Origin of the sequence: Achromobacter denitrificans NBRC 15125 (assembly GCF_001571365.1) — a bacterium.
GTDB lineage: Bacteria > Pseudomonadota > Gammaproteobacteria > Burkholderiales > Burkholderiaceae_B > Achromobacter > Achromobacter denitrificans.
Map to the genome: position 1 here is coordinate 53,007 of NZ_BCTQ01000022.1, position 55,646 is coordinate 108,652.

The following is a 55,646-nucleotide window of genomic DNA, read 5'->3' on the forward strand; positions in this document are numbered from 1 at the left end:
GGTGGAAGCGGTGGCCCGCGGCTACCTGATCGGCTCGGGCTGGAAGGATTACCAGGCCACGGGCTCGGTGTGCGGCATCAAGCTCCCGGCCGGGCTGCAGCAGGCCAGCCAGCTGCCCGAACCCATCTTCACGCCGGCGGCCAAGGCCGAGTTCGGCATGCACGACGAAAACGTGGATTTCGCGCACGTGGTCAAGGAAGTCGGCCAGGAAATGGCGGAGCGCATCCGCGACGTGACCCTCAAGCTTTACGCCGAAGCGGCCAAGTTCGCCGCGACCAAGGGCATCATCATCGCCGACACGAAGTTCGAGTTCGGCCTGGACGACGACGGCACGCTGTACCTGATGGACGAAGTGCTGACGCCCGATTCGTCGCGCTTCTGGCCCGCCGACGGCTACCGCGTGGGCATCAGCCCCCCGTCGTTCGACAAGCAGTTCGTGCGGGACTGGCTGGAAACCCAGACCTGGGACAAGACGCCGCCCGCGCCGCGCCTGCCCAAGGACGTGCTGGAAAAAACGGCCGCCAAATACCGCGAAGCGCTGGACCGGCTGGTCGCCTGACCCGGCCGCGTTTCAAGGAAAAAAGCCGCTCCTGGCCGAGCGGTTTTTTTTCGCCTGGAGCCAGGGCCCGGCTCGGGTATTCGATAACAGTTATTTCGGATTGTTACGTTATACTTTTCCGATTGTATCGGGACGTCCCAGAAAGGAGCGCTACGCATGGTAATGATGTTGCCTTTCCTGACCGGCCTGGTCGCTGTGTGGTTCGGGATGCTTGGAAAGCGCCGCCCCTGCGTGACCTTCTGGCTGCTCACCCTGGCGATCTTCGCCGCCTGGTGCCAATACCACATGACCAGCCCGCTGGCGCTGTCGTTCTAGGGCCGGGCGATGATCTTTTCCCGCAATCCCGCGCGCGGCTCGCGCATCCTGAACGGCCTGGCCCTGCTGGGCGTCACCATCGCCCTGGGCATGGCATTCTTCTGGCAGTTTGCCTACGGCGAGCTGCCGTGCCCACTGTGCCTGCTGCAGCGCGTCGCGCTGATCCTGGCGGGCGTGGGCTTCCTGCTGAACTTGCGGCTGGGGCCGTCGCCGATGCACTACGCCATGAGCATCGCGGCCGCGCTGGGCGGCATGCTGGCCTCGGGCCGGCAGGTGCTCCTGCACATCGCGCCCGGCGATCCGGGCTACGGCGCGCCCCTGCTGGGCCTGCACTTCTACACCTGGGCCTTCATCGCCTTCTCGGCCATCATCGCGTTCTGCGCGCTGATGCTGTCGGCCGACCGCAAGTGGGGCGACAGCATGCTGAAAAAGCCGGTGCCGGCGCTGGGCGCGGTGGCCATGGCCCTGTTTTTCATCGCCACGCTGGCCAACGTCGGCAGCACCACGCTGGAGTGCGGCTTCGGCCCGTGCCCGGACGATCCCGTGACCTATCAGTGGCTGGATTCGGGGGCCGCGCGGTAGGCCCGCGCCCACCCGGTTAAAATACCCGGTTTCGCGGCCTGGTTCCGCGGTCCTCCGACTTTCCGCGGCCTGGCGCCGCGGTCTCAACTTTCAGACACCGGTTATGACAGCCAAGACTTCCGCAGCGGCAGAGGCCACCCCAGTGGTGGGCGTGATTATGGGTTCTTCCAGCGATTGGGAGGTCATGAAGCACGCGGTCACCATGCTGGAGGACTTCGGCGTGCCCTTCGAGGCGCGCGTGATTTCGGCGCACCGCATGCCGCAGGACATGGCCGAGTACGGCGCCGCCGCGCATGGGCGCGGCCTGCGCGGCATCATCGCTGGCGCCGGCGGCGCGGCGCACCTGCCGGGCATGATGGCGGCGCTGACCGAAGTGCCGGTGTTCGGCGTGCCGGTGCCGTCCAAGTACCTGCGCGGCGAAGACTCGCTGCTGTCCATCGTGCAGATGCCCAAGGGCGTGCCGGTGGCCACCTTCGCGATCGGCGAAGCCGGCGCTGCCAACGCGGCGCTGCACGTGATCGCCACCCTGGCGGGCACGGACGCCGGCCTGCACCAGAAGCTGGTGGCGTTCCGCGCCCGCCAGACGCAGGCCGCGCGCGACATGAAGGTTCCGCCCGAGGCCTGATCAGAATGACTCAATCCACTGCTTTCACGATCGCGCCCGGCGGCTGGCTGGGCTTGCTGGGAGGCGGCCAGCTGGGCCGCATGTTCTGCCACGCCGCGCAAAGCCTGGGCTACAAGGTGGCGGTGCTGGATCCGGCCGCCGAGTGCCCGGCCGGCATGGTGGCCGACCTGCACATCCAGGCGGCCTACGACGACGAGGACGGCCTGGCCCGCCTCGCCCAGACCTGTCAGGCCGTGACGACCGAATTCGAGAACGTGCCCGCCGACAGCCTGCGCACCCTGGCCACGCGCTGCCGCGTCAGCCCCGCCGGGGATGCCGTGGCCATCGTGCAGGACCGCATCGCCGAGAAGACCTTCATCGCCTCGCAAGGCATCCCCGTGGCGCCGCACGCGGCCATCCGCAGCGAAGCGGACCTGCGCGCGGCGCCGGACGCGCTGTTTCCCGGCATCCTCAAAGTGGCGCGCCTGGGCTATGACGGCAAGGGCCAGGCCCGCATCGCCACGCGCGAGGAAGCGCTGGCCGCCTTCGCCGAATTCGGTGGCGTGGCGTGCGTGCTGGAAGCGCTGATGCCGCTGGACTACGAGATCTCGGTGGTGCTGGCGCGCGGCTTCGACGGCGCCAGCGTGGTGTTTCCCGTGGCGCGCAACGTGCACCGCGACGGCATCCTGGCGGTGTCGACGGCCGAGCCGGTCCAGCAGGACGCGGCCCATGCCGAGCGGCAGGCCCGCGCGACCCAGGCGGCGCAAGCCATCGCGCAGGGCTTGGGCTACCACGGCGTGCTGTGCGTGGAGTTCTTCGTGCTCAAGGACGGCAGTCTGATCGTCAACGAAATCGCGCCGCGCCCGCACAACAGCGGCCACTACACCATGGACGCCTGCCTCTCCAGCCAGTTCGAGCAGCAGGCGCGCGCCATGGCCGGCCTGCCGCTGGGCGGCACCGACCTGCTGGCGCCCGCGGTCATGTTGAATCTCCTGGGCGACATCTGGTATCCGTCGGCCGCCGCCACGGCGCAACGCGAGCCCGACTGGGCCGCCGCGCTGGCCGTGCCCACGGCCAAGCTGCACCTGTACGGCAAGCGCGAAGCGCGCCGCGGTCGCAAGATGGGACACGTCACCATCGTCGCGCCCACCGTGCAGCAGGCTCGCGACGACGCCGCCCGCGTGGCGGCGGCGCTGGGCATGCAGGCTCCCGAATAAGCGCGGCGACGATGAATTCCCTGCCGCCTTCAGGTTCCGCCAGCGCCGCGGAAATCGCCGAAGCCGCCCAGCGCCTGCTGGACGGCGAGCTGGCCGCGTTTCCCACCGAGACCGTCTATGGTCTGGGCGCGGACGCTGAAAACGCGCAAGCGGTGGCCAAGATCTACGCGGCCAAGGGCCGGCCGTCGAATCATCCCGTCATCGTGCACATCGCGCCCCAGGGCGACGTGTCGTACTGGGCCGCCGAGGTGCCGCCGGAGGCGCGCCTGCTGATCGACGCCTTCTGGCCCGGCCCCCTGACGCTGATCCTCAAGCGCGCGCCGCACATCGCCGACACGGTGAGCGGCGGCCAGGACAGCATCGGCATCCGCTGCCCTTCGCATCCGGTGGCGCAGGCGCTGCTGGCGGCGTTCGCGGCCGGCAAGCCGAACGGGCAGGGCGGCGTGGCCGCGCCGTCGGCGAACAAATTCGGGCAGGTCTCGCCCACGCGGGCCGAGCACGTCCGCGGCGAGTTCCCCGAGGAAGTCGCGGCCGGCATGCCGGTGCTGGAAGGCGGGGCATCGGAGGTCGGCATCGAATCCACGATCCTCGACCTGTCGCGCCTGGATCGCGGCGCCGGCCCGGTGCTGCTGCGTCCCGGCCATGTCAGCGCCGCGCAGATCGAAGCCGTGCTGGGCGTGCAAGTGTTCGCGCCGGATGCGGGCGCTCCGCGCGCGTCCGGCACGCTGAAAGCACACTACGCGCCGCGCACGGCGCTGGAGCTGGCCTCCGAAGCGCGCCTGCGCGACGTGGAACAGGGCCGCGACCTGCCTGAAGGGCGGGTGGTGGTGGTGGCCTACGGCGCGGCGCCGGCCGTGCTCGACCCCCGGGTGCAATGGCAGTCCGTGCCTGCCGATCCGGCTCGCTACGCGCAGGCGCTGTACGGCCTGCTGCGCGATCTGGACCAGCAGGGCTATGCGCGCATCATCGTGCAGGCGCCTCCCGCCACCGACGACTGGCACGCGGTCAACGACCGCATCGGCCGCGCCGCCGCCGCGTTCACGCTGGACACGACGGATCTGTAGGATGGGTGGAGCGCGAGAGTTCTTAAGCTAGAACTCCGCCCTCCAGCGCGCGAAACCCATGCGGCCGTGGAAGACTGTTTTCAAGCCGCTGCCAGGCGCCGTCCGCTCACCGCCGCATGGGTTTCGCGCGCTGGAGGGGGGTATTCTTGTGCAGAGGATCTCGCGCTTCACCCATCCTACGGTCACGCCGCCAGGAGTTCCCCTATCCGTTCCACCGCCTGCCGCAAGGGCGGCAGGAACTCTTCCGTCAGCCGGTTCAGCGGCACCCGGGCGGCCTTCACGCTGACATTGACCGCCCCGCAGGCCTTGCCGCTGGCCGAGCGCACGGCCACCGAGATGGCGCGCACGTTCAACTCCAGCTCCTGGTCCACCACCGCGTAGTCCTGCTCCCGGATGCGCGCCAGTTCGGCGCGCAGCTTGTCCTCGGTGATCACGGTGAATTCGGTGTAGGGCTGCAGTTCGGTCGCGGCGAAGTAGCGGGCGAGGGCGGGTTCCGGCAGTTGCGCCAGCAGCACGCGCCCGATGGACGTGCAATAGGCCGGCAGCCGGCTGCCCAGCCCCATCGAGGTGGCCAGCAGGCGGTTCACTTCCGAGCGCGCCAGGTACAGCATTTCGTGGCCTTCCATGATGGCCAGCGCGCAGGTTTCGTTGACCGTGGCGCTGAGTTCTTCCAGCACCGGCTGGGCCAGCGACACGAACGGCGTGGACGAGAAGTACGCATAGCCCAGGCCCAGGATGCGGGGCGTCAGCACGTAGAGCCTGCCATGCTGCTCGGCCATGCCCAGCAGGATCAGCGTATGCAGGCAGCGCTGCACCACGGCGCGCGGCAGGCCGGCCCGGCGGCTCAGCTCGGCCGCGGTCTGGGGCTGGCGGCGCGTGCCGAAGGCGCGGATCACGTGCAGGCCGCGCGCCAGCGTCAGCATGTAATCCGGGTCGCCCCGCAACTGGTCGGGATGGTCTTCCGCCGCCGGCGGCGCGGCGTAGCCGGGAGGAGGAAGGTTGGGCCGCATCAGCCGTCGAGCAGGGGAGCGCCGGTGCGCGCCTGCAGTTCCTTGAAAGTCATGCCGTCGATCATATCCCGGACCCGCAGCCCGTCGGGCGTCACGTCGATGACGGCCAGATCGGTATAGATGCGGTCCACCACGCCCGCGCCGGTCAGCGGATAGGCGCAGCGTTCGACGATCTTCGGTTCGCCGTTCCTGGCGTTGTGCTCCATCAGGATGTAGACGCTGCGCGCGCCCACCGCCAGGTCCATGGCGCCGCCCACGGCCGGCGCCTCGCCCGGCCGGCCGAGGGACCAGTTGGCCAGGTCGCCGTTGGCGGCGACCTGCATGCCGCCCATGACGCAGATGTCCAGGTGGCCGCCGCGCATCATCGCGAACGAATCCGCGTGGTGGAAGTACGAGCCGCCCCGCAGCAGGGTCACGGGTTGCTTGCCGGCGTTGATCAGGTCCAGGTCGATCTCGGCGTCCGCCGGGGGCGGGCCCATGCCGAGGATGCCGTTCTCGCTGTGCAGCACGATCTCGCGCCCGGGCGGCAGGTGCGCGGCCACCAGCACCGGCATGCCGATGCCCAGGTTGACGTAGCTGCCGTCGGGAATGTCGCGGGCCAGGCGGCGCGCCATGTCGGCGCGGTTCAGGGGCTGGAACATGCGGGCTCCTTCAACTGGAGAAGGCGGCGTCGGCCACCTGGGTGACGCGCTGGACGAAGATGCCGGGCGTGACCACGGCCTCGGGCGGCAGTTCGCCCAGCCCGGCCTTGGCGCGCACCTGCACGATGGCGGTCCGGGCCGCCATGCACATGACGGGCCCGAAGTTGCGGGCGCTCTTGTTGTAGGTGAGGTTGCCCCAGCGGTCGGCCTGGTCGGCTTTCACCAGCGCGAAGTCGCCATGCAGGGGGTGTTCGAAGACGTGTCCGCGGCCGTCTATCATGCGCGTCTCCTTGCCCTGCGCCAGCTCGGTGCCGTAGGCGGTGGGCGTGAAAAAGCCGCCCAGCCCGGCGCCGGCCGCCCGCAGGCGTTCGGCGATGGTGCCTTGCGGCACGCATTCGAGTTCGATCCGGCCTTCGCGGTACAGCTCGTCGAAAACCCAGGAGTGCGAGGCCTTGGGAAAGGAGCAGATCACCTTGCGCACGCGTCCGGCCTTGATCAGCGCGGCCAGGCCGGTCTCCCGGTTGCCGGCGTTGTTGCTGACGACGGTAAGGTCGCGCGCGCCCTGCGCGATCAGCGCGTGGATCAGCTCCGTGGGCATGCCCGCGCCGCCGAAGCCGCTGATCAGCACCGTGGCGCCGTCGTGGATGTCCGAGACGGCGGCCTCGGGAGAGTCGTAGAACTTGTCGATCATGGTGGAGTTCCGTCGGGGGCGGGCGCGGCGGACGCGCCCGCCGCGTTCAGTTCACGGTGATGCGCGCCTGCTTGATGATCTCGGCATACCGCGCCGAGTCCTTCTCCATCAGCGCGGCGAACTGCTCGGTGCTGCCGCCCGCGGGCAGGAAGCCCGCGTCCAGGAACTTCTGCCTCACGTCCGGTTCCTTGACGATCTCGCTGATTTCGCGCGCCATGCGCTCGATGATGGGCTTGGGCGTGTTGGCGGGCGCCATCAGGCCGGCCCAGGAGCCGGTGACGAACCCGGGCAGGCCGGCTTCCTCCATGGTGGGGATGCCGGGTTCGGTCGGCCAGCGCTCCTTGCCGGTGAACGCCAGCGCCTTGAGCCGATTCTGCTTCACGTACTGCATCGGCACCAGGATGGGATCGAACACCATGGAGACGCGCCCGCCCAGCAGGTCGGTCAGGATGGGGGCGCTGCCCTTGTAGGCCACGTGCGTCATCGTGATCTTGTTTTGCAGCGCGAAGTCCGCGCCGGTCAGGTGCGCGCTGGAACCGTTGCCGCTGGAGGCGTAGGTCAGCTTGTCCGGATTCTTGCGCGCGTAGGCGACCAGGTCCGCCACGCTCTTGACCGGCAGGTCCTCGGCCACGAACAGGAACAGCGGCAGGTCCGCCATCTGCACCACCGGCGTCAGGTCGGCCGGGCTGTAGTTCAGCTTGTACAGGTGGAAGTTGATGATGTAGGCCGGCAGCATGGACAGGAAGGTATAGCCGTCCGGCTCCGCCTTGGCGGCCATGGCCGAGCCCACGCTGCTGTTGGCGCCGGGCCGGTTCTCGACGACGATGGTCTGCTTCAGGCGCGGGCCCAGCTTTTCCATGACGATGCGGGTAACGATGTCGGTCGATCCGCCGGGCGTATAGGGCACGATGATCTTGATGGGCTTGCTCGGCCAGTCGTCCGCTGCGTGGGCGGCGCCGGCGGTCAGCCCGGCGGCGGCCAGCGCCGCGTACAGCAGGGTCTTCAAGGTTTGGCGGCGAGCGGGCGCCGCAATGCGGCATAGCCGCGATTTGCTTGCATAAGCCATGGAATCTTGTCTCCTCCATGAATCGACCGACGATCGATGCGCGTTCGGTTGTCGGGCTGGCGTGCTCTTGTTTTTGCCGCCGGGCTGCCCCGGGGGCATAAGCGCGAAAAAAGTATGGCACGCAAGGCAAGCGGCCCGCGCCGTATGATGGGGCAATAAAGTTCGATCACCGGACATCGGAATCGGGCCAGGATCAGTCGTTTTTTTTCCTCGGGTTTCCACTAGGTAGCGTTGCGTTGTTCACGTCGTGGACATCGCTTAATCTGGCGGCCGGCCCTGTATGGCAGGGCCCGGTGTCAACCGCAGCCGGCTTACAAGCCGGCGCGGCTTCCATCTCAGGAGAGGCAATAATGAAACGCTCTATCTTGTTTGCAGCCGGCGCCCTGGCTCTGGCTTGCGCGTCCCAGGCGGCGGTGGCGGGTCCCACCCTGGATGCGGTGAAGAAAAAGGGATTCGTGCAATGCGGCCTGACCGACGGGGTGTCGGGTTTCTCGGCGACGAACAGCAAGGGCGAATGGGAAGGCATGGACGTGGACATCTGCCGCGCCGTCGCCGCGGCCGTGTTCGGTGATCCGAGCAAATTCAAGGGAACCGCGCTCTCCACCCAGCAACGCTTCACCGCGCTGCAATCGGGCGAGGTCGACGTGCTGCTGCGCACCGTCACGCTGACGCAGACCCGCGATACTTCCCTGGGCCTGTCGGCCGTCGCCGCCAGCTTCTACGACGGCCAGGGCATCCTGGTGAGCAAGAAGCTCGGCGTGAAAAGCGCCAAGGAGCTCAACGGCGCCACGGTCTGCGTGCAGCCGGGCACTACCACCGAACTGAACCTGGCCGACTGGTTCCGTTCCAACAACATCGAATTCAAGCCCGTCGTGATCGACAAGGTGACGGAAGTCGTGCGCGCCTTCGAGTCCGGGCGCTGCGACGCCTTCACCGACGACTCCTCGCAGCTTGCCGCCGTGCGCGCCACGCAGGTCGCCAATCCCGACGACTACGAAATCCTGCCCGAACGCTTCTCCAAGGAGCCGCTCGGCCCCATGGTGCGCCAGGGCGACGAGAACTGGCTCGGCATCGTGCGCTGGACGCTGTTCGCGCTGATGGAAGCGGAAGAGTACGGCATCACGCAAAAGAACGTGGACGAGATGCTCAAGAGCAACAACCCCAACATCTCCCGCATCCTGGGCGTGACGCCGGGCGCCGGCAAGAACATGGGCCTGGACGAGAAGTGGGCCTACAACGCGATCAAGGCCGTGGGCAACTACAGCGAGGTCTTCGAGCGCAACGTCGGCAAGGACAGCAAGCTGGGCCTGCAACGCGGCACGAACGCGCTGTGGAGCAAGGGCGGCGCCATGTATCCGTGGCCGATCCGCTGATCCCGCGCCCTATGCCCCGCTGCGGGCCATAGTGCGACGAACCTCCGGCCTCTGCAAATCGTACGGTGATTTGCAGAGGTTTTCGTTTGGAGAGACGAGAGAAGCTCGCGGCCTACGCAAGGCGTGTAAAAAAGGGCGCGTATCGGCCATCCGGCGTTTGGCGGAATACGGCGGATACCCGCTGTCCGATCTTCGCGGCGCGAATATCGCAGTCGACGAGATTGCTCAAGATGATCGGACCCTCGTCCAGTTCGACATAGGCTAGTGCGTAGGGCGGATCGGCGCGTTCGATGATGCTGAACGCATAGAGACTGCCTAGGCCGCTTGCAGGCTTCCAGTCCGTGTCGTCACTGGCGCATAGCGGGCATACGACGCGCGGATACCAATGGGCGCGGTTGCATTGATTGCAGGTTCTCAGAAGCAATTGCCCCCGTTCCGCGGCGGCCCAGAACGGAGCGGTTTCCGGGTAGGCCCGGGCATAGGGATCGTTCAGGTAGGTGGAAAGCTCGCTTTGCCGGTTCACGCGTTACTCCCGTTCGAAAATCAGAGTGGAATGGGCATGGGCGACTCCCATGACCAAACCGGGCCCGGAAGCCAGCGCGAGATCGCAGCCGGGGACTTGTACGGCGGGATGCGCTTCGCCACGGAGTTGGCGCACGGCTTCGATCACTTTCGTCATGCCCCCCCGATTTGAGGGATGGTTGTTGCACAGCCCCCCGCCGTCCGTGTTGAAAGGCAGTTGGCCCCGGCCGGAGATCAAATTGCCTTCGGCTACGTAGGGGCCGGCCTGCCCCTTCTTGCAGAATCCCAGGTCTTCCAGCTGCATCAACACCATGATGGTGAAGTTGTCGTAGAGCGAGGCGTACTTGACGTCGCCGGGCGCGATGCCTGCTTCGGCGAACGCCAGCCTGCCGCTGGTGACGGCGCCCGAGGCGGTGGGCTCGATGTAGCCGCCCCGGCTGGTCTTGATGCTCTCGCCGGCCCCGATCAGCCTGACGAGAGGCCGTGACAGGCTCCGGGCGATCTCCGGACTCGTCAGTACCAGCGCGCCGCCGCCGTCCGTGATGACGCAGCAATCCAGGCGGTGCAACGGACTGGCAATAATGGGCGACGCCAGCACGTCCTCGACGGTGACCGGCTTGCGCAACGCCGCAAACTCGTTGTATTGCGCATGATGCGCCGCGGCCACCTTGACGGCGGCGAGCTGTGCGGAGGTCGTGCCGTGCTCATGCATGTGGCGTTGGGAGAGCATCCCGTATATGCCGGTGATGGTGGAGCGATAGGGCCTGTCCCAGGGCGTTTCGGGCCGTTCCGGCCCCAGCTCGCGCGGCGCGGTTCCCGTCGCCATGCCGCTGCTCTTGGGCTTGCCCGCCAGCGTGATCAAGGCGACCGAGCATTTACCTTGCGCGATGGCGAGCGCAGCGTGGCGCACATGTACCATGTACGAGCATCCGCCCAGCTCGGTGCCGTCTACCCACTTCAGGTCCAGGTTCAGGTACTCCGCCATGGATAGGGGATTGCCGCCCGGCGCGTCGCCCGCGCAGAAGTAGCCGTCTACGTCCTTGAGGTTCAGCCCCGCATCGCGCAGGGCGCCCAGCGCGCACTCGGCATGCAGCTGGGTGACGGACTTGTCGGGCGCATATCGGGTCGGATGCTCGTATGCGCCCGCTATGTAGGCTTTGCCATTGAGTGTCATAAGCTGTCCGGAGGTCACAGTTTTGGGATGTTGCCGTCGCGAATGACGCGGCCCCATTTCGCATATTCGTCCTGCACGAATTTCGTCGTGTCGTCGGGCGTTGCCACCACCGGAATGAGCGCGGCCGCATCCAGCGTCTTGCGCAACTCCGGATTGGCCTGTGCGTCATTGATGACTTGGTTCAGGCGTGCGGTGACTTCGGGCGGCGCGCCTTTCGGCAGGAAGGCAGCCATCCAGCCCACGACCTCGAATCCGGGCACGCCCGACTCGGCGATGGTGGGCACGTCCGGCAACTGCGCCTCGCGTTTGGCTGTGGTGACCGCGATGGCCTTGATCTTTCCGGACTTGATCTGGGTGATCGCCGCCCCGATGTTGGCGAACATGAAGTCCACGTGGCCGCCGATCAAGGCCGACATGGCTTCGGAGGGGCCGTTGTAGGGCACGTGCATGTAATCCAGGCCCTTGACTTCCTGCTTCAGCAACTCCGCGGCCAGGTGGGCGGAGCTGCCAACGCTGCCCGAGGCGTAGTTGATGTCGCCGGGCTTCTGCTTGACGTATTTGATGAACGCATCGAAGTCGTTCGCGGGAAATGAGGCATTGACGACCAGCACGTTGCCATTGAGCCCGAACATCGCCACGGGCTGGAAGTCCTTGATCGGGTCATAGGGCGTGGACGCCATCAATTGCGGGTTGATCGCGTGGGTGACATTCGTTCCGAGCAGCATCGTATAGCCGTCGGAAGGGGCGCGCGCCACGTAGTTCGCGCCGATGAGCGCGCCCGCGCCGGGTTTGTTTTCCGTGATGAGCGGTTGCTTCAGCGCTTCGGACACGTACTTCGCGAAGGTGCGGCCCGTCAGGTCGGTGACGCCTCCCGGTGCGAAGGGAATGACGAACTTGATGGGCCGGTTCGGGTAGGTCTCCTGTGCATGAAGATTCACGCTAGCCATGCCGAGAGTCAAAAGGCATGCTTTGAAAAGGCAGTGTCTGATGCGCATCGTTGTCTCCTTGGTTGCCTGAAGGCCTGCCCGTGGACGGGATGTAGGTCAGCTGACTTGGCGTCCCTGGTCGGCCCAGTACTTTCTTCTGAGGGTCTTGCGGTCGATCTTTCCCAACGCGGTGAGGGGAAGCTGGCTTTCGAACACCACGGTTTTGGGCGCATTCACCACGCCTTTTTTTTGCGTGACGTATTGGATGATCTCGGTCTCGTCGGCATTCGCGCCGGGCTTGAGCACCACGATCGCGGTAACGGCTTCGCCCCATTTCTCGTCGGGCACGCCAATGACGGCGGACATCGCGATACCGGGATGCAGCGCCAGGCAGTTCTCGACTTCGCTGGGGTAGACGTTGAAGCCGCCCGTAATGATCATGTCCTTCACTCGGTCGACGATGTACAGATAACCGTCCCCGTCCATGCGGGCCATGTCGCCGGTGTGCAGCCAATCTCCGGCGAAGACCTTTTCATCCTCCTCCGGCCGGTTCAGGTAGCCGTCCATGACGAGCGGGCCGCGCACGCACAGTTCACCGATTTCGCCTAGCGGCACTTCCCGCAGGTCCTGGTCGAGCAGCTTGACCTGATTGCCGGTCACGGGCTTGCCGCAGGAGCCCAGCAACCCGGGACGCGCGGGGTCGTGGTCCTGCTTGCGGAGGTAGCAGATGGTCATGGGTGCTTCGGCCTGCCCATACAGTTGGCCAAAAACCGGTCCGATCCTGCGCAGCGCTTCCAGCAGCCTGGAGGGCGCGATGGGGGCCGCGCCATAGAGCGCCAGTTCAAGGCTGGAGCAGTCGCCGTTGGCCAACCCGGGATGATCCAGCAGGCCGTAGATCTGGGTCGGCACAAGGAAGGTGAAGTTGATGCGATGCCGCCGCACTCGTTCGAGAAAGTCGGCAGGCGTGAATTTCTCGCTCAGGTACACCGTGCCGCCCCGGATGAAGACAGGCAGAATCAAACCGCCCGCCGCATGCGAGATAGGCGTGGTCACGAGATACCTGATGCGTTCGGGCCATTCATACGCGGCCAGCATCTGGAGCACCATGGTGACCGCGGTGCGATGGGAATGCAGGATCCCCTTGGATCGGCCGGTCGTGCCACCGGTGTAGGACAGCTTGGTGATATCGCCGGGGCGGGCGTCCAGGGCGAGATCGCCGCCATCCATCGTCGCCGCTTCGTCGAAAAGGCCGGCGCCGCGAGTGTCGCCGTCAAGAGGCAGGATCAGCGGAACGATGCCGCGCGCCTCAATGGCCAGGGCGCGCTGCGCGTACTTGCCGTTGTCCACCACCAGGGCCTTCACCTGCGCATCCTGCAGCACGAAGGCGTGGTCTTCCTCCGAGGCCATCGGATGCAGCGATACCGATTTCAAGCCGATGAATTGCGCGGCGATGATGGCGATGATGGCTTCGGTTCGGTTTCCGACGAGAAAGGCGACGGCATCCTGTCTTTTCAGGCCCTTGGCGCGCAGGAGGCGCGCAATGCGGTAGCACTGTGCTTCCAGCTGTGAATAGGTGACCGTTTTCTCGTTGGAGACGATGGCTGGCGTCTCGGGAAACGCCTTGAATGCAGAGAGGTACAAGGACGCGACGGTGGCGCCTTCATACAGGGAGGTCGGGGAGGGCCGCATTCTGTCTCCATCTGTTCGGTACTGAATATTGTTTTCTGGTACCGATTTGAGATGACAAGCGGTACTGTGTCAATATAATTGGTACCGAAATGATGGTTTTCAGCCCTAGGTGTTTTACCTAGGCGTCGTAGAATTCCCGTCTTTCCCAATCCTCTTTTTCACATTCAAAGGCAAGCGGCGATACATGGCCAAGCGGCGTACCGAAGAAGTTTTCCTCAAGGAACTGACGGCGTTGCTGATCGTCGAAGGTGTGTCTTCCCTGACGATTGCCGACATTGCGCAACGCATGCAATGTTCGCGCAGGCGCATATACGAAATTGCCGCCACCAAAGAAGAACTCTTCGTCAATATTTGCCGGCAGGTGCTGGACGCGAATCTGAAAAAGGGATTTGCCGCGGCGCGCGGCGAAGCCGACGGCGCCAAGGCGATTGCCACGTATCTGCGCGCAACCTTGAACGCATCGGGCTTGAGCAAGGCGGCGTTGACGGATCTCGATTCGACGGAGAGCGGCCGCGCGGTTTTCGACGCCTATCAGTTGGCGCGGGTGCGCGGCCTGGAAGACATGATCGACGATGGCGTGCGCCAGGGGCTGCTCGTGCCGCACAATCCGAGGGTGATCTCGGAAGCGATCCTCGGAGCGGCTCACCGCTTGAGGAATCAGCGATTCCTGGAGGAAACCGGCCTTTCGATTGGCGCCGCCTTCACCGAGTTCTACGAAATCGTGCTCAATGGCCTCCTGGTCAAGCCGCAGGCAGGCGCGCCGCCTGCGCGGCCTCGACGCTGACGAGACGCGGCGCTAATTCCGCTTGGCGGAAGAACCTGTTGCGGGATTCGGAATGGTTCCATGCGCGCAAGCTGAAATGGTTCTACCCCGCTCCGCTCCGGCTCCCTATGATGTCCCTCACGCGGCCGCGACGGCGCGCCGCAAGCCATTGATAACGACTAGGGAAAAACGATGAACGGCGCAGACAGCCTTTGCGACACCTTGCTTGCCAACGATGTGGACGTTTGCTTTGCGAATCCGGGCACCTCGGAAATGCACTTTGTCGCGGCACTGGATCGCAAACCCCGGATGCGTTGCGTGCTGGGTCTGTTCGAAGGCGTGGTGACGGGCGCGGCCGACGGCTATGCGCGCATGGCCGACAAGCCGGCCGCCACCTTGCTGCACCTGGGGCCGGGCCTGGGCAATGGCCTGGCCAACCTGCACAACGCCAAGCGCGCGCGCACGCCCATGGTCAACATCGTGGGTGACCACGCCACCTATCACGTCCAGTACGACGCGCCTCTCACGAGCGACGTCGAAGGCGTGGCCCGCCCGATGTCGCATTGGGTCAAGCGCACGATGACGGCCGCGGCCCTGTCGGCCGATGCGGCCGAGGCCGTCGGCGTGGCGCGCCAGTCGCCGGGCAACATCGCCACGCTGATCCTGCCCGCCGACACGGCCTGGACCGAGCTGCCCGAGAGCGCGGCGCAGCCGGTGCTGGCGCCGCGCGAGGCCTTGACCCGCGCGTCGGCGGACGCCGTGCGCGCCGCGGCCGCCGCGATCCGCTCGGGCGAGGTCGTGACCCTGATGCTGGGCGGCGCGGCGCTGCGCGAGCGCGCCCTGAACGCCGCCGGCCGCATCGCGCGCGCCACCGGCGCGCGCCTGGTGTCGGAAACCTCGAACCGCCGCATCGAGCGCGGCGGCTCCCGCACGCCGGTCGACCGCCTGCCGTATCCGATCGACCTGGCCGTGGCCAAGCTGAAGGACGTGCGGCATCTGGTGCTGGTGGGCGCGAAGTCGCCCGTCGGCTTCTTCGCCTACCCCGGCAAGCCCAGCCTGCTGGCTCCCCCCGACTGCAATCAAGTCGTGCTGGCCACGGCCGAGCAGGACCTGGCGCAGGCGCTGGAATGGCTGGCCGACGAACTCGGCATCGCGGCCGACGCGCCGCGCCTGACCGCGCCCGCCGCCAGCTACGAAGTGCCGCAATCCGGCAAGCTCACCGGCGCGGCCGTGAACGTTCTGGTGGCGCACATGCTGCCGGAGCAGGCCATCGTCTGCGACGAGTCCATCACCCAGGGCCGGGAGTTCCCCCTCTACAGCGTCAGCAGCGCGCCGCACGACTGGTTGATGCTGACCGGCGGCGCCATCGGCATCGGCCTGCCGCTGGCGACCGGCGCCGCGGTGGCCTGCCCGGACCGCAAGGTGGTCACGCTGCAGGCCGACGGCAGCGGCATGTACACGCTGCAGGCGCTGTGGACGCAGGCTCGCGAGAACCTCGACTGCCTGACGGTGATCCTGGCCAACCGCTCCTACGCCACGCTGCACGGCGAAATGAAAAACGTCGGTGTGCAGGAGCCGGGCCGCAATGCCCGCCGCATGCTGGACCTGCAGGAGCCGCACCTGGAGTGGACGCACCTGGCGCGGGGCATGGGCGTGGAAGCGGTCAGCGTGGACACGATCGAGGCCTTCGCGCGCGCGCTGCAAGAAGGCCTCAAGCGCCGCGGCCCCTTCCTGATCGAAGCGGTGATCTGAACGGCTCCGCGCTTCAGCCCAGGAAGTAATCGGGCTGGGGCGCGGTGACGATGGCGCGATACTCTTCCAGCAGCAATTCGGCGTGGCGCGTCAGCGGCCGTATGCGCGAGCGCATGATGCGCGAATGGATGAGCAGGCTGGGACGAAAGGGCCTGATCACGAAGTGATCCAGGGGGAAGGGCGCGATGGCGGCCGGTTCCACCAGGCCTACGCCGACGCCCGCGCGTATCAGCGCCAGCAGCGCCGCGGACGACGTGACTTCCACCGATACCGGCATATGCAGCGCGGCCTCGGAGAAGGCGATTTCCAGGAAGCTTCCGAAGTTCGTCTGCGGCCCATAGGACAGGAAGGTCTCGGACTTGAGGTCCTGGGCGGTGACCTGCTCCAGGCCGGTAAAGCGGTGGCCGCGCGCCGCGACGCAGACCAGATGCTGAGGACCGAGGTCTTCATTGTGGGTATCGGGCGACGCGGTGATGTCATGCACCAGGCCGAAATCCGCCTGCCCGTTCAGCACGCGCTCGACGATAGGCTGGTTGGCCAGTATTTCCAGCGTGACGGTGATGCCGGGATGCTTTTCGCGCAGCCGCTTCACGGCTTCGGGAAGAAACGTCGCGGCCTGCGTGGGAATGGCCGCGACGGTCACGCTGCCATGGTCGGGATTGGCGAGGCTGCCTATCAGCCGCTGGACGACGCCATACGAGCCGTAGAGATGCTCGACGCTTTCGTGCAGCTGCAGCGCCTGCGGAGTCGGGACCAGGCGCTGATGGGTGCGCTCGAACAGCGCCAGGCCGGTGTCGTCCTCCAGTTGCCGCAGCATCTTGCTGGCGGCCGACTGGGTCATGCCCAGGAGCTTGGCCGCGCGCGACACTGAGCCCGAAATCATGATCGCATTGAACACGCCTAGCTGCGCGAAGCTGGGTTCGCGCAATTCGTGGGATTTGCTCAGGCCGAGATGCGAGCGTGGACTCATGCCTAGGGGAAGTCCGGATAGGTGCAAAAGTCATATATTGCATGAAAGAAACCCCGTCGTCATCATGCGTGCTCCTTCGATCCCTTCCGGAGCCTGCAGATGAAGATGCCTACGCAAGATCCCTGCCTGACCGATGCGGCGCGCCTTGCGCTGAGTGATCCCACGCTGTCCTCCGCGCGCCGGCGGCAGCTCCTGGCGCTGTTGGGCGCAGCGGGCGTATCGGCGATGCTGCCGTTGCGGCGCGCGCATGCAAAAGGCGGGAAGGTCGTGGTCTGCAATTGGGGCGGAGACGCCATCAAGCACCAGCCGACCGTATGGGGAAAGCCCTTTGAAAAGGCAACCGGCACCAAAGTGGAATTCGACGGGACCGGGCCTTCCTTCGGCAAGATCCGCACGATGGTGGAGTCCAGGAATGTGGTGTGGGACGTCTGCGATGCCAACCTCGCGGCGGCGCATTCGTTGGGCAAGCGCGGCTACCTGGAGCCGATCGACTACGCGATCGTGGACCGCAACAAGGTCCGCCCCGGCTTCAGCAGCGAGTACGGCGTTTCGCACTTCATCTACAGCTTCGTGCTCACTTACGACAAGAAGGCCTTTGGCGACCGGATGCCGCGCACCTGGGCCGACTTCTGGAACACCAAGGATTTCCCCGGCACTCGCATCCTGCCGGACCGCGTGCTGGCGTCGCTCGAAGCCGCGCTGATGGCCGACGGCGTGCCGGCGGACGCGAGCAAGATCTATCCCATCGACGAGAAGCGGGCCCTGGACAAGATCGCCGCGATCAAGGAAAACGCCATTTTCTGGAAGACGGGCGCGGAGAGCCAGCAGCTGCTGCGGCAGGGCGAGGCCACCATGGGCCTGGTGTGGCACACGCGCGCGGCCGTGATGCGCCGTGAGCCGGGTTCCAGCATCGACTTCACCTGGAACCAGGGCATCCTGATTCCGGCGGGCTGGCTGGTGCCCAAGGGCAATCCCGCGGGACGCAAGGTGTTCGACTTCATCGCCTCGACCCAATCGCCCGAGAGCCAGATCGAATTGCTGCGGCTCATGGGCAACGGCCCTGCCAACCCCGCGGCCAGCGCGCTGGTGCCGCCCGAACTGCGCAAGGACAATCCGACGGACGACGAGAACTTCCGGCAGCAGATCGTGGCCGACGCGACCTGGCACGGCGAGAATCAGGATCGCATCTACAACGAGTACGTCAAAGTCATCACCGGTTGAGCGGGCAGCATGAGCACTTACGCGGATATGGTGTTGCATGGCGGCCGCATCGCCACGCTGGACGCGTCCCTGGGCGTGGTGCAGGCGCTGGCGATACGCGGCGGCCGGGTGGTCGGCGCGGGGACGGACGCGGATTGCCTGGCGCTGGCCGGGCCCGCCACCGCCAGGATCGGCCTGGCGGGCGCGTTCGCCATGCCGGGAATCAACGACAGCCACTGCCATCCGGACGGCCAGGCGGTGAAGGCCGGGCGCTGGGACGATCTCTCGGGAATCGAGTCCCTGGCCGTTCTGCTTGAACGCATCGCGGCGTTTCATCGAAAGGCGCCCGCCCACGCCTGGTACCTGGGTTTCCGCCTGGACGAAAATGACATCGGCGGCTATCCCTTGCGCTCGGCGCTGGATGCCGCCGCGCCCGGACGCGCGGTGTTCCTGCTGCGGCGCGACGCTCAGGTCGGGCTGGGCAGCCTGGCCGCGTTCGCCGCATTGAAGGCGGGCGGCCTGGCGCGCTCGGTTCCCGAGAATTGCCTGAACGAACCGGCGGGCATGGCGCGCGGCCGAGGCGTGTTCGCGTTCACCACGCATATCGCGGCGGGCGACCGGATCGAGGACTATCTGAGCGGGTACCCGGCGATCTTCGGCGAGATGGCCAGGCTGGGCATTACGAGCGTGCACAACGCCCTGACCAGCGGCCTGGCGATGCAGGCCTATCGGCGCCTGCATGCGGAAGCCGCCTTGCCGGTGCGCGTGGGCATGATGCTCAACGGACGCGACGAAGCGCTGGTCGACGACGTCCTGCGCTCCGGCGCGAGGTTCGGCGACGGCGACGAATACCTGCATCTGCTCGGCGTCGAGTACGGATCGGACGGAAGCACCAGCGGCCGCACCGCGGCGTACTACCAACCCTATGCGCCGCAGGCGGGCGCCGCGGCCGGGCCTCCCGAATTCGGCGACGTGAATTTCTCGGCCGAGGAACTGGCTTTCAAGGTGGGCCGGGTCATGGGCGCGGGCTTGCAGGCGGCGGCGACCGGCAATGGCGATCGCGGCATCGATTTCGCGCTCGATGCGTTCGAGCAGGCCCTGGCCGCCCACCCCGGCGCGATCCCGCCGCGCATCGAGCATTGCTGTTGCGCGCCGCCTTCCATCCAGCAACGCATGGCGCGGCTGGGCGTGATCGACTCTTCCGCGGCCGGCTTCGCCTACAACCTGGGCGATGCCTATCTGCGCAATCGCCCCGAGTCCGATCGGGCCTGGCTGTGGCCCCATCGCGACATGCTGGACCGCGGCGTGCTGGTATGCGGGCATTCGGACGCCCCGGTCTGCGACCGCAATCCGTTTCTCGGCATGTGGTCCATGGTGACGCGCAAGACGGCCTCGGGCGCCGCCATCGGCCCCTCGCAAGCGATCTCGGTGGACGAAGCCATGCGTTGCTATACCGTCAACCCCGCCGTCGCCGAGCGCCAGGGGGGATCCAAGGGCACGCTGGCGCCGGGCAAGCTGGCCGACCTGATCGTGCTGGACCGGAATCTGTACGAAATCCCCGCCGATGCGATCCGCGCCACGGAGGTGCGCGCCACGCTGGTCGGCGGGCGCGTCGCCTTCCGCTCGCCGCTCGCGTCGTGGACGGACGAACTTCCCGAGGAGGGTTGAGTCATGCAACGTTCGCTTCCCGTCGCGCTGGTCTTGCCCGTGGTGTTGCTGGTCGGTGGCCTGTTCCTGCTGCCCGTGTTGCGCATCCTGGCGATCAGCTTCACGGAGCCGGTGCCCGGCGTCGGCAATTACGTGGCCTTGTTCACGCAGCCGCTCTATCTCAAGATCATGGCGACCACCGCCCGGATATGCATCTGGACGACCCTGATCGCCCTGGTGCTGGGCTATGTCGTGGCCTACGTCATGGCCAACGTGCCCGCGCACGTGCGCAGCTGGATGACGATATGCCTGCTGGTGCCGTTTTGGCTGTCGGTGCTGGTCCGGGCGTTTGCCTGGGTATTGCTGTTGTCCAGGGAAGGCGTGGTCAACGCGACGCTCATGGCATTGGGCATGGTCGACCGGCCGCTGACGCTCCTGCGCAATGAAACCGGCGTGCTGATCGGCATGGTGCACTACATGATTCCATACGCGGTGCTGCCGATGCTGACCAATATGCTGGGCATCGATCGCTCCCTGATGGCGGCGTCGCGCGCGTTGGGAGCGGGGCCGGTGCGCACGTTTCTGCGCGTGTACCTGCCGCTCTCCCTGCCGGGCGTATTGGCGGCGGCGGTGCTCGTCTTCATTTTCTGCCTCGGATTCTTCATCACGCCGGCCCTGCTGGGCGGCGGCAAGACCGTGATGGTGGCCCAGTACATCGAGTTCGGCATCAGCGAAACCATGAATTGGGGAATATCCACGGCGTTCGCCAGCGCTTTGCTTGCCGCGGTGGTCCTGAGCCTGGTGCTGATGTCGCGCTGCGTGCGCGTTCCTTCCCTGTTCGGTGCGCCATGAACATACGTCCATCCAAATGGTTCGCGGCCGCGGCCGTCGGCGCGGTGCTGGTGCTGGCCTATCTGTTCCTGCCGGCGCTCGTGGTGATCCCCGTGTCGTTCACCGACCGCAGCTATCTGTCGTTTCCCGCGGAATCCTGGTCGCTGCAGCACTACCGGCAACTGGTCGAGAGCCCGGTCTGGCGCGAGAGCCTGGTGCAGAGCATCGCGGTGTCGGCGGTCTCCACGCTGGCCGCGACCGGCCTGGGCTGCGCCGCGGCCATCGGCGCCTGGAAGATGGGCGCGCGGCTCGGAGGCCTGGTACGCATGCTGGCCTTGCTGCCTCTCATCGTTCCGACCATCGTGGGTGCGCTGGCGTACTACCGCCTGTACATCGACCTGGGGCTGCTGGACACCTATACGGGGGTGGTGCTCGCCCACGTGGTCGCGGCGACGCCGTTCGTCTTCGTGTCGGTGGGATCCGCGCTGGCCAATTTCGATCCCCGGCTGGAGCAGGCCGCGCGTTCGATGGGCGCGCGGCCCTTGCAGGTGCTGGCGCGCATTACCTTGCCGGGCATACGCCCGGGCATCGTGTCGGGCGCCATTTTCGCCTTCATCGTCTCCTGGGACGAACTGGTCGTGCTGCTGTTCATCACCACGCGCAACGTCTACCTGCTGCCGCGGGCGATGTGGGACGGCATCAACGAAAACGTGGATCCCACGATTGCGGCCGTGGCCACCCTGATGATCTTGATCACCTTCATTTGCCTGTGCGTCGAGCGCCTGCTCGCGCACCGGAAAGGAAAGCGGGAGACTGCATGAATTCAGCTCTGTCTTTGGCTGCGCCGCTCTTGCGCGTGCAGGGGTTGCGCAAGCTGTTCGGTTCGGCGGCGGCGCTGGACGGCATTGACTTTTCGCTGGCGCCGGGTGAGTTCCTGACGCTGCTGGGTCCGTCGGGGTCGGGCAAGACCACCACCTTGATGTCGATCGCCGGCTTCGTCACGCCGACCGCCGGCGAGATTTTCCACCGGGGCGAGCCCATCACCCGCCGACCGCCCGAAGACCGCGGGTTCGGCATGGTGTTCCAGGGGTATGCGCTGTTTCCTCACATGACCGTGGAACAGAACGTCAAGTTTCCACTTTCCATACGCGGGGTTTCCGGCAGCGAGGCGCGCACGCGCGCGCGGGCGGCCTTGGAACAGGTGCAGCTGGGCGCCTACGCGGGACGTTATCCGCGGCAGCTCTCCGGCGGGCAGCAGCAGCGCGTCGCGCTGGCGCGCGCGCTGGTCTACCGGCCCGACGCGCTCTTGCTGGACGAACCGCTGTCGGCGCTGGACAAGAAACTGCGCGCCGATCTGCAATGGGAACTCCGCAAGCTGAACAAGGAATCCGGCGCCTCGTTCCTGTACGTCACGCATGACCAGGAAGAAGCGCTCTCGATGTCCGACCGCATCGTCATCTTCAACCAAGGCCGCATCGCGCAGATCGGTTCGCCTTCGGAGCTCTACGAACGGCCGGCAAGCCTGTTCGTGGCCGAGTTCCTGGGCCGCAGCAACGTGCTGCAAGGCACGGTGCGCGCCTCCGGGAGTGACGAGGTCGCGGTGGACTATGAAGGCGGCGTCATCCGGATTCCCAAGCCGGCGCGGGCCTGCGCCGCGGGGGATACCGTGAGCCTGGTGGTGCGGCCGCACAAAATACGCCTGGCGCCGGCGGGGCAGGAGGGCCTGCTGGCCAGGGTCGAGGCCGTCGGTTATGGGGGCAACCTGCTGAATTACCTGCTGCGCACGCCTCGCGGCACGCCGTTGTACCTGGAATGCGTGGCGGGCGCAGGGCACGAGGCGAACCTGCGCCAGGGCGCCGAGGTGTCCGTCGCATTGGACGGCGATGCCGTCAGCGTGCTGGAGGCCGCGGGGGGCTGAGACGCGGGCCACCCTGGGCTAAACGCCCACCCTGGGCTAAACGCCCACCCTGGGCTAAACGCCCAGGTGGCGCGTCAGTTGATCGGGTTCTCGGGCCAGCGCGGCGCTGTCGCCGTCGCGCACGATCAGGCCTTTCTCCATGACCAGGCAGCGATCGGTGTGTTCCAGGACGGCCCGGTAGTTGCGGTCCACGATGAGGGTGGACATGCCGCTGGCGCGGATCTGGCGGATGATCTTCCAGATTTCGGCCACGATCAGCGGCGCCAGGCCCTCGGTGGCTTCGTCCAGGATCAGCAGTTCCGGATTGGTCATCAGGGCGCGGCCGATGGCCAGCATCTGCTGTTCCCCGCCGGAGAGTTGCTGTCCCCCATGGCCCAGGCGTTCCCGCAGCCGCGGGAACGTGTCCAACACCCGGGCATAGGTCCAGTCCTTGCGGCCGAGCCTGCCCGGGCGGGCCGCAACCTGCAGATTCTCGCGCACGTTCAGATTGGGGAAGATGCCGCGCCCCTCGGGCACGTAGGCCACGCCCAGGCGGGCGATCGCATGCGGCCGCGCGCGGGTGCAGTCGCGGCCGTCGACGCGCACGCTGCCCTGCGCGCATTTCACCTGCCCGACCAGGCTGCGTATCAAGGTGGTCTTGCCCATGCCGTTGCGGCCCACCAGGCCCACGGATTCGCCGGGGGCGATATGCATGTCCACGCCGCGCAGCACGTGGCTGGCGCCGTAGTACACATGCAGGCCGCCGGCTTCGATCAGCGTGTTCATCGGCATGCTCCATCCGCGTCCTCGCCCAGGTAGGCGGTCCGCACTTCGGGGTTGGCGCGGATCTCAGGCGGCGTGCCGCTGGCGATGGCGCTGCCGTTGACCATGACGGTAATGGTCTCCGCGACGCGGAAGACGGCGTCCATGTCGTGTTCGACCAGCAGGATGGCGTGGCCGGACTTCAGTGTCTGCAGCAGGGCCAGGATGCGGTCGGTTTCCTCAGGGCCCATGCCGGCTAGCGGTTCGTCCAGCAGCAGCACCTCGGGTTCGCCCGCCAGGCACATGGCGATCTCCAGCTGGCGCTTGCGGCCATGCGGCAGCAGCCCGGCGTCGCGCCCGGCGTCTTCCGCCAGCCCGGCGCGGTCCAGCGCGTGATCGGCCAGTTCGGCGCTGCGGCGGCAGTCCGAGGCGGGCCGCCACCAGCTCCAGAACCGCTGGCGCCGCGCCTGCGCGGCCAGCCGGCAGTTCTCGAACACGCTCAGTTCCGGGAAGATGGTGGAGCGCTGGTAGCTGCGGCCCAGGCCGGCGCGCGCCCGTTCGGGCTGTCGCCAGGCCGTGACGTCGCGCCCGCCCAGCATGACCTGCCCGCTGCTGGGCGCCAATTCACCCGACAGGACGTTGATCAGCGTGGACTTGCCCGCGCCATTGGTGCCGATGACGGCGTGGACCTGGCCGCGTCGCAGGCCCAGCGATACGCCGTTCACCGCCGTCAGGCCGCCGAAGCGGCGCGTCACCGCGCTGGCGGCAAGCAGGACGTCAGACATGGGGCTCTCCCTGGATGGGCAGGCGCGCGGGGGCGGGCTTGCGGTGGGGCGCGGCCGCGTCCGGCTTCGGGGCGGGGGCGCCGCGGCGCTGGCGCAGTTGCGCGGGCAGGCCGGCCAGCCCATTGGGCAGCAGGGCCACCAGGGCGATGATGGCGAGGCCCAAAGGCAGGTGCCAGTGGCGCGCGTAGTCGCCGAAAAGCGCCTCGGACTGGAACAGCTCCTGCAGCAGCACCAGCGCCATGGTGCCCAGCACCGCGCCGCCCAGGCTGCCCATGCCGCCCAGGATCACCATCAGCAGTACCAGGCCGGACTGTTCCCAGGCCAGCAGTTCGGGCGTGACGAATCCGTCTTTCAGGGCGAACAGGAAGCCGGCCAGGCTGGCCAGCGCAGCGCCGACCACGTAGGCGGCGAGCTTGTAGGGATAGGTCGAGTAGCCGGCCGCGCGCATGCGCTGTTCGTTGATGCGTATCCCGGCCAGCGCGGCGCCGAACGCCGAGCGCCGCAGCAGCGCCAGGAAGGCCCAGGTCGCGGTCAGGCAGGCCAGCACGAAGAAGTAGAAACTGCGGGCGTCGGAGAGATCGAAGGGCATCCAGCCGCCCAGGGACGGCTCCGGCCGGAAATACAGGTAGATGCCGTCGCTGCCGCCGCCGATCTTGGTGTCGTGGAACACGTAGTAGGCCATCTGCGAGAAGGCCAGCGTCACCATGATGAAGTACACGCCGCGCGTGCGCAGCGCCAGCGCGCCCGTCAGGGCGGCATAGGCCGCTGCCGCGAGCGCCGCGGCCGGCAGCAGCAGCCACAGGTTGCCCGGCCCGGATTCGGGCGACAGCAGCGCCGCGGAATAGGCGCCGATGCCGAAGAAGGCGGCGTGGCCCAGGCTGACCAGCCCCGCGCCGCCCACCAGCAATTGCAGGCTCAATGCGAAGATCGCGTAGATCATGACCTTGATCGCCAGGCCGGTGTAGTAATCGCTGCCGCTCCAGGCAAAGGCGGCCAGGGCCAGCAGCGCTACGGCGGGGAGTAGTCGGTTCAGCATGTTCAGCCCTGCTTGAACAGCCCTTCGGGCTTGCAAAGAAGAATGAAGGCCATCAGCAGGTACACCAGCACGCCCGCCGCGGCAGGAAACAGCACCTGTCCGAAAGTCTCGACCACGCCGACCAGCATCGCGGCCAGGAAGGCGCCGCGCACCGAGCCGATGCCGCCGATGACGACGACCACGAAGCAGATGATGAGCACGCCGTTGCCCATGCCCGGATAGACGGACGAAACCGGAGCGGCGATGCTGCCGGCGAGCGCGGCCAGCGCCACGCCCGCCGCGAACACCAGGCGATAGAGCCGGTTCACGTCGATGCCGAGGGAGGCGGTCATTTCGCGGTTGCTGGAACCGGCCCGCAGCATCATGCCCAGGCGCGTGCGCGCGATGACCCAGTACAGCAGCAGCGCCACCGCGATGCCGACCGCCGAGATGAACAGCCGGTACACCGGGTATGTCATGACGCCGCCCAGGGAGACGCTGCCCTGCAGCCAGGAGGGCAGCGGCACGCCGTGCACGTCGTTGCCCACCAGGATGCTGCGCAGCTCTTCGAACACCAGGATCAGGCCGTAGGTCATCAGCACCTGCTGCAGGTGGTTGCGCCGGTACAGGTAGCTGAAGAACGCGGCCTCCAGCAGATAGCCCAGCGCGGCGGCGGCCAGCACGCACACCCCCAGCGTGGCCAGGAAGCCGCCGCCCAGCCAGCGGTCCACGGCCGGCCCCAGCGCGAAGGCCATGTACGCGCCTATCATGTAGAAACTGCCGTGGGCGAGATTGATGATGCCCATGATGCCGAAGATCAGCGTCAGTCCGCTGGCCACCAGGAACAGCAGCAAGCCGTACTGGAATGCGTTCAGGCTCTGGATGAGCAGGATGCCGATGTCCATGGTGCCTCCCTGTGGCGGACGCGGATCAGAGCTTGCAGCCGCGGGCGGGGTCGGCGAGCTTCTGCACCGCGACCTCCACGACCTTGTTCTCCAGCCCGTCGACGCGGCGCAGGTAGATGTCCTGCACCGGATTGCCGGCGGCCGACAGGGTGAACGGGCCCCGCGGGCTGTCCACGGTGGCGCCGCGCATGGCCTTGCGGAAATCGTCCTTCTTGGCGAAGTCGCCCTTGACGGCGGCCAGGCCCGATTGCATCAGCTGCGCGGCGTCGTAGCCCTGCACCGCGTAGACGTCGGGCTGGGCCTTGTAGGCCTTGGCGTAGTCGGCGCGAAAGGCGTTGTCGCGCGGCGTGTTCAGGCCGTCGGCGTAATGCAGGGTGGTGAGCAGGCCCTGGGCGGACTCGCCCTGCGCCTGCAGGGTGCCGTCGGTGAGGAAGCCCGAGCCATACAGCGGGATGCGCTTGTCCAGGCCCGCGGCATGGTAGTCCTGCACGAATTTCACGGCGCCGCCGCCCGCGAAGAACGTGAACACCATGTCGGGCTTGAGCGCGGCGATCTCGGTCAGGAGCGGCTGGAATTCGACGTTGGGGAAGGGCAGGCTCAGTTCCTTCACGACCTTGCCGCCGGCCTTCTCGAAGCCTTCCTTGAAACCGCCGATGGCCTCGTCGCCCGCCGCGTATTTCCAGGTGATGGTGACGGCCGTCTTGTGGCCCTTGGCGCGCGCGACCGGCGCCATGGCATAGGCGGGCTGCCAGTTGGTGAACGAGGTGCGGAAAATGCCGGGGCTGCACAGCGGGCCGGTGATGGCATTGGCGCCCGCGTTCGTGACGATCAGCGTGGTGTCGGCGTCCTTGGCCGCCTTGGCCAGGGCCATCGCCACGCCCGAATGCACGGTGCCGATCAGCACGTCCACCTGGTCGCGCTTGATGAGCCGGTTGGCGTTCTCGGCCGCCTTGGCCGGGTTGGACTCGTCGTCCACCTTGAAGTATTCGATTTCGCGCCCGCCCAGCTTGCCGCCCTGTTCGGCGACGTACAGCTTGAAGCCGTTCTCGATGGCATTGCCAAGCGCGGCATAGGTGCCGCTGTAGGGCAGCATGAAGCCGACCTTGATCTTGTCGGCCGCCTGCGCGGCGCCGGCGGCGAGCATCAGGGCCGCGGCGAACGCGGTCCGGGTCAGGGCGTGGTTCATGGTGAGTCTCCGTGCTTGTTATGGGCCGACGCGGGGTCGGCGGGGGTGGTCCGGTCCGCCGACGAAACCGGCGACGGCCTGGATGACGCGGGCGGACTGGTCCCGGTGCGGCGTATGTCCGCAGCCGGGGAGTTCGAGCAGTTCGGTCTGGGGCGCGAGGCGGCGGATGCCGCGTATCTGGGCGAGCGTGCCGTATTCGTCGTCCACCCCCTGGATGGCCAGCACGGGGCAGGCGATCCGGGGCAGGTATTCCTCGATGCTCCAGGCGCGGAAAGCGGGAGCGAGCCAGACGTCGTTCCAGCCCCAGAAGGCCGAATCCGCGTCCGCGTGATGGCGGCCGAGGCGGGCGCGCAGGTCCGTTTCCAGATAGGCCTGCCGCGCCTGTTCGATGCTGGCCAGCGTCTTTTCCTCGATCAGGATGTGCGGGGCCGCGACCACGATGCCGGCGACGGCGTCCGGATGCATCGCCGCGTAGAGCAGGGCGATCGAGCCGCCGTCGCTGTGGCCGAAGAGCACCGGCTTGTCGCGGCGCGCGTCCACGCCCAGCGCGAGCAGGAGGGCCGGCAACACCTCGCGCGCCTGGGCGTGCATGAAGTCCACCGGCCATTTCTCTTGCGCCGGACGCGGGGTCGAGCGGCCATAGCCGTAGCGCGAATACACGAGCCCGCGGCAGCCGGCCGCCTCGCAGACCTGCCGCGGCCAGTCTTTCCACATGGAGACCGATCCCAGCCCTTCGTGCAGGAACACGAGCAGCGGGGCTTGCGGGCCAGCGGAGCCGATCCACTGGCATTCCAGGCGCATGTCGCGCCCCAGCGCGTGGATCTCGGCGAAGACGCTCCCGCCCGCGACGGGGCCGTTCATAGCGCTGCCTCTTCCAGCTGCCGCAGGCGGAAACGCTGGATCTTTCCGGTGGCGGTCTTGGGCAGCTCGTCGGTGAAATCGATCTGGCGGGGATACTTGAACGGCGCCAGGTGCTGCTTCACGTAGGCCTGCAGGGCGGATCCGGTGCTTGCATCGGGTTCGAAGCCGGGGCGCAGCACCACGTAGGCCTTGGTCTTCACGAGCCCGTCATGGTCGGGCACGCCGATCACCGCGGCTTCCAGCACGGCCTCGTGCTGCACCAGGATGTTCTCGACCTCCACGGGCGAGACGTACTGGCCGCTGACCTTGATCATGTCGTCGCTGCGGCCGGCGTAGGTGTAGTAGCCGTCGGCGTCGCAGGTGTATTTGTCGCCGCTCTTGAGCCAGTCGCCCAGGAAGCACTGGCGCGTCTTGTCGCGGTTGTTCCAGTACATCAGGGCCGCGCTGGGGCCCTTGATGTAGAGGTCGCCGATGGCGCCGGGGGGCACGGGCGCGCCGTTGTCGTCGCGCAGCTGCACTTCGTATCCGGGCACCGGCTTGCCGGTCGTGCCGTAGCGCAGTTGCCCGGCCTGGTTGGAAATGAAGATGTGCAGCATTTCGGTGGAGCCGATGCCGTCCAGGATGTCGCAGCCGAAATGGCGCATGAAGCGTTCGCCGATATCGCGGGGCAGGGCTTCGCCGGCCGAGGTGCAGACGCGCAGCGCGATCTGGTCGCGCGGCGGCAGGGCGGGCGAGGCCAGCATGCTGGCGTAGAGCGTGGGCACGCCATAGAACACCGTGGGCCGGTGCCGGGTCAGCCGCTGGAACACGGCTTGCGGCGTGGGGCGTTCGCTCATCAGGATCACGGTGGCGCCGACCGACAGCGGAAAGGTCAGGCCATTGCCCAGGCCGTAGGCGAAGAAGAGCTTGGCGGCCGAGAACACCACGTCGTCCTCGCGGATGCCGAGCACGGGCTTGGCATAGAGTTCGGCCGTGTGCCACAGGTTGCCGTGGGTGTGGACCACGCCCTTGGGCTTGCCGGTGGAGCCGGACGAATACAGCCAGAAGGCGATCTCGTCGGACAGCGTGCGCGCAGCCGGCGCCAGCGGCGCGCGGGCCAGCAGCGCCTCGAATTCATGCGCGCCGGCCGGCAGCGGGCCGGCGGGCTGGGATACGATCAAGTGTTCCACTTCGGCGCCGGCCTGCCGCAGCGCCGCCTGCACCGTGGGCAACAGGGCGCCCGAGGTGAACACCGCGCGCACCCGGCTGTGCCCGATGATGTAGGCGTAATCGTCCGCGGTCAGCAGCGTGTTGACGGCCACCGGAACCACGCCGGCGTGCAGCGCGCCCAGGAACACCACGGGCCAGTCGGCGGTGTCCTGCATCAGCAGCAGGATGCGCTCTTCGCGCCGCAGCCCGAGATCGCGCAGGGCCCCGCCCAGCCGGGCCACGCGGTGCGCCAGCTCCCCGTAGGTGAGTTCGCGGGTGTCGTCGATGTAGGCGGGCTTGGCGGCGCGCGGGGCATTGAGCGCCGCCAGGTGGCTGGCGAAGTTGAGTTCGGCGGGACAGGTGTTCACGGTTGTCTCCTGATGTCCTGGGGGGCGGATGCCGCGTCTGTGTTCTTATGGGAAGCGCGGCGCCGGGCGGATCGGGGCGCTAGGAAGGCGAGAAGTCGATCGCGCCGCCCGGCAGCAGGTACAGCACCAGGGCGCGGCCGCCGCTCACGGTCGGCCGGTGCGCGCTGCCGGGGCCGTAGACCAGCCAGCCGGCACCGTGGCCGTCGAAGCGGGCGCCTTCGGTCAGCGGCATGATCAGGTCGATCTCGCCGTTGGGGTGCGCGTGCAGCGGGCCGGCCAGGTCGTCCATGTCCACCACGTCCACTGAGCAGCCGGCCAGGTCGGGCGCCGGCTTGATGACGCGGCCGTAGCGGATGCCGCCGCCTTCGCGGCTGCACATCCAGCCCTCGGCCACGCCTTGCCTACAGGTGTCGAAGATTTCCTGGAACAGGGCGCTTTGCGGGCCGGCTTCGCGGTTCAACGCGGCTTGCAGGCCGGCGTTGAGTTCCTGGCCGGCCGCCAGACGCGCGACGTCGCGCATCAGGGCATGGAATCGATCTGGCGTACTCACCGGGCTCCTCCTTTACACTTGTCGGCGCTTCGAAATGCGGATGAACTCCACTGCTGTTTTTTTGCATCTGACCGGCAGTTGAATTCATTGAATGGAAAAATAGTGCTTCCATTGATTTGGGTCAAGCACTATAGTGCATAAATCGACGACTATCAGGGTTTTTGCGGAGTCAGCCAGAACATGAATCAAGCGCTAGACGCGGCGCCATCCGAACCTCGGCGAGAGGCGTTCCTCGTGGCCCTGGGCGAGCGGGTGCGCCGCCTGCGGGCCATACGCGGGATGACCCGCAAGAGCCTGTCGCAGGTGACCGGCGTGTCGGAGCGCCATCTCGCCAATCTCGAACATGGGGTGGGCAACGCGTCGATTCTCGTGCTGCTGCAGATCGCGAAGGCGTTCAATTGCGCGCTGGCCGAGCTGGTCGGCGATGTGACCACCGAATCGCCGGACTGGCTGCTGATCCGCGAACTGCTCAGCGGCCGCACGGAATCCGACCTGCAGCGCGCGCGCGAGGCGCTGACCCAGCTCTTCGGCGTGGGGGCGGGCGCGCAGCGGCCGAACCGCACCCAGCGCGTGGCGCTGATCGGCCTGCGCGGCGCGGGCAAGTCCACCCTGGGCCAGATGCTGGCGGACGACCTGGGCTACCCCTTCGTGGAGCTGAACCGCGAGATCGAGCGCGTGGCCGGGTGCAGCATCCTGGAGATCCATAACCTCTACGGTCCCAATGCATACCGCCGCTACGAACGGCGGGCGCTGGAAGAGGCCGTGCAGATCTATCCCGAAATGGTGCTGGCGACGCCCGGCGGGCTGGTGTCCGAGCCGGCGACCTTGAACCTGCTGCTGGCGCATTGCTATACGGTGTGGCTGCGCGCCACGCCCGAGGAGCACATGGGCCGCGTCATGGCGCAGGGCGACTTCCGCCCCATGTCGGGCAACAACGAGGCGATGGCCGACCTGAAGCGCATCCTGGCCGGGCGCGAAGCCTTCTACGCCAAGGCCGACCTGACCTGGGTCACCAGCAACCTGGAAGTGAAGGAGAGTTTCGCCGGCCTGCGCACCCAGGTGCGCAAGGCTTGCGGCCTGCCGCTATAGCCCGGCAGTCGGTCCGGGCCGACCGCCGACGACAGGAACTTTTTTGCATGTCCCCGCTTGACGGGGATTTTTTTTGCCCGTAATCTGCATAATAATTCATGTCATGCAGTATTTTTCCTGTTTAGGCGCACGAGGAGACACACGATGAGCAGCACCCTCAACCGGGTAGATTTCCGGACCGACCCGGGGCAGTACCGCCATTGGCGCCTGACGTTCGACGGCCCCGTCGCCACCTTGGCCATGGACGTCGCCGAAGACGGCGGCTTGCGCCCCGGCTACAAGCTCAAGCTGAATTCCTACGACCTGGGCGTCGACATCGAATTGCACGATGCCTTGCAGCGCATCCGCTTCGAGCATCCCGAAGTGCGCTCCGTGGTCGTGACCAGCATGAAAGAGCGCATCTTCTGTTCGGGCGCCAATATCTTCATGCTCGGCCTGTCGTCCCACGCCTGGAAGGTGAACTTCTGCAAGTTCACCAACGAAACCCGCAACGGCATCGAAGATTCCAGCCGCCACGGCGGCCTGAAATTCATCGCCGCGTTGAACGGCGCCTGCGCCGGGGGCGGCTACGAGCTCGCGCTGGCCTGCGATGAAATCGTGCTGGTGGACGACCGGTCCTCTTCCGTGGCCTTGCCCGAAGTGCCGCTGCTGGGCGTGCTGCCGGGCACCGGCGGCCTGACCCGCGTGACGGACAAGCGCCGGGTGCGCCACGACCACGCGGACATCTTCTGCACCCTGGTGGAAGGCGTGCGCGGCCAGCGCGCCAAGGACTGGCGGCTGGTGGACGAGGTGGTCAAGCCCGCGAACTTCGACGCCGCGGTGCGCGAGCGCGCCCTGGCCCTGGCGCAAGGCAGCGACCGGCCCGCCGGCGGCGAGGGCGTTTCGCTGACGCCCTTGCAGCGCGCCGAAAACCCGGACGGCCTGTCCTACCGCTACGTGGATGTCCGCATCGACCGCGACAAGCGCCATGCCATCTGGACCGTGCGCGGGCCCGAGGGCGAGGTGGAAACCGAGATGGCGGACATCCTGGCGGCCGGCGCCGCCTGGTGGCCGCTGCAAATGGCGCGCGAACTGGACGACGCCATCCTGTCCATGCGCACGAATGAACTGGACATCGGCACCTGGATCTTCAAGACCGAAGGCGACGCGGACCGCGTCCTGGCGGCCGACGCCGCGCTGGAGCAGCACGCGGACCACTGGTTCGTGCGGGAAACGGCCGGCATGCTGCGCCGCACGCTGGCGCGCCTGGACGTCACCTCGCGCAGCCTGTTCGCCCTGATCGAGCCCGGCTCCTGCTTCGCCGGCACCCTGCTGGAACTGGCGCTGGCCGCCGACCGCAGCTACATGCTGGATGACGAGGACGAAACGGCGCCCGCGCGCATCGTGGTGGGCGGCCGCAATTTCGGCGCCTATCCGATGGTCAATGGCCTCAGCCGCCTGCAGCGGCGCTTCCATGAAGAAGCGGAGCCCTTGGAAGCCGTCCGCGGCCGCGCGGGCCAGCCCTTGGCCGCGACCGAGGCGCTGGAACTGGGCTTGATCACCTATGCGCCCGACAGCATCGATTGGGACGACGAAGTGCGGATGGCGCTGGAAGAACGCCGGGCCCTGTCGCCCGACGCGCTGACCGGCCTGGAGGCCAACCTGCGCTTCGGCGAACGGGAAACGATGGAGACCCGCATCTTCGGCCGCCTGACGGCCTGGCAGAACTGGATCTTCAACCGCCCGAACGCCGCCGGCGACAAGGGCGCGCTCAAGCTCTACGGCAAGGGCGAGCAGGCCGCATTCGACTGGAACCGGGTCTGAAGAACCCCGCGACGCCGCGCCGCGCCGCGCGGCCCACACCCAAGGAACAGGAGCGAGACGATGTCCGGAATCAACTACACCGATAAGATCCCCAATAACGTCAATCTGTCCGGCGACCGCACGCTGCAACGCGCGCTGGAGCATTGGCAGCCCAACTACCTGCAATGGTGGCAGGACATGGGGCCCGACGGTTCGCACGGCTTCGACGTCTACCTGCGCACGGCCGTCAGCGTGCAGCCCGACGGCTGGGCGCACTTCGACCACGTCAAGATGCCGGACTACCGCTGGGGCATCTTCCTGGCGCCGCAGGACGGCCAGCGCAAGATCCATTTCGGCGAGAACATGGGGCGCGACGCCTGGCAGGACGTGCCGGGCGAACACCGCGCCAACCTGCGCCGCATCATCGTCACGCAGGGCGATACCGAGCCCGCCTCGATCGAACAGCAGCGCCATCTGGGCCTGACCGCCCCGTCGCAGTACGACCTGCGCAACCTGTTCCAGATCAACGTCGAAGAAGGCCGCCATCTGTGGGCCATGGTCTACCTGCTGCACCGCTACTTCGGCCGCGACGGCCGCGAAGAGGCCGACGCGCTGCTGCAGCGCAGCTCCGGCGACGCCGACAATCCGCGCATCCTGGGCGCCTTCAACGAAAAGACGCCCGACTGGCTGGCGTTCTACATGTTCACCTACTTCACCGACCGCGACGGCAAGTTCCAGCTGTGCGCCCTGGCGGAGTCGGGCTTCGATCCGCTGGCGCGCACCACCAAGTTCATGCTGACCGAGGAAGCGCATCACATGTTCGTGGGCGAATCGGGCATCTCGCGGGTGATCCAGCGCACCTGCGAAGTCATGAACCAGCTGAAGACGGACGACCCGGACAGCGTGCGCGCGGCCGGCGTGATCGACCTGCCCACCATCCAGCGCTACCTGAATTTCCACTACAGCGTCACCATCGATCTCTTCGGCGCGGATCAGTCTTCCAATGCCGCCATCTTCTACAGCTCGGGCCTGAAGGGCCGCTACGAAGAGGGCAAGCGCACGGACGACCACCAGCTCAAGAACGACACCTACCGCGTGCTGACCGTGGAAAACGGCAGGTTGGGAGAGATCGAAGTGCCGATGCTCAACGCCTTGAACGAAGTCCTGCGCGACGACTTCATCCGCGATTCCGTGGCCGGCATCGGACGCTGGAACAAGGTCATCGAGAAGAGCGGCATTCCGTTCCGGCTGCAGGTGCCGCACAAGGCATTCAACCGCCAGATCGGCACCCTGGCGGGCATCCGCATGTCCCCCGAGGGCGACATTCTTTCCGAGTCGCAATGGCAGGCCAACCGCCACAAGTGGCTGCCGACGCCGGAGGACCGCGAATTCGTCGCTACGCTGATGGGGCGCGTCACCGAGCCGGGCAAGTTCGCCAACTGGATCGCGCCGCCGGTCATGGGCATCAACCGCCAGCCCGTGAATTTCGAGTACGTCCGTTTCAACTAAAGCGGGGCGGCGGCCGCTCGGGCGGCCGCCTACCGGAGCATGGGGAAGACCGCGATGAACGCTCCCTTACCAGCAGAAGTCCTGAAGCAGCATCTCATCGATCCGGAGATCTGCATCCGCTGCAATACCTGCGAAGAAACCTGTCCGATCGACGCCATCACGCACGACGCCAACAACTACGTGGTGGACCCGGATATCTGCAACGGCTGCATGGCCTGCGTGCCGCCTTGCCCCACGGGCGCCATCGACAACTGGCGGCTGGTGGCGCGCGCCGAAGCCTATCCGGTTCGCGACCAACTGGGCTGGGAAGAACTGCCCCGGGAGCAGGCGCCCGCGGAAGCGGCCGAGGCAGCGCCGGCGGCCGACGCAACCGTCGGCACGCCGCCGCCCGCCGCCGTGTCGGCCGTGCCGGGCGCGGCGGTGCCGCCCTGGTCCGCCGCGCATCCCTACGTCAATCTGTACACCCACAAGGCGCCGACCACGGCCACCGTCGTGGGGAACTACCGCGTCACCGGCGCCGATACCGATAGCGATATCCATCACATCGTGCTGGACTTCGGCGAACTGCCGTTTCCCGTGCTGGAGGGGCAGTCCATCGGCATCCTGCCGCCGGGCCTGGACGCCCAGGGCCGCCCGCATCATGCGCGGCAATATTCGCTCGCCAGCCCCCGCGACGGCGAACGGGCCGGCTATAACAACCTTTCCCTGACGGTCAAGCGCGTCACCGAGGACCATGCCGGCGCGGCCGCCCACGGCGTGTGCTCGAACTACCTGTGCGATCTGGTCAAGAACGACAAAGTGCAGGTGATCGGGCCTTTCGGCCACACCTTCCTGATGCCCAATCATCCCCGGGCCAATCTCATCATGATCTGCACGGGCACCGGGTCGGCGCCCATGCGCGCGATGACCGAGCGCTGCCGCCGGCGCATCGATTCCGGCGACAACGGCAAGCTCATGCTGTTCTTCGGCGCGCGCACCGAGCGCGAACTGCCGTACTTCGGGCCCCTGATGAAGCTCCCCCCCGATTTCATCGACATCAACCTGGCGCTCTCGCGCGAGGCCGGGCAGCCCAAGCGCTACGTGCAGGACCTGATCCGGGATCGCGCGGCCAAGGTGCGGGAATTGCTGGCCGACCGCAATACCTGCATCTATGTCTGCGGCCTGAAAGGGATGGAATCGGGCGTGCTGGATGCCCTGCGCGATGTGACGGTGCAATCGGGCCAGGATTGGTCTATCCTGCATGATGCGCTGCGCCGCGAAGGGCGGCTGCATTTCGAGACCTATTGATCCGGAAAACATGCGTGAATGCGTGACGAACGGCGCGCGCAGGCGCGCCGTTCGCATTTGCGGGGGGAAATCCACAATATGAAGTTCGCCGATTTCAAAGACGGCATGCTCATCAAGGCCGGTCCGGTCACCGTGACGGAAGCGGAAATCCTGGAGTTTGCGCGCAAGTACGATCCCCAGTGGTTCCACACCGATCCCCAGCGCGCTTCCGAAGGCCGCTGGGGCGGCCTGATCGCCAGCGGCTGGCATACCTGCGCGCTGACCATGCGCATGGCCGTGGACGCGGCGCTTCACGATTCCGAATCGTTCGGCTCGCCCGGCCTGGGCGAAGTCCGCTGGCGCACTCCCGTGCGCCCGGGCGACACGCTGCGCCTGGAGGCCCGGGTGCAGGGCGTGCGCACGTCCTCGTCGCGCCCCGACCTGGGCATCATCACCTGGGCCTGGACGGTCTACAACCAGCACGACGAAGGCGTGCTGGAACTGGACGCGACCAGCCTCTTCGATCTCTCGGGCGAGAACTAGCGCGCAGGCCGGCCCCGGGCCGGCTGCCTAGCGCTTCTTGGCTGGCGGCTTCAGGAAGGCGTCGGCCTCGGGGCCGGCCGCGGCCTTCCATGCCTTTACCGAGTCCGCCGCCGCGTCCTTCAACGCCTTTCGCACGGCCAGGGGCACGGCGGTGTTGATCGCCACGCCGTTCTTGCGCATGTTGGCGTAGTTCTGCTGCAGGCGGCCGTCGATCCGCTTCCACTGCTCGGTTTCGGTCTGCGCCGCCGCCTGGTCGATGGCGCGGCGGGTGCGCGCGTCCAGCGCCTGGTACGCCTCCAGGTTCATGGTCGCGATCGAGACCGGCATGGCGTAATTGATCTCGGCGAAATGGGGCAGGTGTTCCCACAGCTTGCGGCCCGCGCCGCCGTCGCCCGACGACAGCACCGCGTTCACCTCGCCCGAGGCGATCAGCGGCATGGCGTCGGCGAAGGAAATGTTCTGGGCGCGGGCGCCCGCCTTCTGCATCACGGCCTGCGACGTGGCGTCATAGGTGCGGATGCTGAGGCTCTTCAGGGCGGCGACGCTGTCCAGTTTTTTCTTGGACCAAATGCCGGACGCCGGCCAGGGGGTGGTATAGAGCAGCTTCTGCCCGTGCGCCGCCAGCAGCTTTTCATACGCGGGCCGGGCGGCCTTGTTCAGGTTGCGGGCCTTGGACAGGGAGTCCGCCAGGAAAGGCAGGGAGGACACGCCGAACAGGGGGTACTTGCCGGCCAGCGCGCCAGCGAAGGCGTCGCCCGCATCTACCTTGCGCGCCTCTACCGCGTCGATCATGTCGGCCGACTTGATCCCTTTGGAGGCGTCGTAGCTGGCGTCGATGATGACCTCGCCCGCCGTCTTGGCGCGTACCAGGTCGGCAAAGGTGGACACGCCTTGCCCGGGCATGGAGGTGGCCGGGTATTCGGTGGCCATCGTAAGGGTGGTGGCGGCGTAGGCGCCATGGGCGACGAACGCCATGGCGATGCCCGCCAGGCGGAGGGGAAGACAGCCTTGCATGCGCGGCTCCTGGTCGAGGGGGAAACCTGGTCTGGACACGCGGGACGGCGCGAGGGCGCCCCGGCCCGTGCCTGGCCGATGCCGCAAAGCGTACGGCCTGTGCAAGGATTCGCCTATACGGACTTTCGGCAATGCGCGGGCTTATGGGGTGGCGGCCGCGGCGGAATTACTCGATGGGCAGGCGGTGCATCTTCAGGAACGAGAGCTTGTCCCAGTAGCCCCGTTGGAAGACGATCCGGCCTTCGCGCACGGTAAAGAACCCGCAGCCGCGCAAGCCCAAGGGGTCGCGCCACTCCAGGGCTGCCACCTCGCCCGCATCGTGGATCGTCTCCACGATGCAGGTCATGTTCGCCAGCGCGAACTCCCGCTCGAACATCGCCCTTATCGCGTCGCGTCCGACGATGGGCTCCTGGGTGACCTGGTGGTTCACCGCCTTTTCATCGTAAAGCTCGGCGAGGCCATCGGCATCGGCGGCATTGAACCGTGCGACCCATTGTTCGACGAGCTGCCGCGGAGTCATGTGCGTTTCCATTCTGGATGAGCCGGCTGATGTTGCAGCGAAATGCTGGTGGCGCCGGCAGGCGCCATGGATGCAGTATCGGGGAATCTTGCCGGCAAGGCCAGCAACGCCGGCCCACAAAAGAATAGCCGCCCTGGTCGGGCGGCTATTTCTCGGCCGGTCAGGCGATCAAGTCAGGCGATCAATAGAACGCCTGGATACCCGTTTGGGCGCGGCCCAGGATCAGGGCGTGCACGTCGTGGGTGCCTTCGTAGGTGTTGACCACTTCCAGGTTCACCAGGTGGCGGGCCACGCCGAACTCGTCGGAGATGCCGTTGCCGCCGAGCATGTCGCGAGCCAGGCGGGCGATGTCCAGGGCCTTGCCGCAGGAGTTGCGCTTCATGATCGACGTGATTTCCACGGCGGCCGTGCCTTCGTCCTTCATGCGGCCCAGGCGCAGGCAGCCTTGCAGGGCCAGCGTGATTTCGGTCTGCATGTCGGCCAGCTTCTTCTGGATCAGCTGATTGGCGGCCAGGGGGCGGCCGAACTGCTTGCGGTCCAAGGTGTATTGGCGGGCGGTGTGCCAGCAGGCCTCGGCGGCGCCGACGGCACCCCAGGCGATGCCGTAGCGGGCGGAGTTCAGGCAGGTGAACGGACCCTTCAGGCCGGAAACGCCGGGCATCATCTGCTCATCGGACACTTCCACTTCGTCCATGACGATTTCGCCGGTGATCGAGGCGCGCAGGCCGACCTTGCCGTGGATGGCCGGGGCCGACAGGCCCTTCATGCCCTTTTCCAGGATGAAGCCGCGGATCTTGCCGTCGAAGTCGCCGCCGACGCACTTGGCCCACACCACGAAGACGTCCGCGATGGGGGAGTTGGTGATCCACATCTTGTTGCCGGAAACCTTGTAGCCGTCGGCCGTCTTGACGGCGCGGGTTTCCATGCCGCCGGGGTCGGAGCCGTGGTTGGGTTCGGTCAGGCCGAAGCAGCCGATCCATTCGCCGCGGGCAAGCTTGGGCAGGTACTTCTGCTTCTGCGCTTCGCTGCCGAATTCATTGATGGGAACCATCACCAGGGAGGACTGCACGCTCATCATGGAGCGGTAGCCGGAGTCGATGCGTTCGACTTCGCGGGCGATCAGGCCGTAGCTGACGTAGTTCAGGCCGGCGCCGCCGTATTCGACGGGGATGGTGGCGCCCAGCAGGCCCAGTTCGCCCATTTCGGAGAAGATCGCCGGGTCGGTCTGTTCATTGCGGAACGCGTTCAGCACGCGCGGAGCGAGCTTGTCCTGCGCATAGGCGTAAGCAGCGTCGCGCACCATGCGTTCTTCTTCGGTCAGTTGCTGGTCCAGCAACAGGGGATCTTGCCAGTGAAAGGAAGGATTCGAGGACATGCTGGGTCTCCGCTATGGATTTCCGTATTCGGAATGCTAGAAAGTTTAAACCTAAAATAAATGGGACGGCAAGCTGCGGTTTTCCCGGCGCGCATCATGCGCGCCGCCGGCGCCCGCCGTGTCCTTGCCGTGTCAGTGCTGGGCCTTCAGGGCCGCGTCGCGGATCTTTTCCAGAGTCGTCGACGGGGTGATGGTTTCCGGATCGATGAAGCAGTGCAGGATGGCCGGCTTTCCGCTGGCCAGCGCCCGCTCGAAGGCCGGACCGAACTGCTCGGTGGTCTCGACGCGTTCGCCATGGCCGCCGAAAGCGCGCGCATAGTCGGCGAAGTCGGGATTCTTCAACTCGGTCGCGGAAATGCGGCCGGGGTAGTGCTTTTCCTGGTGCATGCGGATCGTGCCGTACATGCCGTTGTCCACCAGCACCACCACGATGGGGAGGTCGTACTGCACCGCCGTCGCGAATTCCTGGCCGTGCATCAGGAAGCAGCCGTCGCCGGCGAAGCACACCACCGTCTTGTCGGGCCAGACGCGCTTGGCGCCCACGGCCGCCGGCAGGCCGTAGCCCATGGAGCCCGAGGTGGGCGCCAGCTGCGTGCCGTAGCGGGTGTAGCGGTGGAAGCGGTGCAGCCAGGTGGCGTAGTTGCCGGCGCCGTTGGTCATGATGGCGTCGGCGGGCAGGGTCTTTTCCAGGTAGGCCATGACTTGGCCCATCTGCAGCGCGCCCGGCGTGGTGATCGCGGCGGGATCGCTCCATTTCAGGTACGACTCGCGCATGGCCTGCGTGCCGTCGGCCCAGGCGGGCCGGGCCGGCGCCTTCAGGCCGGCGAGCGCCTGGGCGAAGGCCGCGGGCGAGGTGTTGATCGCCAGCGTGGGGCGGTAGACGCGGGCCAGTTCGGCGGCGTCCGGATGCACGTGCACCAGCTTCTGCTTCGGCACCGGGATGTCCAGCAGCGTATAGGCCTGGCTGGGGTTTTCCGACATGCGGCCGCCGACCAGCAGCACCAGGTCGGCGTCGGCCACGCGCTTGAGCAGGGCCGGGTTGATGCCCAGGCCGACGTCGCCGATGAAGCACGGATGGTCGGCCGGGAACAGCATCTGGCGGCGGAACGACACCGCCGTGGGCAGCGCGTGGCGCTGCGCGAAATCGGCGAACTGCTGCACCGCGCGCGCGTCCCAGCGCGTGCCGCCGAGAATGGCGACGGGGTTCCTGGCCTGGGCCAGCAATTGTTCCAGGTCGGCCAGCTGGCCGGCGGTGGGCGCGGACTCGATGACTTCGTAGCGCGGCGCGTCGGCCACCTGGGCGGCTTCGACCAGCATGTCCTCGGGCAGGGCGATCACGACCGGGCCGGGACGGCCCGAGGTGGCGATGTGGAAGGCGCGCGAAATCAGTTCGGGGATGCGTTCGACCTGGTCGATCTCGGTGACCCACTTGGCCTGCGTGCCGAACACGGCGCGGTAATCCATTTCCTGGAAGGCCTCGCGCTCGCGCATCCCGCGCTCGATCTGGCCGACGAACAGGATCATCGGGGTCGAGTCCTGCTTGGCGATGTGCACGCCGGCCAGCGCGTTGGACGCGCCGGGGCCGCGGGTCACCATGCAGATGCCGGGTTCGCCGGTCAGCTTGCCGTGGGCGTCGGCCATCATGGCCGCGCCGCCTTCCTGGCGGCAAACCGTGACCTTGATGTCCGCGTCGTGCAGGCCGTCCAGCACCGCGAGGTAGCTTTCACCGGGAACGCAGAAAACGTGCTTGACGCCCTGGGCAACCAGCTGGTCGACCAGGATGTGTCCGCCTAGGCGGGAGTTTTGCTGGGACATGGGGGTGGTAGTCATGATGAGCCGAGGTTAGGACATCCGAGCATAATGTTCCTCGATCGCACAATGCAATTGATAAAATTGCACAATCTATTGACCCACCGGCACGACAAGCCATGTTGCGCCGCGGCAAGCGGGGCGCCCCGGAGCGCCCTGGCGGGCCGCCGGCGCTGGACGGTTCCCGCTCCATGAGAAACGGCATTCCCAACCTGAGCGCCTTGCAGGCGTTCGAAGCCTCGGCCCGCCTGGGCAGCTTTTCCCGCGCGGCCGAGGAACTGTCCCTCACGCACAGCGCGGTCTACCGTCAGGTGGCGAGCCTGGAATCGCGGCTGGGCGTGCAACTGTTCACCCGCGTGCGGCGGCGCATCGTGCTGACCGACCACGGCGCAGAGTACGCGGGCCGCATCCGGCACCACCTGGACCAGATCGAAAAAGACACGTTCGGCCTGGTCAGCCGCACGGGCATGGGGCGCAGCATCCACATCGCGGTGGTTCCCACCCTGGCCACCACCTGGCTGATCCCCCGCCTGGCGGACTTCCAGCGAGAGCACGGCGACATCACCGTCAGCCTGTCCGTGCGCACCTTGCCGTTCCAGTTCAAGGACCAGCCCTTCGACGGCGCGCTCTACCACGGGGACGGATTGTGGCCGGGCACGCAGGGCGGGCTGCTGTTTCCGGAACGCGAGCTGGTGCCCGTATGCGCGCCCGAGCTGGCCGAGCGCCCGTCGGAGCCCGGCGCCAGCGCCCTGGCCGGCATGACCCACTTGCACCTGGCCTCGCGCCCGGACGCCTGGCGGCAGTGGTACGGCGCCAACGGCTACCTGTACGGCCCCCAGGCCGCGGGCGGGCCCCGCTACGAATTGTTCACTATGGTGATGGCGGCGGTGCAGGCCGGGCTGGGCGTCGGCCTCATGCCGCGCTTCCTGGCGCAGCCGGCGCTGGACCAGGGCACGCTGGCGATGCCGGTCCCGCAGGCGCTGGCGGTCAGCCAGGGCTATTACTTCGGCTATCCCCAGCGCAGCGAACGGTCCGAGGCGCTGAAACTCTTCGAGAGCTGGCTGAAGGTCGCCGCCGCGGGCGTGGGCGAGCGCTGAGCCGTAGAATCATCCCATCATGCCCGATACCCGATCGCCGCTCGCCTCGCAGGCCGACATCGACGCCTTCATCGACGCCGTATGGCTGGAGGACGGCCTGTCGGCCAATACGCTGGCCGCCTACCGCCGCGACCTGACCGGTTTCGCGCGCTGGCTCGAAGACCCCGAGGCCTACGTCCGCGAAATGGCCGACCGCTACGGCGAGGCCGCGCAGGCCCACGCGCTGCCCGCCGGGCCGGCCAGGCCCCTGTGCGACGCGGCCAAGGGCGATATCGAAGCCTGGTTCGCCTTCCGCCACGAGGAAACGCGCGCGACCACCGCCAACCGCCGGCTGGCCGCGCTGCGCCGCTTCTATGCCTGGGCCCTGCGCGAACACCGCTGCGAGCGCGATCCCTGTCTGACGCTCGTGGCCGCCAAGCAGCCGCCGCGCATGCCCAAGACCCTGTCCGAGCAGCAGGTGGACGCCTTGCTGCGCGCGCCCGACCTCGAACAGGCCCGCGGCCTGCGCGACCGCGCCATGCTGGAAACCCTGTACGCGACGGGCCTGCGCGTGTCCGAGCTGGTGGGCGTGCGGACGCTGGACGTGAGCCTGAACGAAGGCGTGGTGCGCGTGGTGCTGGGCAAGGGCGGCAAGGACCGGCTGGTGCCCCTGGGGGCGGAGGCGGCGCACTGGATCGATCGCTACCTGAAGACCGGCCGGCCGGAGCTGGCGGCCGGCCGCGTCAGCGACGCGCTGTTCATCACCGGCCGGGCCGAGGCGATGTCGCGCCAGGCCTTCTGGCAACTGGTGAAGAAGTACGCCTTGCTGGCCGACGTGCGCGCGCCGCTGTCGCCGCACGTCCTGAGGCATGCGTTCGCCACGCATCTTTTGAATCACGGCGCGGACCTGCGCGTGGTGCAGATGCTGCTGGGCCACGCCGACATTTCCACCACGCAGATCTACACGCACGTCGCGCGCGAACGCCTGAAGGCCCTGCACGCGGCGCACCATCCCCGCGGCTAGCCGCGGCTTTTCCCTACCTACACCGATACTCTCAGCCGTTCCGCGATATCCATGAGCAAAGCCCGCCACGTTTCTGAAACGCCCGCCACCCAATTCCTCAAGCAGCACAAGGTGGCCTACACGGAACACACCTACGATTACGTGGACCACGGCGGCGCGGGCGAAGCCGCGCGCCAGCTGGGGCTGGATCCGCACGCGGTGGTCAAGACTCTGATCATGGAGGACGAGGCCGCCAAGCCCCTGGTCATCGTCATGCACGGCGACCGGGAAGTCTCCACCAAGAACCTGGCCCGCCAGGCGGGCCTGAAGAAGGTCGAGCCCTGCAAGCCGGAAGTGGCGCAGCGCCACACCGGCTACCAGGTGGGCGGCACCTCGCCATTCGGCACGCGCAAGAAGATGCCGGTGTGGGTCGAGGCCGAGGTGCTGGACTACCCCGTGGTCTACATCAACGGCGGGCGGCGCGGCTACCTGATAGGGATCGATCCGCAGGTCCTGGTCGGTCTGCTGGGCGCGAAAACGGTATCGGTGGCGCTGGAGTCCTAGCGTTTCCCGGGGGGCGCCTGCGGTATCCCGATACCACCTCCCGGGCGGATGGCGGAGCCACAATAGGACGAGAAAAGCCGGAACCCGGGTCGCCGGGCGTCGAACCGGCTTCCCCGCCATCCCAAGGAGACCCTCATGAGCAAGCGACTGTTGATGCTGGTCGGCGACTACGCCGAAGATTACGAAACCATGGTGCCGTTCCAGACCCTGCTGGCGGTGGGACACACGGTGCATGCGGTGTGCCCGGACAAAAAGGCCGGCGATACCGTGGCCACGTCCATCCACGATTTCGAGGGCGCGCAGACCTATTCCGAGAAGCGCGGCCACAATTTCACCCTCAATTACGATTTCGACCGCGTCGAGCCCTCGTCCTACGACGGGCTGGTCATTCCGGGCGGACGCGCGCCGGAATACCTGCGCCTGAACGAAAAGGTGCTGGACATCGTGCGCGCCTTCGACCAGGCCGGCAAACCCATCGCGGCCGTCTGCCACGGCGCGCAGATGCTCGCCGCGGCCGGGATCCTCAAGGGGCGCACCTGCTCGGCGTATCCGGCCTGCGCGCCGGAAGTCCGCCTGGCTGGCGGCACCTACGCCGAGATCGGCATCGACCAGGCCTATACCGACGGCAATCTGGTGACCGCGCCCGCCTGGCCGGCCCATCCGGCCTGGATGTCGCAGTTCCTGGCGGTGCTGGGCACCAAGATCGTTCCCTGAGTCCGGTCGGTTGAAAAAAAGGCGCCTGGGTGTCCCCAGGCGCCTTTTGCATTCCGGACGCGCGGGGCGTCAGGCGAAGTCGAGCACGACGCGGCCTTCGATCTGGCCGCGGCGCATGCGGTCGAACACGTCGTTGATGTTCTCCAGGCTTTCCGTGGCCACGGTGGCGTGCACCTTGCCCTCTTCGGCGAATTGCAGGGATTCCTGCAGGTCCAGGCGCGAACCGACAATCGAGCCGCGCACGGTGACGCCATTGAGCACCATGTCGAAGATCGACAGCGGGAAGTCGCCCGGAGGCAGCCCGTTGAGCGCCACGGTGCCGCCGCGGCGGACCATGCCCAGCGCCTGCTCGAACGCCTTGGGCGATACGGCCGTGATGAGGGCGCCATGCGCGCCGCCGATTTCACGCTTCAGGTAGGCGGCGGGATCGGTGGTCTTGGCGTTGACCGTAACCTCCGCGCCCAGGCGGCGCGCGAAATCCAGCTTGGCGTCGTCGATATCCACGGCGGCGACGTTCAGGCCCATGGCCTTCGCGTATTGCACCGCCATGTGGCCCAGCCCGCCGATGCCGGAAATCACCACCCAGTTGCCCGGGCGCGTGTCCGTCATCTTGAGGCCCTTGTAGACGGTGACGCCGGCGCACAGCACGGGCGCGATGTCGACGAAGCTGACGTTCTTGGGCAGCAGCCCGACGTAATCGGCGGCGGCCAGCGCGTATTCGGCGAAGCCGCCGTTCACGGAGTACCCCGCGTTCTGCTGCTGTTCGCACAGGGTTTCCCAGCCGCCCAGGCAGTGTTCGCAGTGGCCGCAGGCCGAGTAGAGCCAGGGGATGCCGACCCGGTCGCCTTCCTTCACGTGGGTAACGCCGGCGCCCACCGCCACCACATGGCCGACGCCTTCGTGGCCGGGAATGAAAGGGGGATTGGGCTTGACGGGCCAATCGCCTTCGACCGCATGCAGGTCGGTGTGGCAGACGCCGCAGGCTTCGATCTTCACCAGGAGTTCGCCCGGACCGGGGCGGGGCACCGCCACTTCTTCGATCGCGAGAGGCTTGCCGAATGCGCGTGCAACTGCTGCCTTCATGGTCTTGTCCATCACTACCTCCGAAGTCTGATCAAGTTGACTATCCTCGAACGCGTGCGGTTTCCCGACCATGATTTATATCAATATGGGGGAGGGGCCGGGCAGCCGGAAACGTGTGGTTGCAGAATGGCGGACAGAGCCGCCCGGACTCCACCCGCCGCTTCGTCTTGCCCCGGCGGCGCCAAACGGCGTACAGTGACTCACTGACTCACGGCCGCCCCGGCCCAGGCGGGCTTCTTGCCCCACGCTCCAGGGATATTCCATGTGTGAAATCTTCATCCGCGCCAGCGAGCAGTCCTACACGCCCGAAGCCCGCTCCCTGCGCCTGCACGGCGTGGCCACCAGCCTGCGGCTCGAACGGCTGTTCTGGCAGGTCCTGGAGGAGATCGCCGCCCGCGACGGCATGCGCGTGACGCAGCTGATCGAACGCCTGTACGACGAACTCATCGAATACCGCGGAGAGGCCGCCAATTTCACCTCCTTCCTGCGCGTGTGCTGCCTGCGCTACCAGCTTTTGCAGGCTGAGGGGCGCATCCCGCTGGACGCCGGCGTGCCGATCCGCTCGCTCAATGCCCAGGCCGTGCTGGAAGGCTTGCCTCCCTCGCTGTACGACGCCGAGCCGCTGCGCCCGAAGCGCCGGGCCGCCTAGCGAGTCCGATTCCGCCCCAGCCCAAAAAGAACAGGGCCCGATCAGATCGGGCCCTGCGTTTGTGCGGGAACGGCGAGGGCCGCTCAGCCGCCGGACTGGATCGAGGCCAGCGCCACTTCGCTTTGCACGATGCGGCGGATGCGCACGGCATCGCCGATGCGCGAGAGCTTGCCCTGGGAATCCAGCAGCACGATGGCCAGGTCGCGGCCATTGATGCGGGCCAGCATTACCAGGCATTCGCCGGCTTCGTTGATGTAGCCGGTCTTGGACACCTTGATGTCCCAGTCGGGCTTGCGCACCAGCAGGTTGGTGTTGCGGAAGGTCTGCGTGCGGTTGTTGATCTCGACCTCGTACTCCGTATCGGTGGAGTAGCGGTGGATCAGGGGGCGCTGGGACGCGGCGCGCAGCAGGCGCGCCAGGTCGTGCGGCGAGGAGACGTTGTCGCTGGACAGGCCGGTGGGCTCGATGAAGCGCGTGCTGGTCATGCCCAGCGACTGCGCCTTGGCGTTCATGGCGGCCACGAAAGCCGGCAGGCCGCCCGGATAGTGGCGGCCCAGCGCGTTGGCGGCGCGATTTTCCGAGGACATCAGCGCCAGGTGCAGCATGTCGCCGCGAGACAGCCTGGTGCCCACGCGCAGGCGCGAGGTGGTGTGCTTGAGTCCGTCGACGTCGTCGTCGGTGATCTCCAGCATCTCGTCCATCGGCAGGTTGGCGTCCACCACCACGACGGCGGTCATCAGCTTCGAGATGGAAGCGATGGGGCGCACGACGTTTTCATTCTTGGCGAAGATGACCGTGGAGGTTTCCAGGTCCTGCACGTAGGCGGTGCTGGAGCGCAGGGCCGCCGCTTCGGCGCGCGCGGAGGCGGCGGGCGGCGGCATGGCGGCGGCGCTGGCCGCGGCGGCCGTGCGCTGGGCGCGGGAGGGTTTGTTCGGCTTGCCGTTCTTGCCCGCGGCGCCCTTCTTGGGCGGCGTGCCCTTCGTGGCGACCTGCTTGCCGCCCTTGGGCGCGGCGCCCTTCTTGCCGGCCGAAGCCTTGGGCGGCGCCTTCTTGGCGGACGGGGCGGCTTTCTTGGCCGCTCCAGCGGCCTGTTTGCCGGAGCCGGCCTTGGCGGCCGGCGCTTTCTTGGCTTGTTGCGCCTTGCAGGCCGACGACTTGGCGTTGGTCTTGCAGGGATCGGAATTCTTAGCGGCTTGGGCGACGGGGGGCAGGAGCGCGCACATCGCCAGCGCCACCGGCGCTATCGCGTTCGCAATCGCACGTTTCCAGGAAAATGCCATGGTTTGAGCAGGCTTGTCAGTCTGTGAAGAAATATTTCTTAAGCCGGCGTTCCGTCGGTTCAGGAAAAGTCCAGATGAATTAGAGGCTTACGCGTCGAATTTAAACAGCAATTTCAAGTGATGCGCAAGACGATTCGCTATCATCGCTGAAAAAAATATCGGTGACGTATTGACGTGGGCCAGATTCGTCACAAGACGCGTCACGAGACGCTAACGGTCCGCGGCGCGTGAGCGTAGCCCGGATTAACCCTCATTTGGCTGAATGCGAGAGGGGCTGGCACGAAAAAGAAGGGGGAGGGGAAGGCATCGGAGCCGACGCCGGAAGTGGCCTCGCCGGGTGGAATCGAACCACCAATTGACCCTTAGGAGGGGCCGGTTATATCCATTTAACTACGGCGAGACAGATACGGATCGAAGCGCGCAAGGGGCGGGAGAACAAGAATCCACCGGCGACGCGTATCGATGTGAGACCCGGATTCTAGCATCAGGCGCCAGTCCCGACGGCGTGTCCGGCCGCCCCTCATGGCGGGGAGCCGCCGCGCCAGGCCTTCAGCCCGAGCCGGTCCGCGATCACCACGGCCTGCGTGCGGTTGGACACGCGCAGTTTGCGCATGATGGCGGTCATATGGGCCTTGACGGTGGCTTCCGATACCTCCAGCTCATGGGCGATCTGCTTGTTCAGCAGGCCGGCGCTCACCATCCGCAGCACGCGGAACTGCTGCGGCGTGAGTTCGCGCACGCTGGCGGCGAACGCGGGTTCGAGGCCGCCTGGCCTGCCGGCGCCGCAGCCGGCCTCCGGATGCCAGGCGCCGCCGTCCAGCAGATGCAGGATGGCGGCGCCCAGGGTATCGGCCCCCACGGACTTGGGCAGGTAGCCCGCCACGCCCAGCGCCCGGGCGCGGCGCATGAGGAGATGATCCTCGTTCGCCGAAACGATGGCGATGGGCAGCCGGGGGTGGCGCTCGCGCAGGCGGATCAGCGGATCCAGGCCCACGGCCCCCGGCATGTCCAGGTCCAGCAGGAGCAGGTCGGCGCCGGGGTGGGCGTCGACCAGCTCATAGAGCGTGCTGGTCCGGTCGGCTTCATGGACGTCGCTGCCCGGCAGCACGTCGTCGATCACTCCGCGCAGGGCTGCGCGGAAGAGGGGGTGGTCGTCGGCGATCAGGAGTACGGGCATGGGCCGATCATGCCATGCGCCGCTCCCGCACCAGCGTCCCGACGACCGACGGATCGGCCAGCGTGGTGATGTCGCCCAGGTCGTCGACGGTGTTGTCGGCGATCTTGCGCAGGATGCGGCGCATGATCTTGCCCGAGCGGGTCTTGGGCAGGCCGGGCGCCCATTGCAGGTGGTCCGGCGTGGCGATGGGCCCGATTTCGCGGCGCACGTGGGCCACCAGTTCCTGGCGCAGGGTTTCGGATTCCTGCGTGCCCGCCTTCAGCGTGACGTAGACGTAAATGCCCTGGCCCTTGATGTCGTGCGCGAATCCCACCGCCGCGGCTTCGGCCACCTTGGGGTGCGATACCAGCGCGCTTTCCACTTCGGCCGTGCCGATGCGGTGTCCGCTCACGTTGAGCACGTCGTCCACGCGGCCGGTGATCCAGTAATCGCCGTCCGCGTCGCGACGGCAGCGGTCGCCGGTGAAATACATGCCGGGATATTCCTTGAAGCAGCTGTCGAAGTAACGCTGCTCGTCGCCGTATATGCTGCGGGCCTGGCCCGGCCAGGACTCCCGGATGTAGAGGTTGCCTTCGCCGGCGCCTTCGATCAGGGCGCCGGTCTTGACGTCGACCAGCTCGGGCCGGATGCCGTAGAAGGGCGTGCTGGCCGCGCCCGGCTTGCATGCCTTGGCGCCGGGCAACGGGGAAATCAGGATGCCGCCCGTCTCGGTCTGCCACCAGGTGTCGACGATGGGGCAGCGGCCCGCGCCGACCACGTCGTGATACCAGCGCCAGGCTTCGGGGTTGATGGGTTCGCCCACCGAGCCCAGCAGCCGCAGCGAGCTGCGGGCCGTGCGCAGCACCGGTTCGGTGCCTTCGCGCATCAGGGCGCGGATGGCGGTGGGCGCGGTGTAGAAGATGCTGACGCGGTGCTTGTCGACGACCTGCCAGAAGCGCGAGGCGTCCGGGTAGCTGGGCACCCCCTCGAAAACCAGCGAGGTCGCGCCGTTGGCCAGCGGGCCGTAGGCGAGGTAGCTGTGGCCGGTGACCCAGCCCACGTCCGCCGTGCACCAGAAGACGTCGTCCTCGCGGATGTCGAAGATGGTGGCGTGCGTGTACGCGGCATAGACCAGGTAGCCGCCCGTGGTGTGCAGCATGCCCTTGGGCTTGCCGGTGCTGCCCGAGGTGTAGAGGATGAACAGCGGGTCTTCGGCATTCATGCGTTCGGGTTCGCATTCGGCGGATTCGCGTTCCATCAGCGGCGTCAGCCAGTAGTCGCGCCCCGGTGTCATGTCGACCGGCGTGCCGGTGTTCTTCGCCACCAGCACGGTGCGCACGCTTTCCATGCCGGGCATCTGCAGCGCGGCGTCCACGTTGGCCTTGAGCGCAATGGAACGGCCCGCGCGGCGGCCTTCGTCGGCGGTGATGATGGCCTTGGCGCCGCAATCCCGCACGCGGTCGGCGATGGAGGCCGGCGCGAAGCCGCCGAACACCACGTTGTGGACGGCGCCGATGCGCGCGCAGGCCAGCATCGCGGCCACCGCTTCCACGATCATCGGCATGTAGAGCGTGACGCGGTCGCCGCGGCCGATGCCCGCGCGGCGCAGGGCGTTGCCCAGCTTGCAGACCTGGGAATGCAGTTCCAGGTAGCTGACGCGCCGCGAAGGAATCTCCGGGTCGTCCGACTCCCAGATCAGCGCGGGCTTGTGGCCGCGGGTTTCCAGGTGGCGGTCCAGGCAGTTGACGCTGACGTTCAATTCCCCATCGGCATACCAGCGGATATGGAAGTCATCGGCGGCGAAGCTGACGTCGCGGACCTGCCGGGGCTCGCGATACCAGTGCAGGCGCCGGGCCGCCTTCGCCCAGAACGCATCGGGATCGCTCAGCGAGGCGGCGTACTGCGCCTCGTACTGTTCCTGCGTCACCGTATGCGGGCCGGCGAAGCCCTCGGGCACGGGATAGAGATCGCGGATGGGGTTCATGATGACTCCTCTGAACGGTTAGTGATCGATGGCGCTCGTGGCGCCGATGCCCGTCTGGCTGCGGACGGTCAACGCGTCGAACGCGGCGGCTTCCTGGCGCGCGCGCGGGCTGCGGTCCAGCTTGGAGAACAGCCAGATCGCGAAGAACGCCAGGGGAATGGACAGAATGCCGGGGTTGGGGAAAGGCACCACGGGCGCCGCGAAGCCGAAGACGTCCACCCAGACGGTGCGGCTCAGCACGACCCATATCGTGGCCGAGGCCAGGCCCAGGAATCCGCCGATGGTGGCGCCGCGCGTGGTGCAGCCGCGCCACGAGATCGACAGCACCAGCACCGGGAAGTTGGCGCTGGCGGCGATGGCGAAGGCCAGCCCGACCATGAAGGCCACGTTCTGGTTTTCGAACACGATGCCCAGCAGGATGGCCATCACGCCGAGCGCGATGGTGGACAGGCGCGAGATGCGCATCTGCTGGTGCTCGGTGGCGCGTCCGCGCGCGATGACGTTGGCGTACAGGTCGTGGGAGATCGCGGCCGCGCCGGCGAGCGCCAGCCCCGCCACCACCGCGACGATGGTGGCGAAGGTGACCGCGGCCAGGAAGCCCAGCAGGAGGCTGCCGCCGACGGCGTTGGCCAGGTGCACCGCCACCATGTTGGTGCCGCCGATCAGGTTCTTCAGCATGTCGAAGCCGCCCTGCGGGCCCGTGGTGTAGTACTCGGGGTGGCGCACCAGCAGCGCCACGGCGCCGAAGCCGATGATGAAGGTGAGCAGGTAGAAGTAGCCGATGAAGGAGCTGGCGTAGATGACCGACTTGCGCGCTTCCTTGGCGTTGGACACGGTGAAGAAGCGCATCAGGATATGCGGCAGCCCGGCGGTGCCGAAGGCCAGCGCGATGCCCAGGGACAGCGCGTTCAGCGGATTGCTGCTGACCTGGGCGCCCGGGGCCAGCAGTTCGCGGCCGGCGGGGTGCACGCGCGTGGCCTCGGCCAGCAGGGAATCGGGGTTGAAGTTGAAGGCGGCCATCACCAGGATCGTCATCAGCGTGGCGCCCACCAGCATCAGCACCGCCTTGATGATCTGCACCCAGGTGGTGGCGGTCATGCCGCCGAAGGCCACGTAGATCATCATCAGCGATCCCACGATGAGCACGGCGACGTTGTAGTCCAGCCCGAACAGCAGCACGATCAGCTTGCCGGCGCCCACCATCTGCGCGATCAGGTAGAGCGCGATGATCAGCAGCGAGGCGCTGGCCGCGAGCACGCGCATCGGGGTCTGGGCCAGGCGGAACGAGGTCACGTCGGCGAAGTTGTAGCGGCCCAGGTTGCGCAGGCGCTCGGCGATCAGGAACATGACCACCGGCCAGCCGAAGAGAAAGCCGATGGCGTAGATCATGCCGTCGAAGCCGCTGACGTACACCATGCCCGCGATGCCCAGGAACGAGGCCGCCGACAGGTAGTCTCCGGCGATCGCGAGGCCGTTCTGGAAGCCCGTCAGGCCGCCGCCGGCGGTGTAGAAGTCGGAGGTGGTGCGTGTGCGCTTGGCGGCCCAGTAGGTGATGCCCATGGTCGCGGCGATGAACACCAGGAACATGACGATGGCGGACGCGCTGGTCTGTCCGGCGGGGGCGGCCTGGGCCGGCCCCGCCAGCGCGCAGGCCGGGACGGCGGCGCGCAGGGCGATGCGTTGGCCGGGCTTCATGAGACGTCCTTGATGATGGCGGTCAGCAGGGGGTCGAACACGGTGTTGGAGATGCGGACGTAGGCCGCGATGAGGACCACGGCGCTGCACACCACGAGCGTGCCCGTCAGCACGCCTATGCTCATCGTCATGCCGGGCAGCGGCCGCGCGAAGAAGACGGGATCGAACGCCAGGGTCAGGATGAAGCCGGCGTAGATCACGCCGGTGATGGTGAAGAACAGCAGGCTGGTCCGGCTGCGCCGGCGCAGTAACTCCTGGTATCGGGGATGCCGCAGGACGGCGGCAACGGTTCCTGCCTGAGCTGAGGTCACGGGGAGTCTCCTTGTCGTCGTGGCGGCCGGTCGAGGCGCCGGGTTGGCTCCGGGGCGAGGGCGCCGGCCGGGCATTGACCCAATATAGAGACGCATCCGGTGACGGGACACTCGACCTTGGTCGTAGGGGCGGACCCGGGGATCTCGCGGGCCCCGGCCGAGGACTTGTATATGATGTGCGGATCCGGCCTGCGCGCCGGACCGCTCCGAGGAGGGGGCGGCAACCCAAAAACAACGAGACACGGGTTTCATGTCTAGCCAATCCGATACGATTTCCATGCGCACCCTTGCGCTCGGCACGCTGGTCGTGCTGCTTGCCATGGGCGTGCGCGCCACTTTCGGCCTGTTCATGCAGCCGATGGGCCTGGCCCAAGGCTGGGGCCGCGAAGTGTTTTCCATGGCCTTCGCGCTGCAGAATCTGGTGTGGGGCGTGGCCTGTATCTTCATGGGCATCCTGGCCGACCGCTACGGTTCCGGCCGCACCATCGCGCTGGGCGCGGTGCTGTACATGCTGGGCATGATCGGCACGCGCTTCGCCACCGACGAAACCACGCTGTACCTGACCGCCGGCGTGCTGGTCGGCCTGGGCCAGGCGGGCACGACGTTCCCGGTGATCCTGCCCGTGGTGGCCCGCTCGGTGCCGCCGGCCTACCGCAGCACGGCCATGGGCATCGCCAGCGCGGGCGGCTCGATGGGGCAGTTCGCCGTGGTGCCCACCGGACAGATGCTGATCAGCGGCCTGGACTGGACGGGCGCCTTGTGGGTGTTGTCGCTGTTCGTCGCTTGCGGCGCGCCGCTGGCCTATTTCCTTCGCGGCCGCCCGCAGGTCCATGCCGGCCCGCAGCAGTCGCTGGCGTCGGCCGTCAAGCAGGCGGTGCGCCACCCCTCGTTCCATTTCCTGTTCTGGAGCTACTTCGTCTGCGGTTTCCACACGGCCTTCATCACGCTGCACCTGCCCGCCTACGTGACCGACGGCGGCCTGACGGCGGGGCAGGGCGCCACCGCCATCGCGCTGATCGGGCTGTTCAACGTGCTGGGCTCGTTCTATGCCGGCAAGCTGGGCGGCAAGTACAGCAAGAAACGCCTGCTGGCCGGGGTCTACGGCATGCGCGCCTTCGGCATTCTGCTGTTGCTGTGGATGCCGCTGTCGCCCTGGGTGCTCTATGCGTTCGCGGCCTGGATGGGCCTGTTCTGGCTGGGCACCGTGCCGCTCACGCAGGGGCTGATTGGCCAGATCTACGGCCTGCGCTATGCGGCCACCCTGTCCGGCATCGTGTTCCTGGGCCACCAGATCGGCAGCTTCATCGGCGTCTGGCTGGGCGGCTACGCCTACGCCAAGACCGGCAACTACGACCTGGTGTGGTGGCTGGGCGTGGCGCTGGCCATCGTCGCCGCGCTGCTGTGCCTGCCCGTGCGCGAGCAGCCGGTGGCCCAGCCGGCTCCCGCCTGACGCCGCCATCCCCCGGAGCCGCCATGACGTTCAAGTCTTCCTCGCCTCCCGCCACCCGCCGCCGCGGCTGGCGCGCGGCTGGCTGGCTGGCCCTGGCGGCGGTGCTGGGGCTGGCGTTCTGGGGCTACAGCACGCCCGAGATGCAGATCCACTGGGAAAACCTGGCGGCTCTTTGCGGCTTCTAGCCCGGGCGGGCCGCGGACGCGTTTCCGATCCCGCGGCTCGCGGTATCCTACGGCGGTGTTTTTCTCCGTCATAGCCGCGCCGCCTCCGGGCGGGCGTCCCTGGGTGCCCATGCAGGACACAACGCCTTCCTTTCCCGACCTCTCGCTGCCGGACATCGGCGGCATGCCCGCCGACGGCACGCTGGTGCTGACGGTGAACAACCGGCTTTCGCGCCGCCTGACGCTGGAGCTGGCCGGCCTGCTGCGCCAGGAGCGCCAGGTCAGCGAGCTGCCGCGCATCCTGCCGCTGTCCGCCTGGCTGGCCGAGTCCGCCAACGAACTCGCGTTCGAGGCGGACGACGGCGTGCCCGCCTACCGGCTCGACAGCTTCGCCACCCAGCTGGTGTGGACCGAGGCGATCCGCGAGGAAGAGGCCGAGCGCGTGCTGCTCGACGCCAGCCAGGCCGCGCGCCTGGCCATGGACGCCGACCTGCTCATGGACGAATGGGACCTGCGCGTGCCCTCGGGCGCCGACACCGATGAATACCGCGGCTTCGCGAAATGGCGAGAGCGCTATCGACGCACGCTGGCGGGGATCGACGCCGAGGACGCCAACCAGGGCTATGCGCGGGTGTTGCGGGCGCTGGAGTCGGGCCGCCTGGCCACGCCCAGGCAACTGGTGCTGGCGGGGTTCACCGATCTGTCGCCGCGCTTCCAGCGCCTGCTCCAGGCCTTCGAGGCGCAGGGCACCGCCGTCGCCCAATGGCGCGACGCCCAGCGCGCCGCCGCCAGCGCGCGCCGCTACGAGGCGGCCGACCAGGGCGCGGAATGGCGCGCCGCGGCCGCCTGGGCGGCGGCCAGCCTGAAAGCGCATCCGCAAGGCCGCTACGCCATCGTGTCGCCCCAGCTCGAAGCCGAATCGCCCTTCGCCCGGCGCGTGCTGAGCCAGGCGCTGGCCGGGCGCGGCGGCGAACCCGCCCACGCTTTCAACGTGGCCGTCGGCCGGCCGCTGAACGAATGGCCCATGGCGCGCGCCGCGCTGGCCTGGCTGCGCGCCCTGGCCGAATGCGCGGCGGGCAAGGGCTGCGGCGTGGACGTGCTGGGCGCGGCCCTGCTGGCCGGGCATTGCGCGGGCGACGTGCGCGACCGCGCCCGGCTGGCCTCCATCGATGCGCGTTGGCGCCGCCAGGCCCGCATGCACGTGAGCCCGCAGGAATGGCGCAAGCTGCTGGGAGACCTGCCCGCGCTGGCGCAAGCCTGGAACCAGGCCCTGGAAATCTGGACGCAGGGCGGCCGGCAGGCCACCTGCGACGTCTGGATGCTGCGCATGAAGGCCGCCCTGACGGCGCTGGGCTTTCCAGGCGAAGGCGTGCTGGACAGCGTGGGCTATCAAGTCATGGGCGCGCTGGGCGACGCGCTGGGCAGTTTCTCGGCGCTGGCGCCGGCCGCCGGCCGCCTGGGCGGGCTGGCCGCCGTGAACCTGCTGGAAAGCGTGGC

The 55,646-nt window shown here is 67.4% G+C and carries 54 protein-coding genes and 1 tRNA gene (2 of these 55 cut by a window edge); 27 read left to right on the top strand and 28 right to left on the bottom strand.

Annotated elements, in window-relative coordinates; genetic code table 11:
- The 6 genes from ADE01S_RS18660 to ADE01S_RS18680 all read left to right on the top strand — a co-directional run.
- On the top strand, nt 1-559 hold the 3' portion of the coding sequence (locus ADE01S_RS18660) for a phosphoribosylaminoimidazolesuccinocarboxamide synthase (RefSeq protein WP_062683224.1). The gene continues 323 nt to the left of window position 1, outside the view; 559 of the gene's 882 nt are visible here — the last part of the coding sequence; its start codon lies off the left edge, out of view; it ends in the stop codon at nt 557-559.
- Nucleotides 560-715: 156 nt separating this feature from the next.
- On the top strand, nt 716-874 hold the full coding sequence (locus ADE01S_RS31815) for a DUF5993 family protein (protein WP_043545931.1): 159 nt from the start codon (nt 716-718) through the stop codon (nt 872-874).
- A 9-nt stretch (nt 875-883) separates the two neighbouring features.
- Entirely contained in the window at nt 884-1,456 is a 573-nt protein-coding gene (locus ADE01S_RS18665) for a disulfide bond formation protein B (protein ID WP_062683225.1), read from the top strand.
- Nucleotides 1,457-1,559: 103 nt separating this feature from the next.
- Nucleotides 1,560-2,081, top strand: a complete 522-nt coding sequence (purE, locus tag ADE01S_RS18670; protein WP_062683226.1) for a 5-(carboxyamino)imidazole ribonucleotide mutase — start codon at nt 1,560-1,562, stop codon at nt 2,079-2,081.
- A gap of 5 nt (nt 2,082-2,086) precedes the next feature.
- Nucleotides 2,087-3,277, top strand: coding sequence for a 5-(carboxyamino)imidazole ribonucleotide synthase (locus ADE01S_RS18675; RefSeq protein WP_062683227.1), 1,191 nt, complete (start codon nt 2,087-2,089; stop codon nt 3,275-3,277).
- 11 nt (nt 3,278-3,288) lie between these two features.
- A complete protein-coding gene (locus ADE01S_RS18680; protein ID WP_062683228.1) occupies nt 3,289-4,341 on the top strand; it encodes an L-threonylcarbamoyladenylate synthase in 1,053 nt (350 codons plus the stop codon).
- A 182-nt stretch (nt 4,342-4,523) separates the two neighbouring features.
- On the opposite strand, the gene ADE01S_RS18685 is transcribed toward ADE01S_RS18680, so the two are convergent.
- The 4 genes from ADE01S_RS18685 to ADE01S_RS18700 are packed head-to-tail and all read right to left on the bottom strand — an operon-like array spanning nt 4,524 to nt 7,749.
- The gene (locus ADE01S_RS18685) at nt 4,524-5,351 is read right to left on the bottom strand and encodes an IclR family transcriptional regulator domain-containing protein (RefSeq protein ID WP_062683229.1); all 828 of its coding nucleotides are present in this window, start codon (nt 5,349-5,351) and stop codon (nt 4,524-4,526) included.
- Nucleotides 5,351-5,992, bottom strand: a complete 642-nt coding sequence (locus ADE01S_RS18690) for a 3-oxoacid CoA-transferase subunit B (protein WP_062683230.1) — start codon at nt 5,990-5,992, stop codon at nt 5,351-5,353. The genes ADE01S_RS18685 and ADE01S_RS18690 overlap by 1 nt, the downstream gene beginning before the upstream one ends.
- A gap of 10 nt (nt 5,993-6,002) precedes the next feature.
- Nucleotides 6,003-6,683 (bottom strand): 3-oxoacid CoA-transferase subunit A, encoded by a 681-nt coding sequence (locus ADE01S_RS18695; protein WP_062683231.1) that lies wholly within the window; start codon nt 6,681-6,683, stop codon nt 6,003-6,005.
- A gap of 46 nt (nt 6,684-6,729) precedes the next feature.
- Nucleotides 6,730-7,749, bottom strand: coding sequence for a Bug family tripartite tricarboxylate transporter substrate binding protein (locus ADE01S_RS18700; RefSeq protein ID WP_062683232.1), 1,020 nt, complete (start codon nt 7,747-7,749; stop codon nt 6,730-6,732).
- 350 nt (nt 7,750-8,099) lie between these two features.
- On the opposite strand from ADE01S_RS18700, the gene ADE01S_RS18705 reads away from it, so the two are divergent.
- Nucleotides 8,100-9,122 carry an amino acid ABC transporter substrate-binding protein gene (locus ADE01S_RS18705; RefSeq protein WP_062683233.1) on the top strand — a complete coding sequence of 341 codons (1,023 nt, stop codon included), beginning with the start codon at nt 8,100-8,102 and terminating at the stop codon, nt 9,120-9,122.
- 112 nt (nt 9,123-9,234) lie between these two features.
- On the opposite strand, the gene ADE01S_RS18710 is transcribed toward ADE01S_RS18705, so the two are convergent.
- The 4 genes from ADE01S_RS18710 to ADE01S_RS18725 are packed head-to-tail and all read right to left on the bottom strand — an operon-like array spanning nt 9,235 to nt 13,433.
- Nucleotides 9,235-9,645, bottom strand: a complete 411-nt coding sequence (locus tag ADE01S_RS18710) for a Zn-ribbon domain-containing OB-fold protein (RefSeq protein ID WP_062683234.1) — start codon at nt 9,643-9,645, stop codon at nt 9,235-9,237.
- Nucleotides 9,646-9,648: 3 nt separating this feature from the next.
- Nucleotides 9,649-10,818, bottom strand: coding sequence for a thiolase family protein (locus ADE01S_RS18715; RefSeq protein WP_062683235.1), 1,170 nt, complete (start codon nt 10,816-10,818; stop codon nt 9,649-9,651).
- Between the two features lie 14 nt (nt 10,819-10,832).
- Nucleotides 10,833-11,813, bottom strand: coding sequence for a Bug family tripartite tricarboxylate transporter substrate binding protein (locus ADE01S_RS18720; protein WP_062683236.1), 981 nt, complete (start codon nt 11,811-11,813; stop codon nt 10,833-10,835).
- A gap of 48 nt (nt 11,814-11,861) precedes the next feature.
- Nucleotides 11,862-13,433 (bottom strand): AMP-binding protein, encoded by a 1,572-nt coding sequence (locus ADE01S_RS18725; RefSeq protein WP_062683237.1) that lies wholly within the window; start codon nt 13,431-13,433, stop codon nt 11,862-11,864.
- A 184-nt stretch (nt 13,434-13,617) separates the two neighbouring features.
- On the opposite strand from ADE01S_RS18725, the gene ADE01S_RS18730 reads away from it, so the two are divergent.
- Nucleotides 13,618-14,217 carry a TetR/AcrR family transcriptional regulator gene (locus ADE01S_RS18730; protein WP_062683238.1) on the top strand — a complete coding sequence of 200 codons (600 nt, stop codon included), beginning with the start codon at nt 13,618-13,620 and terminating at the stop codon, nt 14,215-14,217.
- A gap of 171 nt (nt 14,218-14,388) precedes the next feature.
- Complete coding sequence (locus tag ADE01S_RS18735) at nt 14,389-15,948, top strand: acetolactate synthase large subunit (protein WP_062683239.1); 1,560 nt, start codon at nt 14,389-14,391, stop codon at nt 15,946-15,948.
- Nucleotides 15,949-15,961: 13 nt separating this feature from the next.
- Here ADE01S_RS18735 and ADE01S_RS18740 read toward each other — a convergent pair whose 3' ends face one another.
- Entirely contained in the window at nt 15,962-16,918 is a 957-nt protein-coding gene (locus tag ADE01S_RS18740; protein WP_062683240.1) for a LysR family transcriptional regulator, read from the bottom strand.
- A gap of 99 nt (nt 16,919-17,017) precedes the next feature.
- On the opposite strand from ADE01S_RS18740, the gene ADE01S_RS18745 reads away from it, so the two are divergent.
- From ADE01S_RS18745 to ADE01S_RS18765, 5 genes are read left to right on the top strand one after another with little or no spacing between them, the layout of a single operon-like run.
- Nucleotides 17,018-18,139 carry an ABC transporter substrate-binding protein gene (locus ADE01S_RS18745; protein ID WP_075873422.1) on the top strand — a complete coding sequence of 374 codons (1,122 nt, stop codon included), beginning with the start codon at nt 17,018-17,020 and terminating at the stop codon, nt 18,137-18,139.
- Nucleotides 18,140-18,148: 9 nt separating this feature from the next.
- Nucleotides 18,149-19,786: an amidohydrolase gene (locus tag ADE01S_RS18750; RefSeq protein WP_062683242.1), complete on the top strand. Its 1,638-nt coding sequence runs from the start codon at nt 18,149-18,151 to the stop codon at nt 19,784-19,786.
- 3 nt (nt 19,787-19,789) lie between these two features.
- Entirely contained in the window at nt 19,790-20,617 is an 828-nt protein-coding gene (locus tag ADE01S_RS18755; RefSeq protein WP_062683243.1) for an ABC transporter permease, read from the top strand.
- Nucleotides 20,614-21,417, top strand: coding sequence for an ABC transporter permease (locus tag ADE01S_RS18760; RefSeq protein ID WP_062683244.1), 804 nt, complete (start codon nt 20,614-20,616; stop codon nt 21,415-21,417). The genes ADE01S_RS18755 and ADE01S_RS18760 overlap by 4 nt, the downstream gene beginning before the upstream one ends.
- Nucleotides 21,414-22,514, top strand: coding sequence for an ABC transporter ATP-binding protein (locus ADE01S_RS18765; protein WP_062683245.1), 1,101 nt, complete (start codon nt 21,414-21,416; stop codon nt 22,512-22,514). The genes ADE01S_RS18760 and ADE01S_RS18765 overlap by 4 nt, the downstream gene beginning before the upstream one ends.
- A 54-nt stretch (nt 22,515-22,568) precedes the next feature.
- On the opposite strand, the gene ADE01S_RS18770 is transcribed toward ADE01S_RS18765, so the two are convergent.
- From ADE01S_RS18770 to ADE01S_RS18805, 8 genes are all read right to left on the bottom strand, one after another.
- Complete coding sequence (locus ADE01S_RS18770) at nt 22,569-23,279, bottom strand: ABC transporter ATP-binding protein (protein WP_062683246.1); 711 nt, start codon at nt 23,277-23,279, stop codon at nt 22,569-22,571.
- The gene (locus tag ADE01S_RS18775) at nt 23,276-24,040 is read right to left on the bottom strand and encodes an ABC transporter ATP-binding protein (RefSeq protein WP_062683247.1); all 765 of its coding nucleotides are present in this window, start codon (nt 24,038-24,040) and stop codon (nt 23,276-23,278) included. Before ADE01S_RS18775 ends, ADE01S_RS18770 begins: the two co-directional genes overlap by 4 nt.
- Nucleotides 24,033-25,076 (bottom strand): branched-chain amino acid ABC transporter permease, encoded by a 1,044-nt coding sequence (locus ADE01S_RS18780; RefSeq protein WP_062683248.1) that lies wholly within the window; start codon nt 25,074-25,076, stop codon nt 24,033-24,035. The genes ADE01S_RS18775 and ADE01S_RS18780 overlap by 8 nt, the downstream gene beginning before the upstream one ends.
- Before the next feature lie 2 nt (nt 25,077-25,078).
- Nucleotides 25,079-25,960, bottom strand: a complete 882-nt coding sequence (locus ADE01S_RS18785) for a branched-chain amino acid ABC transporter permease (protein ID WP_062683249.1) — start codon at nt 25,958-25,960, stop codon at nt 25,079-25,081.
- 25 nt (nt 25,961-25,985) lie between these two features.
- The gene (locus ADE01S_RS18790) at nt 25,986-27,146 is read right to left on the bottom strand and encodes an ABC transporter substrate-binding protein (RefSeq protein WP_062683250.1); all 1,161 of its coding nucleotides are present in this window, start codon (nt 27,144-27,146) and stop codon (nt 25,986-25,988) included.
- Nucleotides 27,147-27,164: 18 nt separating this feature from the next.
- Nucleotides 27,165-28,007 carry an alpha/beta fold hydrolase gene (locus ADE01S_RS18795; RefSeq protein ID WP_062683251.1) on the bottom strand — a complete coding sequence of 281 codons (843 nt, stop codon included), beginning with the start codon at nt 28,005-28,007 and terminating at the stop codon, nt 27,165-27,167.
- Nucleotides 28,004-29,563 carry a benzoate-CoA ligase family protein gene (locus ADE01S_RS18800; protein WP_062683252.1) on the bottom strand — a complete coding sequence of 520 codons (1,560 nt, stop codon included), beginning with the start codon at nt 29,561-29,563 and terminating at the stop codon, nt 28,004-28,006. Before ADE01S_RS18800 ends, ADE01S_RS18795 begins: the two co-directional genes overlap by 4 nt.
- A gap of 79 nt (nt 29,564-29,642) precedes the next feature.
- Complete coding sequence (locus tag ADE01S_RS18805; RefSeq protein ID WP_062683253.1) at nt 29,643-30,113, bottom strand: 4-hydroxylaminobenzoate lyase; 471 nt, start codon at nt 30,111-30,113, stop codon at nt 29,643-29,645.
- 180 nt (nt 30,114-30,293) lie between these two features.
- On the opposite strand from ADE01S_RS18805, the gene ADE01S_RS18810 reads away from it, so the two are divergent.
- From ADE01S_RS18810 to ADE01S_RS18830, 5 genes are all read left to right on the top strand, one after another.
- Nucleotides 30,294-31,202 carry a helix-turn-helix transcriptional regulator gene (locus ADE01S_RS18810; RefSeq protein ID WP_062683254.1) on the top strand — a complete coding sequence of 303 codons (909 nt, stop codon included), beginning with the start codon at nt 30,294-30,296 and terminating at the stop codon, nt 31,200-31,202.
- 144 nt (nt 31,203-31,346) lie between these two features.
- Nucleotides 31,347-33,005 carry a 2,3-epoxybenzoyl-CoA dihydrolase gene (boxC, locus tag ADE01S_RS18815; protein ID WP_062683255.1) on the top strand — a complete coding sequence of 553 codons (1,659 nt, stop codon included), beginning with the start codon at nt 31,347-31,349 and terminating at the stop codon, nt 33,003-33,005.
- Nucleotides 33,006-33,065: 60 nt separating this feature from the next.
- Nucleotides 33,066-34,493, top strand: a complete 1,428-nt coding sequence (gene boxB, locus ADE01S_RS18820; protein WP_062683256.1) for a benzoyl-CoA 2,3-epoxidase subunit BoxB — start codon at nt 33,066-33,068, stop codon at nt 34,491-34,493.
- 54 nt (nt 34,494-34,547) lie between these two features.
- Nucleotides 34,548-35,780: a benzoyl-CoA 2,3-epoxidase subunit BoxA gene (gene boxA / locus ADE01S_RS18825; RefSeq protein WP_062683257.1), complete on the top strand. Its 1,233-nt coding sequence runs from the start codon at nt 34,548-34,550 to the stop codon at nt 35,778-35,780.
- A gap of 78 nt (nt 35,781-35,858) precedes the next feature.
- Nucleotides 35,859-36,302 (top strand): MaoC family dehydratase, encoded by a 444-nt coding sequence (locus ADE01S_RS18830; RefSeq protein WP_062683275.1) that lies wholly within the window; start codon nt 35,859-35,861, stop codon nt 36,300-36,302.
- A gap of 27 nt (nt 36,303-36,329) precedes the next feature.
- On the opposite strand, the gene ADE01S_RS18835 is transcribed toward ADE01S_RS18830, so the two are convergent.
- The 4 genes from ADE01S_RS18835 to ADE01S_RS18850 all read right to left on the bottom strand — a co-directional run bounded on the left by ADE01S_RS18835 (nt 36,330) and on the right by ADE01S_RS18850 (nt 41,026).
- Entirely contained in the window at nt 36,330-37,316 is a 987-nt protein-coding gene (locus ADE01S_RS18835) for a TRAP transporter substrate-binding protein (protein ID WP_062683258.1), read from the bottom strand.
- A gap of 166 nt (nt 37,317-37,482) precedes the next feature.
- The gene (locus tag ADE01S_RS18840; RefSeq protein ID WP_062683259.1) at nt 37,483-37,836 is read right to left on the bottom strand and encodes a nuclear transport factor 2 family protein; all 354 of its coding nucleotides are present in this window, start codon (nt 37,834-37,836) and stop codon (nt 37,483-37,485) included.
- Between the two features lie 181 nt (nt 37,837-38,017).
- The gene (locus tag ADE01S_RS18845; RefSeq protein ID WP_062683260.1) at nt 38,018-39,211 is read right to left on the bottom strand and encodes an acyl-CoA dehydrogenase; all 1,194 of its coding nucleotides are present in this window, start codon (nt 39,209-39,211) and stop codon (nt 38,018-38,020) included.
- A 132-nt stretch (nt 39,212-39,343) separates the two neighbouring features.
- Entirely contained in the window at nt 39,344-41,026 is a 1,683-nt protein-coding gene (locus ADE01S_RS18850; RefSeq protein WP_062683277.1) for a thiamine pyrophosphate-binding protein, read from the bottom strand.
- 185 nt (nt 41,027-41,211) lie between these two features.
- Between ADE01S_RS18850 and ADE01S_RS18855 the strand changes: the two genes are divergently transcribed.
- From ADE01S_RS18855 to ADE01S_RS18870, 4 genes are all read left to right on the top strand, one after another.
- Nucleotides 41,212-42,117: a LysR substrate-binding domain-containing protein gene (locus ADE01S_RS18855; RefSeq protein WP_062683276.1), complete on the top strand. Its 906-nt coding sequence runs from the start codon at nt 41,212-41,214 to the stop codon at nt 42,115-42,117.
- A 19-nt stretch (nt 42,118-42,136) separates the two neighbouring features.
- Entirely contained in the window at nt 42,137-43,120 is a 984-nt protein-coding gene (xerD, locus tag ADE01S_RS18860) for a site-specific tyrosine recombinase XerD (protein ID WP_062683261.1), read from the top strand.
- 51 nt (nt 43,121-43,171) lie between these two features.
- A complete protein-coding gene (gene ybaK / locus ADE01S_RS18865) occupies nt 43,172-43,663 on the top strand; it encodes a Cys-tRNA(Pro) deacylase (protein WP_062683262.1) in 492 nt (163 codons plus the stop codon).
- Between the two features lie 135 nt (nt 43,664-43,798).
- Nucleotides 43,799-44,377, top strand: coding sequence for a DJ-1/PfpI family protein (locus tag ADE01S_RS18870; protein ID WP_062683263.1), 579 nt, complete (start codon nt 43,799-43,801; stop codon nt 44,375-44,377).
- Between the two features lie 69 nt (nt 44,378-44,446).
- Here ADE01S_RS18870 and adhP read toward each other — a convergent pair whose 3' ends face one another.
- A complete protein-coding gene (adhP, locus tag ADE01S_RS18875; protein ID WP_062683264.1) occupies nt 44,447-45,472 on the bottom strand; it encodes an alcohol dehydrogenase AdhP in 1,026 nt (341 codons plus the stop codon).
- Nucleotides 45,473-45,722: 250 nt separating this feature from the next.
- Between adhP and ADE01S_RS18880 the strand changes: the two genes are divergently transcribed.
- On the top strand, nt 45,723-46,109 hold the full coding sequence (locus tag ADE01S_RS18880) for a ribbon-helix-helix domain-containing protein (protein ID WP_062683265.1): 387 nt from the start codon (nt 45,723-45,725) through the stop codon (nt 46,107-46,109).
- 83 nt (nt 46,110-46,192) lie between these two features.
- Here ADE01S_RS18880 and pbpG read toward each other — a convergent pair whose 3' ends face one another.
- The 6 genes from pbpG to ADE01S_RS18910 form a co-directional block, all read right to left on the bottom strand.
- Nucleotides 46,193-47,389, bottom strand: coding sequence for a D-alanyl-D-alanine endopeptidase (pbpG, locus tag ADE01S_RS18885; RefSeq protein ID WP_062683266.1), 1,197 nt, complete (start codon nt 47,387-47,389; stop codon nt 46,193-46,195).
- 325 nt (nt 47,390-47,714) lie between these two features.
- Nucleotides 47,715-47,789, bottom strand: a tRNA-Arg gene (locus ADE01S_RS18890).
- Between the two features lie 120 nt (nt 47,790-47,909).
- Nucleotides 47,910-48,566, bottom strand: a complete 657-nt coding sequence (locus ADE01S_RS18895) for a response regulator transcription factor (protein ID WP_062683267.1) — start codon at nt 48,564-48,566, stop codon at nt 47,910-47,912.
- 7 nt (nt 48,567-48,573) lie between these two features.
- A complete protein-coding gene (gene acs / locus ADE01S_RS18900; protein WP_087881459.1) occupies nt 48,574-50,529 on the bottom strand; it encodes an acetate--CoA ligase in 1,956 nt (651 codons plus the stop codon).
- A gap of 18 nt (nt 50,530-50,547) precedes the next feature.
- Entirely contained in the window at nt 50,548-52,224 is a 1,677-nt protein-coding gene (actP, locus tag ADE01S_RS18905) for a cation/acetate symporter ActP (RefSeq protein WP_062683268.1), read from the bottom strand.
- Complete coding sequence (locus ADE01S_RS18910; protein ID WP_062683269.1) at nt 52,221-52,535, bottom strand: DUF485 domain-containing protein; 315 nt, start codon at nt 52,533-52,535, stop codon at nt 52,221-52,223. The genes actP and ADE01S_RS18910 overlap by 4 nt, the downstream gene beginning before the upstream one ends.
- A gap of 250 nt (nt 52,536-52,785) precedes the next feature.
- Here ADE01S_RS18910 and ADE01S_RS18915 point away from each other — a divergent pair, with 250 nt between their 5' ends.
- The 3 genes from ADE01S_RS18915 to ADE01S_RS18920 all read left to right on the top strand — a co-directional run.
- The gene (locus tag ADE01S_RS18915; protein ID WP_062683270.1) at nt 52,786-53,985 is read left to right on the top strand and encodes an MFS transporter; all 1,200 of its coding nucleotides are present in this window, start codon (nt 52,786-52,788) and stop codon (nt 53,983-53,985) included.
- A gap of 23 nt (nt 53,986-54,008) precedes the next feature.
- Nucleotides 54,009-54,170, top strand: a complete 162-nt coding sequence (locus ADE01S_RS31820) for a hypothetical protein (RefSeq protein ID WP_165695648.1) — start codon at nt 54,009-54,011, stop codon at nt 54,168-54,170.
- Nucleotides 54,171-54,279: 109 nt separating this feature from the next.
- A protein-coding gene (locus tag ADE01S_RS18920; protein ID WP_062683271.1) for a PD-(D/E)XK nuclease family protein crosses the window boundary here: on the top strand, nt 54,280-55,646 show its 5' portion. It continues 1,297 nt past the right edge of the window; the window shows 1,367 of its 2,664 coding nt (coding positions 1-1,367); it begins with the start codon at nt 54,280-54,282; the stop codon falls past the right edge of the window.

Coding starts and splice junctions, on each gene's coding strand:
- ADE01S_RS18695 (WP_062683231.1), bottom strand. CDS start 6,683: ATGATCGACAAGTTCTACGACTCTCCCGAGGCCGCCGTCTCGGACATC.
- acs (WP_087881459.1), bottom strand. CDS start 50,529: ATGAACCCCATCCGCGATCTCTATCCCGTGCCCGAGGGCTTCGCCGGC.
- ADE01S_RS18705 (WP_062683233.1), top strand. CDS start 8,100: ATGAAACGCTCTATCTTGTTTGCAGCCGGCGCCCTGGCTCTGGCTTGC.
- ADE01S_RS18735 (WP_062683239.1), top strand. CDS start 14,389: ATGAACGGCGCAGACAGCCTTTGCGACACCTTGCTTGCCAACGATGTG.
- ADE01S_RS18915 (WP_062683270.1), top strand. CDS start 52,786: ATGTCTAGCCAATCCGATACGATTTCCATGCGCACCCTTGCGCTCGGC.
- ADE01S_RS18780 (WP_062683248.1), bottom strand. CDS start 25,076: ATGCTGAACCGACTACTCCCCGCCGTAGCGCTGCTGGCCCTGGCCGCC.
- ybaK (WP_062683262.1), top strand. CDS start 43,172: ATGAGCAAAGCCCGCCACGTTTCTGAAACGCCCGCCACCCAATTCCTC.
- adhP (WP_062683264.1), bottom strand. CDS start 45,472: ATGGACAAGACCATGAAGGCAGCAGTTGCACGCGCATTCGGCAAGCCT.
- boxA (WP_062683257.1), top strand. CDS start 34,548: ATGAACGCTCCCTTACCAGCAGAAGTCCTGAAGCAGCATCTCATCGAT.
- ADE01S_RS18690 (WP_062683230.1), bottom strand. CDS start 5,992: ATGTTCCAGCCCCTGAACCGCGCCGACATGGCGCGCCGCCTGGCCCGC.
- ADE01S_RS18790 (WP_062683250.1), bottom strand. CDS start 27,146: ATGAACCACGCCCTGACCCGGACCGCGTTCGCCGCGGCCCTGATGCTC.
- ADE01S_RS18750 (WP_062683242.1), top strand. CDS start 18,149: ATGAGCACTTACGCGGATATGGTGTTGCATGGCGGCCGCATCGCCACG.
- ADE01S_RS18730 (WP_062683238.1), top strand. CDS start 13,618: ATGGCCAAGCGGCGTACCGAAGAAGTTTTCCTCAAGGAACTGACGGCG.
- ADE01S_RS18665 (WP_062683225.1), top strand. CDS start 884: ATGATCTTTTCCCGCAATCCCGCGCGCGGCTCGCGCATCCTGAACGGC.
- ADE01S_RS18770 (WP_062683246.1), bottom strand. CDS start 23,279: ATGAACACGCTGATCGAAGCCGGCGGCCTGCATGTGTACTACGGCGCC.
- ADE01S_RS18895 (WP_062683267.1), bottom strand. CDS start 48,566: ATGCCCGTACTCCTGATCGCCGACGACCACCCCCTCTTCCGCGCAGCC.
- ADE01S_RS18685 (WP_062683229.1), bottom strand. CDS start 5,351: ATGCGGCCCAACCTTCCTCCTCCCGGCTACGCCGCGCCGCCGGCGGCG.
- ADE01S_RS31815 (WP_043545931.1), top strand. CDS start 716: ATGGTAATGATGTTGCCTTTCCTGACCGGCCTGGTCGCTGTGTGGTTC.
- ADE01S_RS18720 (WP_062683236.1), bottom strand. CDS start 11,813: ATGCGCATCAGACACTGCCTTTTCAAAGCATGCCTTTTGACTCTCGGC.
- ADE01S_RS18870 (WP_062683263.1), top strand. CDS start 43,799: ATGAGCAAGCGACTGTTGATGCTGGTCGGCGACTACGCCGAAGATTAC.
- ADE01S_RS18835 (WP_062683258.1), bottom strand. CDS start 37,316: ATGCAAGGCTGTCTTCCCCTCCGCCTGGCGGGCATCGCCATGGCGTTC.
- ADE01S_RS18830 (WP_062683275.1), top strand. CDS start 35,859: ATGAAGTTCGCCGATTTCAAAGACGGCATGCTCATCAAGGCCGGTCCG.
- ADE01S_RS18745 (WP_075873422.1), top strand. CDS start 17,018: ATGAAGATGCCTACGCAAGATCCCTGCCTGACCGATGCGGCGCGCCTT.
- actP (WP_062683268.1), bottom strand. CDS start 52,224: ATGAAGCCCGGCCAACGCATCGCCCTGCGCGCCGCCGTCCCGGCCTGC.
- xerD (WP_062683261.1), top strand. CDS start 42,137: ATGCCCGATACCCGATCGCCGCTCGCCTCGCAGGCCGACATCGACGCC.
- ADE01S_RS18775 (WP_062683247.1), bottom strand. CDS start 24,040: ATGTCTGACGTCCTGCTTGCCGCCAGCGCGGTGACGCGCCGCTTCGGC.
- boxB (WP_062683256.1), top strand. CDS start 33,066: ATGTCCGGAATCAACTACACCGATAAGATCCCCAATAACGTCAATCTG.
- ADE01S_RS18760 (WP_062683244.1), top strand. CDS start 20,614: ATGAACATACGTCCATCCAAATGGTTCGCGGCCGCGGCCGTCGGCGCG.
- ADE01S_RS18675 (WP_062683227.1), top strand. CDS start 2,087: ATGACTCAATCCACTGCTTTCACGATCGCGCCCGGCGGCTGGCTGGGC.
- ADE01S_RS18840 (WP_062683259.1), bottom strand. CDS start 37,836: ATGACTCCGCGGCAGCTCGTCGAACAATGGGTCGCACGGTTCAATGCC.
- ADE01S_RS18810 (WP_062683254.1), top strand. CDS start 30,294: ATGAATCAAGCGCTAGACGCGGCGCCATCCGAACCTCGGCGAGAGGCG.
- boxC (WP_062683255.1), top strand. CDS start 31,347: ATGAGCAGCACCCTCAACCGGGTAGATTTCCGGACCGACCCGGGGCAG.
- ADE01S_RS18795 (WP_062683251.1), bottom strand. CDS start 28,007: ATGAACGGCCCCGTCGCGGGCGGGAGCGTCTTCGCCGAGATCCACGCG.
- ADE01S_RS18680 (WP_062683228.1), top strand. CDS start 3,289: ATGAATTCCCTGCCGCCTTCAGGTTCCGCCAGCGCCGCGGAAATCGCC.
- purE (WP_062683226.1), top strand. CDS start 1,560: ATGACAGCCAAGACTTCCGCAGCGGCAGAGGCCACCCCAGTGGTGGGC.
- pbpG (WP_062683266.1), bottom strand. CDS start 47,389: ATGGCATTTTCCTGGAAACGTGCGATTGCGAACGCGATAGCGCCGGTG.
- ADE01S_RS18880 (WP_062683265.1), top strand. CDS start 45,723: ATGTGTGAAATCTTCATCCGCGCCAGCGAGCAGTCCTACACGCCCGAA.
- ADE01S_RS18740 (WP_062683240.1), bottom strand. CDS start 16,918: ATGAGTCCACGCTCGCATCTCGGCCTGAGCAAATCCCACGAATTGCGC.
- ADE01S_RS18850 (WP_062683277.1), bottom strand. CDS start 41,026: ATGTCCCAGCAAAACTCCCGCCTAGGCGGACACATCCTGGTCGACCAG.
- ADE01S_RS18755 (WP_062683243.1), top strand. CDS start 19,790: ATGCAACGTTCGCTTCCCGTCGCGCTGGTCTTGCCCGTGGTGTTGCTG.
- ADE01S_RS18715 (WP_062683235.1), bottom strand. CDS start 10,818: ATGACACTCAATGGCAAAGCCTACATAGCGGGCGCATACGAGCATCCG.
- ADE01S_RS18725 (WP_062683237.1), bottom strand. CDS start 13,433: ATGCGGCCCTCCCCGACCTCCCTGTATGAAGGCGCCACCGTCGCGTCC.
- ADE01S_RS18765 (WP_062683245.1), top strand. CDS start 21,414: ATGAATTCAGCTCTGTCTTTGGCTGCGCCGCTCTTGCGCGTGCAGGGG.
- ADE01S_RS18855 (WP_062683276.1), top strand. CDS start 41,212: ATGAGAAACGGCATTCCCAACCTGAGCGCCTTGCAGGCGTTCGAAGCC.
- ADE01S_RS18845 (WP_062683260.1), bottom strand. CDS start 39,211: ATGTCCTCGAATCCTTCCTTTCACTGGCAAGATCCCCTGTTGCTGGAC.
- ADE01S_RS31820 (WP_165695648.1), top strand. CDS start 54,009: ATGACGTTCAAGTCTTCCTCGCCTCCCGCCACCCGCCGCCGCGGCTGG.
- ADE01S_RS18700 (WP_062683232.1), bottom strand. CDS start 7,749: ATGGCTTATGCAAGCAAATCGCGGCTATGCCGCATTGCGGCGCCCGCT.
- ADE01S_RS18785 (WP_062683249.1), bottom strand. CDS start 25,960: ATGGACATCGGCATCCTGCTCATCCAGAGCCTGAACGCATTCCAGTAC.